The organism is Stenotrophomonas maltophilia (assembly GCF_047497515.2).
Taxonomy (GTDB): Bacteria; Pseudomonadota; Gammaproteobacteria; order Xanthomonadales; family Xanthomonadaceae; genus Stenotrophomonas.
The window spans coordinates 114,148-165,783 of sequence record NZ_JAXAXL020000011.1 but is presented as its reverse complement, the minus strand read 5'-3'; the positions used below and the strand labels follow the sequence as shown (position 1 = coordinate 165,783).

70 protein-coding genes (1 of these 70 only partly in view) are annotated in these 51,636 nt (G+C 64.2%); 23 read left to right on the top strand and 47 right to left on the bottom strand.

Translation table 11 applies throughout. The features are described 5' to 3' along the window. Positions 1-165 precede the first annotated feature (165 nt). Entirely contained in the window at positions 166-996 is an 831-nt protein-coding gene (locus tag ACMZPQ_RS15745; RefSeq protein WP_197582971.1) for a DUF3025 domain-containing protein, read from the bottom strand. Beyond that, positions 993-2,351 (bottom strand): 30S ribosomal protein S12 methylthiotransferase RimO, encoded by a 1,359-nt coding sequence (rimO, locus tag ACMZPQ_RS15740; protein WP_414486173.1) that lies wholly within the window; start codon positions 2,349-2,351, stop codon positions 993-995. Before rimO ends, ACMZPQ_RS15745 begins: the two co-directional genes overlap by 4 nt. A 47-nt stretch (positions 2,352-2,398) precedes the next feature. Here rimO and ACMZPQ_RS15735 point away from each other — a divergent pair, with 47 nt between their 5' ends. Further along, a complete protein-coding gene (locus ACMZPQ_RS15735; RefSeq protein WP_414486172.1) occupies positions 2,399-4,024 on the top strand; it encodes a recombinase family protein in 1,626 nt (541 codons plus the stop codon). A gap of 5 nt (positions 4,025-4,029) precedes the next feature. Here the strand turns inward: ACMZPQ_RS15735 and ACMZPQ_RS15730 are convergent, their stop codons facing one another. The 27 genes from ACMZPQ_RS15730 to ACMZPQ_RS15600 all read right to left on the bottom strand — a co-directional run bounded on the left by ACMZPQ_RS15730 (position 4,030) and on the right by ACMZPQ_RS15600 (position 28,500). Beyond that, positions 4,030-4,533, bottom strand: coding sequence for a hypothetical protein (locus ACMZPQ_RS15730; protein WP_414486171.1), 504 nt, complete (start codon positions 4,531-4,533; stop codon positions 4,030-4,032). A gap of 228 nt (positions 4,534-4,761) precedes the next feature. Next, complete coding sequence (locus ACMZPQ_RS15725; RefSeq protein WP_414486170.1) at positions 4,762-5,163, bottom strand: hypothetical protein; 402 nt, start codon at positions 5,161-5,163, stop codon at positions 4,762-4,764. 130 nt (positions 5,164-5,293) lie between these two features. Further along, a complete protein-coding gene (locus ACMZPQ_RS15720) occupies positions 5,294-5,965 on the bottom strand; it encodes a hypothetical protein (RefSeq protein ID WP_414486169.1) in 672 nt (223 codons plus the stop codon). Continuing rightward, entirely contained in the window at positions 5,965-6,261 is a 297-nt protein-coding gene (locus tag ACMZPQ_RS15715) for a hypothetical protein (protein WP_414486168.1), read from the bottom strand. Before ACMZPQ_RS15715 ends, ACMZPQ_RS15720 begins: the two co-directional genes overlap by 1 nt. Before the next feature lie 50 nt (positions 6,262-6,311). Continuing rightward, positions 6,312-12,197 carry a host specificity factor TipJ family phage tail protein gene (locus ACMZPQ_RS15710; RefSeq protein WP_495495850.1) on the bottom strand — a complete coding sequence of 1,962 codons (5,886 nt, stop codon included), beginning with the start codon at positions 12,195-12,197 and terminating at the stop codon, positions 6,312-6,314. A 560-nt stretch (positions 12,198-12,757) separates the two neighbouring features. Then, positions 12,758-13,153 carry a peptidoglycan endopeptidase gene (locus ACMZPQ_RS15705; protein ID WP_414486167.1) on the bottom strand — a complete coding sequence of 132 codons (396 nt, stop codon included), beginning with the start codon at positions 13,151-13,153 and terminating at the stop codon, positions 12,758-12,760. Beyond that, on the bottom strand, positions 13,153-13,614 hold the full coding sequence (locus ACMZPQ_RS15700; RefSeq protein ID WP_414486166.1) for a DUF1833 family protein: 462 nt from the start codon (positions 13,612-13,614) through the stop codon (positions 13,153-13,155). Before ACMZPQ_RS15700 ends, ACMZPQ_RS15705 begins: the two co-directional genes overlap by 1 nt. Beyond that, positions 13,611-13,967, bottom strand: a complete 357-nt coding sequence (locus ACMZPQ_RS15695) for a hypothetical protein (protein ID WP_414486165.1) — start codon at positions 13,965-13,967, stop codon at positions 13,611-13,613. Before ACMZPQ_RS15695 ends, ACMZPQ_RS15700 begins: the two co-directional genes overlap by 4 nt. A gap of 63 nt (positions 13,968-14,030) precedes the next feature. Beyond that, the gene (locus tag ACMZPQ_RS15690; RefSeq protein WP_414486164.1) at positions 14,031-17,621 is read right to left on the bottom strand and encodes a phage tail tape measure protein; all 3,591 of its coding nucleotides are present in this window, start codon (positions 17,619-17,621) and stop codon (positions 14,031-14,033) included. A 94-nt stretch (positions 17,622-17,715) separates the two neighbouring features. After that, positions 17,716-17,967, bottom strand: coding sequence for a hypothetical protein (locus ACMZPQ_RS15685; protein ID WP_414486163.1), 252 nt, complete (start codon positions 17,965-17,967; stop codon positions 17,716-17,718). Between the two features lie 32 nt (positions 17,968-17,999). Continuing rightward, on the bottom strand, positions 18,000-18,242 hold the full coding sequence (locus tag ACMZPQ_RS15680; RefSeq protein WP_414486162.1) for a phage tail assembly protein T: 243 nt from the start codon (positions 18,240-18,242) through the stop codon (positions 18,000-18,002). A gap of 80 nt (positions 18,243-18,322) precedes the next feature. After that, the gene (locus tag ACMZPQ_RS15675; RefSeq protein ID WP_164087157.1) at positions 18,323-18,670 is read right to left on the bottom strand and encodes a phage tail assembly chaperone; all 348 of its coding nucleotides are present in this window, start codon (positions 18,668-18,670) and stop codon (positions 18,323-18,325) included. A 3-nt stretch (positions 18,671-18,673) separates the two neighbouring features. Continuing rightward, the gene (locus ACMZPQ_RS15670) at positions 18,674-19,120 is read right to left on the bottom strand and encodes a phage tail protein (RefSeq protein WP_414486161.1); all 447 of its coding nucleotides are present in this window, start codon (positions 19,118-19,120) and stop codon (positions 18,674-18,676) included. A 66-nt stretch (positions 19,121-19,186) separates the two neighbouring features. After that, positions 19,187-19,525, bottom strand: a complete 339-nt coding sequence (gene gp17, locus ACMZPQ_RS15665; protein ID WP_414486160.1) for a tail completion protein gp17 — start codon at positions 19,523-19,525, stop codon at positions 19,187-19,189. Beyond that, positions 19,522-19,923 carry an HK97-gp10 family putative phage morphogenesis protein gene (locus ACMZPQ_RS15660; RefSeq protein WP_414486159.1) on the bottom strand — a complete coding sequence of 134 codons (402 nt, stop codon included), beginning with the start codon at positions 19,921-19,923 and terminating at the stop codon, positions 19,522-19,524. The genes gp17 and ACMZPQ_RS15660 overlap by 4 nt, the downstream gene beginning before the upstream one ends. Next, on the bottom strand, positions 19,916-20,257 hold the full coding sequence (locus ACMZPQ_RS15655) for a phage head completion protein (RefSeq protein ID WP_414486158.1): 342 nt from the start codon (positions 20,255-20,257) through the stop codon (positions 19,916-19,918). Before ACMZPQ_RS15655 ends, ACMZPQ_RS15660 begins: the two co-directional genes overlap by 8 nt. Continuing rightward, positions 20,254-20,733 (bottom strand): head-tail connector protein, encoded by a 480-nt coding sequence (locus ACMZPQ_RS15650; RefSeq protein ID WP_414486157.1) that lies wholly within the window; start codon positions 20,731-20,733, stop codon positions 20,254-20,256. The genes ACMZPQ_RS15655 and ACMZPQ_RS15650 overlap by 4 nt, the downstream gene beginning before the upstream one ends. Positions 20,734-20,736: 3 nt before the next feature. After that, on the bottom strand, positions 20,737-21,207 hold the full coding sequence (locus tag ACMZPQ_RS15645) for a hypothetical protein (RefSeq protein ID WP_414486156.1): 471 nt from the start codon (positions 21,205-21,207) through the stop codon (positions 20,737-20,739). Positions 21,208-21,268: 61 nt separating this feature from the next. Then, complete coding sequence (locus ACMZPQ_RS15640) at positions 21,269-22,519, bottom strand: phage major capsid protein (RefSeq protein ID WP_414486155.1); 1,251 nt, start codon at positions 22,517-22,519, stop codon at positions 21,269-21,271. Between the two features lie 11 nt (positions 22,520-22,530). After that, entirely contained in the window at positions 22,531-23,373 is an 843-nt protein-coding gene (locus tag ACMZPQ_RS15635; RefSeq protein WP_414486154.1) for a head maturation protease, ClpP-related, read from the bottom strand. After that, positions 23,351-24,613 (bottom strand): phage portal protein, encoded by a 1,263-nt coding sequence (locus ACMZPQ_RS15630; protein WP_414486153.1) that lies wholly within the window; start codon positions 24,611-24,613, stop codon positions 23,351-23,353. The genes ACMZPQ_RS15635 and ACMZPQ_RS15630 overlap by 23 nt, the downstream gene beginning before the upstream one ends. 8 nt (positions 24,614-24,621) lie before the next feature. Then, positions 24,622-26,502: a terminase large subunit gene (locus tag ACMZPQ_RS15625; protein WP_414486152.1), complete on the bottom strand. Its 1,881-nt coding sequence runs from the start codon at positions 26,500-26,502 to the stop codon at positions 24,622-24,624. Next, the gene (locus ACMZPQ_RS15620) at positions 26,459-26,836 is read right to left on the bottom strand and encodes a hypothetical protein (protein ID WP_495495849.1); all 378 of its coding nucleotides are present in this window, start codon (positions 26,834-26,836) and stop codon (positions 26,459-26,461) included. Before ACMZPQ_RS15620 ends, ACMZPQ_RS15625 begins: the two co-directional genes overlap by 44 nt. Positions 26,837-26,974: 138 nt before the next feature. Then, positions 26,975-27,301: a hypothetical protein gene (locus ACMZPQ_RS15615; protein ID WP_495495848.1), complete on the bottom strand. Its 327-nt coding sequence runs from the start codon at positions 27,299-27,301 to the stop codon at positions 26,975-26,977. 163 nt (positions 27,302-27,464) lie between these two features. Beyond that, positions 27,465-27,809 carry a DUF1064 domain-containing protein gene (locus ACMZPQ_RS15610; RefSeq protein WP_414486222.1) on the bottom strand — a complete coding sequence of 115 codons (345 nt, stop codon included), beginning with the start codon at positions 27,807-27,809 and terminating at the stop codon, positions 27,465-27,467. Then, on the bottom strand, positions 27,806-28,096 hold the full coding sequence (gene lysC, locus ACMZPQ_RS15605) for an Rz1-like lysis system protein LysC (RefSeq protein WP_414486221.1): 291 nt from the start codon (positions 28,094-28,096) through the stop codon (positions 27,806-27,808). Before lysC ends, ACMZPQ_RS15610 begins: the two co-directional genes overlap by 4 nt. Beyond that, a complete protein-coding gene (locus ACMZPQ_RS15600; protein ID WP_414486220.1) occupies positions 28,072-28,500 on the bottom strand; it encodes a hypothetical protein in 429 nt (142 codons plus the stop codon). Before ACMZPQ_RS15600 ends, lysC begins: the two co-directional genes overlap by 25 nt. Positions 28,501-28,575: 75 nt before the next feature. On the opposite strand from ACMZPQ_RS15600, the gene ACMZPQ_RS15595 reads away from it, so the two are divergent. Beyond that, positions 28,576-28,782, top strand: coding sequence for a hypothetical protein (locus ACMZPQ_RS15595; RefSeq protein WP_414486219.1), 207 nt, complete (start codon positions 28,576-28,578; stop codon positions 28,780-28,782). Between the two features lies 1 nt (position 28,783). Here ACMZPQ_RS15595 and ACMZPQ_RS15590 read toward each other — a convergent pair whose 3' ends face one another. The 14 genes from ACMZPQ_RS15590 to ACMZPQ_RS15525 form a co-directional block, all read right to left on the bottom strand. Next, complete coding sequence (locus tag ACMZPQ_RS15590; protein ID WP_414486218.1) at positions 28,784-28,960, bottom strand: hypothetical protein; 177 nt, start codon at positions 28,958-28,960, stop codon at positions 28,784-28,786. Next, positions 28,957-29,271 carry a hypothetical protein gene (locus ACMZPQ_RS15585; protein WP_032129818.1) on the bottom strand — a complete coding sequence of 105 codons (315 nt, stop codon included), beginning with the start codon at positions 29,269-29,271 and terminating at the stop codon, positions 28,957-28,959. The genes ACMZPQ_RS15590 and ACMZPQ_RS15585 overlap by 4 nt, the downstream gene beginning before the upstream one ends. Beyond that, entirely contained in the window at positions 29,268-29,756 is a 489-nt protein-coding gene (locus ACMZPQ_RS15580; RefSeq protein ID WP_414486217.1) for a glycoside hydrolase family 24 protein, read from the bottom strand. The genes ACMZPQ_RS15585 and ACMZPQ_RS15580 overlap by 4 nt, the downstream gene beginning before the upstream one ends. Positions 29,757-29,853: 97 nt before the next feature. Further along, positions 29,854-30,558, bottom strand: coding sequence for a hypothetical protein (locus ACMZPQ_RS15575; protein WP_414486216.1), 705 nt, complete (start codon positions 30,556-30,558; stop codon positions 29,854-29,856). A gap of 103 nt (positions 30,559-30,661) precedes the next feature. Further along, on the bottom strand, positions 30,662-31,249 hold the full coding sequence (locus tag ACMZPQ_RS15570) for a hypothetical protein (RefSeq protein WP_414486215.1): 588 nt from the start codon (positions 31,247-31,249) through the stop codon (positions 30,662-30,664). After that, positions 31,249-31,617: a Lar family restriction alleviation protein gene (locus ACMZPQ_RS15565; protein WP_414486214.1), complete on the bottom strand. Its 369-nt coding sequence runs from the start codon at positions 31,615-31,617 to the stop codon at positions 31,249-31,251. Before ACMZPQ_RS15565 ends, ACMZPQ_RS15570 begins: the two co-directional genes overlap by 1 nt. Continuing rightward, complete coding sequence (locus ACMZPQ_RS15560; protein ID WP_414486213.1) at positions 31,617-31,820, bottom strand: hypothetical protein; 204 nt, start codon at positions 31,818-31,820, stop codon at positions 31,617-31,619. Before ACMZPQ_RS15560 ends, ACMZPQ_RS15565 begins: the two co-directional genes overlap by 1 nt. Continuing rightward, on the bottom strand, positions 31,817-32,020 hold the full coding sequence (locus ACMZPQ_RS15555; RefSeq protein WP_414486212.1) for a hypothetical protein: 204 nt from the start codon (positions 32,018-32,020) through the stop codon (positions 31,817-31,819). Before ACMZPQ_RS15555 ends, ACMZPQ_RS15560 begins: the two co-directional genes overlap by 4 nt. Further along, positions 32,017-32,382, bottom strand: a complete 366-nt coding sequence (locus ACMZPQ_RS15550) for a Ref family recombination enhancement nuclease (protein ID WP_414486211.1) — start codon at positions 32,380-32,382, stop codon at positions 32,017-32,019. The genes ACMZPQ_RS15555 and ACMZPQ_RS15550 overlap by 4 nt, the downstream gene beginning before the upstream one ends. Beyond that, positions 32,382-32,984 carry a hypothetical protein gene (locus ACMZPQ_RS15545; protein ID WP_414486210.1) on the bottom strand — a complete coding sequence of 201 codons (603 nt, stop codon included), beginning with the start codon at positions 32,982-32,984 and terminating at the stop codon, positions 32,382-32,384. Before ACMZPQ_RS15545 ends, ACMZPQ_RS15550 begins: the two co-directional genes overlap by 1 nt. Then, entirely contained in the window at positions 32,950-33,936 is a 987-nt protein-coding gene (locus tag ACMZPQ_RS15540; RefSeq protein WP_414486209.1) for a helix-turn-helix domain-containing protein, read from the bottom strand. Before ACMZPQ_RS15540 ends, ACMZPQ_RS15545 begins: the two co-directional genes overlap by 35 nt. A 31-nt stretch (positions 33,937-33,967) precedes the next feature. Next, positions 33,968-34,312, bottom strand: coding sequence for a hypothetical protein (locus ACMZPQ_RS15535; protein ID WP_414486208.1), 345 nt, complete (start codon positions 34,310-34,312; stop codon positions 33,968-33,970). A 68-nt stretch (positions 34,313-34,380) separates the two neighbouring features. Next, positions 34,381-34,695: a winged helix-turn-helix domain-containing protein gene (locus tag ACMZPQ_RS15530; protein ID WP_414486207.1), complete on the bottom strand. Its 315-nt coding sequence runs from the start codon at positions 34,693-34,695 to the stop codon at positions 34,381-34,383. 468 nt (positions 34,696-35,163) lie between these two features. Then, positions 35,164-35,610, bottom strand: a complete 447-nt coding sequence (locus tag ACMZPQ_RS15525) for a helix-turn-helix domain-containing protein (RefSeq protein WP_414486206.1) — start codon at positions 35,608-35,610, stop codon at positions 35,164-35,166. Between ACMZPQ_RS15525 and ACMZPQ_RS15520 the strand changes: the two genes are divergently transcribed. From ACMZPQ_RS15520 to ACMZPQ_RS15440, 17 genes are all read left to right on the top strand, one after another. Then, positions 35,609-36,379, top strand: coding sequence for an XRE family transcriptional regulator (locus ACMZPQ_RS15520; protein ID WP_414486205.1), 771 nt, complete (start codon positions 35,609-35,611; stop codon positions 36,377-36,379). The two genes, ACMZPQ_RS15525 and ACMZPQ_RS15520, sit on opposite strands and share 2 nt — an antisense overlap. A gap of 188 nt (positions 36,380-36,567) precedes the next feature. Further along, positions 36,568-36,759 (top strand): hypothetical protein, encoded by a 192-nt coding sequence (locus ACMZPQ_RS15515; protein ID WP_414486204.1) that lies wholly within the window; start codon positions 36,568-36,570, stop codon positions 36,757-36,759. Continuing rightward, the gene (locus ACMZPQ_RS15510; protein ID WP_414486203.1) at positions 36,756-36,971 is read left to right on the top strand and encodes a hypothetical protein; all 216 of its coding nucleotides are present in this window, start codon (positions 36,756-36,758) and stop codon (positions 36,969-36,971) included. The genes ACMZPQ_RS15515 and ACMZPQ_RS15510 overlap by 4 nt, the downstream gene beginning before the upstream one ends. Then, positions 36,968-37,264: a hypothetical protein gene (locus tag ACMZPQ_RS15505; RefSeq protein ID WP_232281418.1), complete on the top strand. Its 297-nt coding sequence runs from the start codon at positions 36,968-36,970 to the stop codon at positions 37,262-37,264. The genes ACMZPQ_RS15510 and ACMZPQ_RS15505 overlap by 4 nt, the downstream gene beginning before the upstream one ends. Then, a complete protein-coding gene (locus ACMZPQ_RS15500) occupies positions 37,261-37,911 on the top strand; it encodes a hypothetical protein (RefSeq protein ID WP_414486202.1) in 651 nt (216 codons plus the stop codon). Before ACMZPQ_RS15505 ends, ACMZPQ_RS15500 begins: the two co-directional genes overlap by 4 nt. After that, positions 37,908-38,072 carry a hypothetical protein gene (locus ACMZPQ_RS15495; RefSeq protein WP_414486201.1) on the top strand — a complete coding sequence of 55 codons (165 nt, stop codon included), beginning with the start codon at positions 37,908-37,910 and terminating at the stop codon, positions 38,070-38,072. Before ACMZPQ_RS15500 ends, ACMZPQ_RS15495 begins: the two co-directional genes overlap by 4 nt. Beyond that, a complete protein-coding gene (locus tag ACMZPQ_RS15490; RefSeq protein ID WP_414486200.1) occupies positions 38,072-38,314 on the top strand; it encodes a hypothetical protein in 243 nt (80 codons plus the stop codon). The genes ACMZPQ_RS15495 and ACMZPQ_RS15490 overlap by 1 nt, the downstream gene beginning before the upstream one ends. Positions 38,315-38,477: 163 nt before the next feature. After that, positions 38,478-38,600: a hypothetical protein gene (locus ACMZPQ_RS15485; RefSeq protein WP_414486199.1), complete on the top strand. Its 123-nt coding sequence runs from the start codon at positions 38,478-38,480 to the stop codon at positions 38,598-38,600. Then, a complete protein-coding gene (locus ACMZPQ_RS15480) occupies positions 38,597-39,496 on the top strand; it encodes a hypothetical protein (RefSeq protein ID WP_414486198.1) in 900 nt (299 codons plus the stop codon). The genes ACMZPQ_RS15485 and ACMZPQ_RS15480 overlap by 4 nt, the downstream gene beginning before the upstream one ends. Next, positions 39,489-39,851, top strand: a complete 363-nt coding sequence (locus ACMZPQ_RS15475; protein WP_414486197.1) for a hypothetical protein — start codon at positions 39,489-39,491, stop codon at positions 39,849-39,851. Before ACMZPQ_RS15480 ends, ACMZPQ_RS15475 begins: the two co-directional genes overlap by 8 nt. 30 nt (positions 39,852-39,881) lie before the next feature. Beyond that, entirely contained in the window at positions 39,882-40,085 is a 204-nt protein-coding gene (locus ACMZPQ_RS15470; protein WP_414486196.1) for a hypothetical protein, read from the top strand. Continuing rightward, positions 40,078-42,084, top strand: a complete 2,007-nt coding sequence (locus tag ACMZPQ_RS15465; RefSeq protein WP_414486194.1) for a DNA cytosine methyltransferase — start codon at positions 40,078-40,080, stop codon at positions 42,082-42,084. The genes ACMZPQ_RS15470 and ACMZPQ_RS15465 overlap by 8 nt, the downstream gene beginning before the upstream one ends. After that, positions 42,081-42,269 (top strand): hypothetical protein, encoded by a 189-nt coding sequence (locus tag ACMZPQ_RS15460; protein WP_414486193.1) that lies wholly within the window; start codon positions 42,081-42,083, stop codon positions 42,267-42,269. The genes ACMZPQ_RS15465 and ACMZPQ_RS15460 overlap by 4 nt, the downstream gene beginning before the upstream one ends. Further along, complete coding sequence (locus tag ACMZPQ_RS15455; protein WP_414486192.1) at positions 42,266-43,117, top strand: DNA adenine methylase; 852 nt, start codon at positions 42,266-42,268, stop codon at positions 43,115-43,117. The genes ACMZPQ_RS15460 and ACMZPQ_RS15455 overlap by 4 nt, the downstream gene beginning before the upstream one ends. After that, on the top strand, positions 43,114-43,701 hold the full coding sequence (locus tag ACMZPQ_RS15450; RefSeq protein WP_414486191.1) for a hypothetical protein: 588 nt from the start codon (positions 43,114-43,116) through the stop codon (positions 43,699-43,701). The genes ACMZPQ_RS15455 and ACMZPQ_RS15450 overlap by 4 nt, the downstream gene beginning before the upstream one ends. Next, entirely contained in the window at positions 43,698-44,012 is a 315-nt protein-coding gene (locus ACMZPQ_RS15445) for a hypothetical protein (protein WP_414486190.1), read from the top strand. The genes ACMZPQ_RS15450 and ACMZPQ_RS15445 overlap by 4 nt, the downstream gene beginning before the upstream one ends. After that, positions 43,999-44,241, top strand: coding sequence for a hypothetical protein (locus tag ACMZPQ_RS15440; protein WP_414486189.1), 243 nt, complete (start codon positions 43,999-44,001; stop codon positions 44,239-44,241). The genes ACMZPQ_RS15445 and ACMZPQ_RS15440 overlap by 14 nt, the downstream gene beginning before the upstream one ends. A gap of 4 nt (positions 44,242-44,245) precedes the next feature. On the opposite strand, the gene ACMZPQ_RS15435 is transcribed toward ACMZPQ_RS15440, so the two are convergent. Both ACMZPQ_RS15435 and ACMZPQ_RS15430 read right to left on the bottom strand, forming a co-directional pair. Next, positions 44,246-44,713 (bottom strand): hypothetical protein, encoded by a 468-nt coding sequence (locus tag ACMZPQ_RS15435; RefSeq protein WP_414486188.1) that lies wholly within the window; start codon positions 44,711-44,713, stop codon positions 44,246-44,248. Positions 44,714-45,045: 332 nt separating this feature from the next. Continuing rightward, positions 45,046-45,348 (bottom strand): hypothetical protein, encoded by a 303-nt coding sequence (locus ACMZPQ_RS15430; RefSeq protein WP_197582969.1) that lies wholly within the window; start codon positions 45,346-45,348, stop codon positions 45,046-45,048. Between the two features lie 231 nt (positions 45,349-45,579). Between ACMZPQ_RS15430 and ACMZPQ_RS15425 the strand changes: the two genes are divergently transcribed. The 3 genes from ACMZPQ_RS15425 to ACMZPQ_RS15415 are packed head-to-tail and all read left to right on the top strand — an operon-like array spanning position 45,580 to position 46,853. Further along, positions 45,580-46,251, top strand: coding sequence for a dienelactone hydrolase family protein (locus tag ACMZPQ_RS15425; protein ID WP_197582968.1), 672 nt, complete (start codon positions 45,580-45,582; stop codon positions 46,249-46,251). Further along, positions 46,248-46,670, top strand: coding sequence for an HIT domain-containing protein (locus ACMZPQ_RS15420; protein WP_197582967.1), 423 nt, complete (start codon positions 46,248-46,250; stop codon positions 46,668-46,670). The genes ACMZPQ_RS15425 and ACMZPQ_RS15420 overlap by 4 nt, the downstream gene beginning before the upstream one ends. Positions 46,671-46,685: 15 nt before the next feature. Next, the gene (locus tag ACMZPQ_RS15415; RefSeq protein WP_005410498.1) at positions 46,686-46,853 is read left to right on the top strand and encodes a LiaI-LiaF-like domain-containing protein; all 168 of its coding nucleotides are present in this window, start codon (positions 46,686-46,688) and stop codon (positions 46,851-46,853) included. Between the two features lie 75 nt (positions 46,854-46,928). Here ACMZPQ_RS15415 and dcd read toward each other — a convergent pair whose 3' ends face one another. Continuing rightward, positions 46,929-47,501, bottom strand: coding sequence for a dCTP deaminase (dcd, locus tag ACMZPQ_RS15410; protein ID WP_197582966.1), 573 nt, complete (start codon positions 47,499-47,501; stop codon positions 46,929-46,931). 421 nt (positions 47,502-47,922) lie between these two features. Between dcd and ACMZPQ_RS15405 the strand changes: the two genes are divergently transcribed. Then, positions 47,923-50,895, top strand: a complete 2,973-nt coding sequence (locus tag ACMZPQ_RS15405) for a TonB-dependent receptor domain-containing protein (protein WP_197582965.1) — start codon at positions 47,923-47,925, stop codon at positions 50,893-50,895. A gap of 72 nt (positions 50,896-50,967) precedes the next feature. Here ACMZPQ_RS15405 and apbC read toward each other — a convergent pair whose 3' ends face one another. Beyond that, on the bottom strand, positions 50,968-51,636 hold the 3' portion of the coding sequence (gene apbC / locus ACMZPQ_RS15400) for an iron-sulfur cluster carrier protein ApbC (protein WP_005414099.1). It continues 186 nt past the right edge of the window; only the last 669 of its 855 coding nucleotides appear in the window; the start codon falls outside the window, past its right edge; the stop codon is at positions 50,968-50,970.

The window sequence follows — 51,636 nt, the reverse complement described above, 5'->3', positions numbered from 1 at the left end:
ATGGTGGTTCATCCGGGCTCTTTGGGGGCTGGACAGGTGTGGTAACCACCATTTTCCAAAGATGCCCCGGATGAACAACCTACCGAGAGATCACAGTTAGTCGACTCGCGCGCGCAGCGGGGGATTTTCAGGGATCCAGGCAGAGCAGTCGACTGACAGTCGACTCTACCGAAGCAGCGATAGAAGCAACGGCGGCGGGTACGCGCGACCTGCACGCAGCGGACGGAAGTAACCGCAGTTGGCGTAGAAGTCAGCATCCTGTCCTTCATGCCAGCCCGGGATGCCCGCCAGCGGCAGCGGCCGCAGTTGCAGCGGATCGGTCAGCGCCCTGCCCTCGCGGATGGCGGCGGCCACCTCGGCGATGCAGTGATCATCATCCCCCTGCACCACCACGCACTTGCCCACCAGCAGGCGGCCCGGCAGCAGCGCCTGCTCCATCAGTGCATGGCCAAACACTGCCGCAACGGCCACAGCACCGCTTCGCCAGTGCCTCGGCTCGAACAGCGTTGACCACGCGTGCGCGTCCCATGCCGCCAGCACCGCGACATCACGCACGCGCACGATGACCCCGGTTTCATCGAACTGGGTCAGTGCAGCCTGTGCACGGTTGCGTTGGCCGACAGGCATGGCCTCGATATGCAGGCACTGCTGCGCGTTGAGCGCCAGCTTCACCTGCGGATGCCGCGCCCACACCAAGGCATTGAACAGGTCGTGCCAGTTGTCGGCGCGGGTGGCGATACAACCTTCGGCGATGCGTGCTTCATAGTGCAGGCCGTCAGCCAGCAACGCGGCATCCTGTTCAACCAGGCGCTTGTCGGGTAATTCCAGCCGCGCATTGAGCGCAGCGATGGACGGCCATGCAGCGCCGTCCAGCAGGTCACGGAAGTCCTGCAACCCGCCAAACAGCGGATGCTTGAATACCCCTGGGTCGACCGCCGCACGCGGCGGCGGCACGAAGCGCCGTGGGCCGCCGTTGTCACCGGCGGCGGCGGTCACAGCACCTTGAGATCAAACGCCGGGCGGGAGGCAGCCGCCAGCGCATCACCGTACAGGTCGTGCTCGTCGCTCTCGGTGATTTCCACGTCGACGAATTCGCCCACGCGCAGCGGCACCTGGTCAGCGTTCTGGATGTGCACCAGGCCGTCGATCTCCGGCGCGTCGGCCTTGGAACGGGCGACGGCGATGTCACCTTCGATGGCATCGACCAGGCATTGCTGCACGGTGCCGATCTTGGCTTCCAGCCGCGCGGCGGAAATCTGCGCCTGCTTCTCCATGAAACGGGCCAGGCGTTCCTGCTTCACGTCCTCCGGCACCGCATCGGGCAGATCGTTGGCAGTGGCGCCTTCAACCGGCGAGTAAGCGAACGCACCCACGCGGTCCAGCTGCGCTTCGTCGAGGAACGACAGCAGCTCTTCGAACTCGGCCTCGGTCTCGCCCGGGAAGCCGACGATGAAGGTCGAACGCACGGTGATGTCCGGCGCGATGCGGCGCCAGTTCTGCACACGCTCGAGTGTTTTCTCGACCGCACCCGGACGCTTCATCAAGCGCAGGATGCGCGGGCTGGCGTGCTGGAACGGGATATCCAGGTACGGCAGGATGCGGTTCTCGGCCATCAGCGGCACTACTTCGTCCACGTGCGGGTACGGGTAGACGTAGTGCATGCGCACCCAGGCATCCAACTCCGACAGGCCTTCGCAGAGCGCCTTCAAGCGGGTCTGGTAGGCCTTGTTGCGCCACATCTTCTCGGCGTACTTCACGTCCACGCCGTAAGCCGAGGTGTCCTGTGACACCACCAGCAGCTCGCGCACGCCACCACGCACCAGTCGCTCGGCTTCACGCAGCACTTCATCGACCGGGCGCGAAACCAGCTTGCCGCGCATCGACGGGATGATGCAGAAGCTGCACTTGTGGTTGCAGCCTTCGGAAATCTTCAGGTAGGCATAGTGCCGCGGCGTCAGCTTGATGCCGTAGTCGGGCACCAGGTCGACGAACGGATCGTGCTTGGGCGGCAGTGCTTCATGCACCGCTTCCATCACGCTCTGGTAGTCCTGCGGGCCGGACACCGCCAGCACATTCGGGTATGCCTCGCGGATCTGCTCCGGGCGCTTGCCCAGGCAGCCGGTGACGATGACCTTGCCATTCTGGTTCATCGCCTCGCCGATCGCATCCAGCGACTCGGTGACTGCCGAATCGATGAAGCCACAGGTGTTGACCACCACCACGTCGGCCGAATCATAGGACGGCACGATGTCGTAGCCCTCCGAGCGGAGCTGGGTGAGGATGCGCTCGGAATCGACGAGGGCCTTCGGGCACCCCAATGAAACAAACCCTATACTTCTACGATCCGACACGACTTTGACCTGGCGCTATGGCTACAAAGGCGAGAGTTTACAGCTACTTGCGCTTCAGTGATCCAAAACAGGCCGCCGGCAGCAGTGCCGACCGCCAGCTCGAATACGCCAGGCGGTGGGCGGCAGAGCATGGAATGGCGCTCGACGCGGCCCTATCCATGCAGGATGAGGGCCTATCGGCCTATCACCAGCGGCATGTGACTAAGGGTGCACTGGGCGTCTTCCTGGCCGCGATCGATGAGGGCCGCATCCCGTCGGGGTCCGTCCTGATCGTTGAAGGTCTCGACCGGCTGAGCCGCGCAGAGCCCATCCAAGCGCAGGCTCAGTTGGCTCAGATCATCAATGCCGGGATCACCGTGGTAACCGCCAGCGACGGCCGCGAGTACAACCGGGCCGGCCTCAAGGCCCAGCCCATGGACCTGGTCTACAGTCTGCTGGTGATGATCCGGGCCCACGAGGAATCCGACACCAAGAGCAAGCGGGTGCGCGCGGCGATCCACCGGCAATGCAAGGGGTGGCAGGACGGGACTTGGCGCGGCGTCATCAGGAACGGCAAGGACCCGAGCTGGACCCGGCTGGACCCGGAGACCAAAACGTTCCAGCTCGTGCCCGAGCGAGCCGAGGCGGCGAAGCTGGCAATTCGTATGTTCAGAGACGGCCACGGAGCGGTCAGGATCATGCGCACCCTTGCCGAAGAAGGCCTCCAGTTGACCAACGGCGGCAACCCGGCAGGCCAGCTCTATCGGATCCTGCGCAACCGAGCCCTGATCGGTGAAAAGGTCCTGGAGATCGATGGCGAAGAGTACCGCCTGGCCGGGTACTACCCGCCCCTCTTGAGCGCCGAGCAGTTCGCAGACCTGCAGCAGGCGACCGAGCAGCGTGCGAAACAGAAGGGCACCGGGGAGATTCCCGGCCTGATCACCGGCTTGCGGATCTCCTACTGCGGATACTGTGGGTCGGCCATGGTCGCGCAGAACCTGATGAATCGCGGCCGCCGCGACGATGGCAGCCCGCAGCACGGGCATCGGCGGCTGATCTGTGTGGGTAACTCCCAGGGCATGGGCTGCGCGGTCGCCGGCAGCTGCAGCGTGGTGCCTATCGAACACGCGATCATGAGCTACTGCGCCGACCAGATGAATCTGGCCAGATTGCTTGAGGGTGGGGATAGATCGGAGGCGCTGAGCGGCAGATTGGCCGTCGCGCGGGCGCGGGTGGCTGACACCACCGCGAAGATTGAGCGGATCACCGACGCCATGCTGGCCGATGATGCTGGAGAGGCGCCGGCCGCGTTCAAGCGCCGGGCAAGAGAGCTGGAGGCGACACTGGCCGAACAAGAGGCAGATGCCGAGTTGCTAGAGCGCGAGCTAGGTGCGCTGGCCAGCAGCCCCACGCCGGCCGTGGCCAAAGCGTGGGCGGACCTGCAGACAGGTGTGCGCGCCCTAGACTACGAGGCGCGGACGAAAGCCCGACAGCTGGTAGCCGACACCTTCGAGCGCATCTCGATCTATCACCGGGGAACCGAGCCGGAGCAGACGCGGTCCTGGAAGGGCACCATAGATCTGGTGTTGGTAGCGAAGCGAGGCAGCGCGCGCATCCTGCATGTGGACCGCCAGACGGGTGAATGGCGGGGAGGCGAAGAAGTCCGAGATCTGCCGGATGATCCCATTCAGTAGCCGGCTCAGACGCCCCGCCGCAGCTGATCCAGCCCTTCCCTCACCCACGCCTTACGGGCGTCCTTCGGGCGGGGCTTAGTCGCCGGCGGCTTGGCCGGCTCCAACGCTTCCTTGACCCTCGCCGTGGCGGTGGCTGTCGCCTCGGCCAGGCGCCGGGCCTGTTGCTGCTGCTCGCGGGTTGGCGGAAGGCCGGGCGGTGGCGGTGCCGGCTGAATCGGGGTGCCGTCGGTCAAGCGGGCAACGGCCTCGCGTAAAGGCAGGCTGGAGTACAGCCTGGCGGCGCACCACCGTTCGGCGTAGCGCTTGCCCTGAGACACGCTGGCGGCAAAAACCTTCTTGGTCTCGAAGATCTTCCGCGCATCCAAATGAAGACGGACACCACGGCCGGGAGCCGGAGTGATGTTGGCGACTGAGCGCCCGTTCCACCACAAGTCCCAACGCTCCCCGTTCTGGACCCAGCCAGACGGGATCGGCGCGGTGCGGAAGCCTTGGTAGGTGGAGGGGATCATGGCCGGGAGGATACGACCGGCGGTCGCAGATCCTGCGAACGCGGCGGCCCTCTGCCTGAACCGTTCGGAATTGGTGCCGGCACGGCGCTGCTCATGCGCCCCCGGGTTGAGCTGCCTACGGCCCCGGATCCAGCAATGTCACCGAGTGGGCAGATACGACTGCGCAGTTAGAAGATCACTCAATATCGGAACACATCACTGCGGCCACGTTTTTTTGTGGCCACGTTTTTATTGGCGATACCGGTTCTTTTTGGCGTAAATCCAAATGGCCAGAGCGAACAGTACGACTAACCCCACCCCTCGGAACCCCGGTGTGGCCCACCACACATATGCCGGATCAAGTCCGCGCTCAATGAAGAAATCGGGTGTACGGCTGCCCTTGGCAACGATGATCGGCCAAGAGGCGAAAAAGAACCCGGGAAGCAGGATCGGCCAGGGATTGCTCCATTCGGCTTGACTGGCGACCCAAGAACAGGCGCCGTATAGAACCAACAACAGCACGAAGCCTTTCAGGAAATCCAACGTAACTTCAAAACTAACGCCGAGCTGTCTCGACAGCCACCAGACGAAGCCGGCCAAAACAATCGAAGCAATCACTACCAACGTGGCAGCACTGTCGCCTTCTCTCATTAAAGTGCATCCCTTCGCTCTTTGTTGGAAGGATATCGGCGAGTAATCCAAGAACTTTAGCGCTGATCAAGCGCTGATGGTGCAGCGAGCCCCTACGATGCGTAGCCCATGGCCAACCAACTGCGATCAATCAATAGTTCGTTACGTCCACCGCCATGACGATCCCGACCACGGCCTGATTGGGCGAGCCGCCTGTTCCGATCTTCGGGATGGTGATGGCGTTGCCGAACAGCCCATGCTTTCCGTTCACGCCCTGCCCGTTTCCGATCCCCATCACGGTGAAACTATTCTGGAAAGTGCTGGTTGCCGGCGCGCAGATCACCCCGGCCACCGTCTTGCCGGTGAAGTCGGGAAACCTGTCCTCTTCCATACCGCCATTGGGGAAGACGCCACCTACACCAATGATCCGCATTGGCTTGGCGCCTAACGCATACGTCAGACGGACGTTCTCATCCCACAGCGCCAGATACTGCGCATCCTCGTTGGTGGGGCGATCGAACACGTAGGCCCAACCCTGCAGGCGCGCGGGCGTATTGGTCCACAACGTCAGCCTGAACTGGTTGGCACCGATCTCCTGAAGCTGGGGAAAGAATGGGTAGGGGTCGCCGATGAATGCCACCATCGGGGCCTCGGCGTTAAGGATCATCTCCGCATATTTCCAGTTGCCTCCCGGGTTGTTGCCCGGGTAGATCACTGGGGATACGTCGATGCGGATTCTCTGCTTCAGCACCAGCGATGGCGTGTCCTCGCTGATCAGCGTGGTGCCGGAATCGCTCAGAATCTCTACTGCTACTTTCGCCATTAGCGCACCCCATAGTAGAACTTGACCGGCTTGATGGTGCCGACGTACTGACCGCTGCCGTTCTTGTTGAGTGCCCAGTACACCCGACCATTCGCGTAGCCAACCACGGGGACGTAGCCCAGCGAGTCAGAGGGAATGATGGGAATGTAGAAGAACTCCCCTGGTGGCAGGTTGGCTGCGAAGCCATTTCCTGGTGTTGCATCCGACCACGCAAAGCCGCACAGCAGGCCTAATCGGCTTGCAAGGTCCCATAGCCGATTGCCGTTCTCATCGTTCACTTCCAACACAATCTGCATGTGGCCTCCTGTGGGTTGGGGAGGGCTGGTGTTCCAGCCCTCCATGATTGCTACGGCGCGATGCCCCACCGCATCCGCATTCGCCCGTTCTGGTCGTAGATGCGAAAGTGGCCGTCGCTGTACTCGATGCGCATACCGTTCGAAGGCGACGACAAACGGAACATGTCGGCTAGCACGTCGAAGGCGCTGACCCCGTTGTTCGAGTCCAGCTTGATACCCGCCACCCTCCCATCTGTACGCACGTTGACGCGCCAGGAGGCATGGCTCTCAAGCCCACCTACGTTGAATGGACTCGGGCCCGTCTGAGATGGGGTCACGACCTCCAACTGCGGCATGGTCAGGCGCAAGAAGTGATCCCCTTGGCCCGAGTCGACGCGGAACTGTAGGTGCGGTCGGATGCGGACGCAGCCCGGCGGTGCCTTGCCACGTACCCATATGCGACTGTGCCCCGATAGATTGTTGCCTCCTGGGAGCGGCGGGAAATACGGGCTGCTGGCCTGCCCCAGATTGTTGCCTTGACCATCAAGGAACGTCATGTCCACCGAGGTGGCCCAGCCACCGCTTGCGTATACGGACATGATGTACTCCTGCCCCTCACGCGCCGCGACTTCCTGCTGGTAGATCACCATATGCCCAGCAGCGTTGTTCACAGTGCCTACCAGGATTAGGCCGGAGCGACCCCACGGGATCCCCCCGTCCTGCTCCCACGTCGAGAGGTACTTCGCCCGGATCTGCAGGCCTTGTGCGGAATACTCACCTCCCCAGCCGTCAAGGTTAAGCAGCTGTGCATTCGCCAGCAGGTTGGGCGACCCAGCAATTGCCCCCATGCTGGTCTGCATTTCCTGCACAACCGCTGCGTCAGCCTTCCCGCCGAGCGAAGTCTGCAATCCTGTGATCTGCTGAGCCTGCGCCGTCTGCGTCTCACCCTGCTGCGTCACCTTGGTACTGAGCTGGTTGAAGCCTGTGGCCGACACATCACCCACCTGCGTCTTCAGGCTGGTCAGGTCGCGCGCCGTTGCGTCCAGCTTGGTGCCCTGCTGGCTCACCGTGGTGGTGAGCCCGGCCGTCGCCGCAGCGTTGGAGCTGATCAGCAGCTCGTCGGTTACGTCGTAGAACTCGATACGGTCAACGAGAACCGTAGCGTCGACGGACCCACGATTGGTGATCCACACCTGGCTCATCGCCTCGGTGCGGTCATCCCCCACCGGATGCTCCAGCATGAAGCGCTGCCAGGCGGTGGTGAGGTTGGGCGTGGTCTGATCGTCGTTGCCCTCCCCGGTGCTGTTGCGAAGCCTGCAGCGCGCGGTCAGCGTTGCGCTCCCCGCCACTACCTTGGCAACGATCACCGTGCGCAGCCGACGGCCGGTACGGCCCATCTTCAGCGGCACCCAGCGCGCATCATTGGCATAGACATACGGTGTCGCCGTCGATCCTGCCTTGTTCACCATCTGAATCGCAGAGCCCTGCTGACCAGCACCGCTTACCCACGTCACATCGCCATTGACCGCACTCGCATTGCCCTTGACGAAGGGCGCCATGCCGCCATCGAACATCGCATTGGCGTTGAGGTTCTCGCCGCGGTTGAACGACGCTGTGACGCCGGCCGACAGGTCCGTGATCTGGTCGGCTTGGGCAGTGATCTTGCCTTCGGCCTGGGTAACACGCGTGTTGAGGACCTGTAACGCCGTACTATTCACTTCCGTTGCGGCTTGCAGCGAGGACACGTCCGACTGCAGCTTGGTGACGCTGGTCGAGGTTGAATCGATCCTGCCCTCGGCCGTCGTCAACCGGGTCGTCAGATTCTGCAGGGCCGTTGCGTTGGCGTCGGTCTTTCCGGATACGTTCGTCAGGTCGCTGCGAAGCGAGGTCAGCAGCCCGGCCTGGGAGGTGATCGTCTCACCCTGCTGGGTCACCTTGGTGCTGAGGTCGGAAATCGCCTGTGCGTTCGCCAGCAGCTCAGTCACCTCTTCCAAGGCAACATCGTCAACCCACAGCGTGCCCGCGGTGTTGTCGGCCAGGATGCTCAGCTGCAACCCCGCAATCGACGTGTTCTCCGGGATTGCGTATACAGCGCTCAGGTACGTCCAAGCTGCTTTGCCAGCAACGAAGGGCGTAGCACCGCCGATCAGCTCCCCGTTCTGGTTCGCCAACCGCAACTTGCTGTTGGACGCGTTGCCATTGAATTCCGGGGTACTGCGATACCAGCAGCTGTAGCGATACTTCTTGCCTGGGCTGGTTGGCAGCGTCGTGCGGCCGTTGGCGTATGCAGCCTTCTGCCGGATGGTTCCCTGATCGAAGCGCACGCACTGACCGCCGGCCCGTCCCTCGCTCGCCGGCCAGCTGGTCCCGGTAGCACCCGGGTCGTAGGTCCAGCCCACGTCCTTGTCGGACTGCCACGAGCCGTTCAGGACCATGTTGCTGCCCTGAGCAATCATCGCCGGCAGCGCGGCATTGATCGACGTGATCGATTGCGCCAGCGCGCTGGTGGTGGTCGCGGTTGCTTCCTGCAGCGCCGTCACCGATGCGGCCGTTGCCAGGGAGCCGGTGCCCACAGGCATCCGCGCTTCCATCGTGCTGATGCGCTGCACCTGTGCCGAGTCCGCAGCCACGCGGGCCTTCAGCTCCTCGTAGGCCAGGCCCGAGGTCAGCTCCAGCGGATCGGACCCGGTGTAGTTGCCTCGCATCTGCACCGCAAGCGTGTTGCGCTGGGCAGCCTCAGCAGCATCGGCCGTGATCCGGGCCTCAGTCTCGGCCTGAACCACCGCGACGGAGGCCCCAGGCTGCGGGCGCCCTACCGCGACGTAGTCGATCAGGAAGTAGTTGGCCACCGACTGCTCGGCGCCCAGCTGCAGGCGGATCGCGTCGACCGTAGCCGGCCACCAGGCAACGTCCTGCACGTCCACGGTGGCCACGCCGCTGGCGTCCCACGCCGGTTCCTGGATAGCGGCGCGCTTCTGCGTGTTCCATGCCTGATCCGTGGTCGTGATCCACTGCAGGAATCCGCCCCAAGCCGGAGAGCCCACACGCTTCACGCGCAGCTTCACGAAGCGATAAGCGCTGCCGTCCACGGCCAAGGCGACCGGCGACTGTACCCACGGCGCGGTGGCGTGGTTGGCAGGCCGCAGCCAGCCATCTGCCAGCGTCGGGGCACCATTGCCCGTCCACCCTTCCACCGTCTGGTTGAACGGCCACAGCTTGATGCTGTCGAACTGCGTACCGCTTCCGGCCGCGACCTCCGACACCGCGCGCGCCAGCGATTCATCGGCGCTCTGACGGATCTGCTGCTCCCGGGTGATATCCGCTTCCCGCTCCAGCTTCTCGTTCAAGATGGCGTCGACACGCGCACGGGCTTCCGCGCTGACCGCATCCATCGCACCGGCAACCGCTTCTGCTCGTGCGCTGGCCTCCGCCGCCAGATCCTGCGCGGCCTTCGACAGCCCCTCTGCGCGCGCCGCCGCCTCGGCCAGGTCCGCATCCATGCGATCGCTGATCTCCTTCTGCAGGTCCCTGCCCAGCTCGGCCTGGCCCTCTTCGACTCCGCCGATCACCTCTCCGAGGTTGGCTTGCAGCTCCTTGCGGATGACCTGCATGGCCACCGACAGATCACCGCTGGTGTTGCGTGAGCGGCAGGCAAACGTCCACTTGCCGCTGGCAGGCACAACCGCTTCAAAGGGCGCAGTGTGGAAGCCGGCCTGCCCCACGGGGGTCATGGCATTCCAATCCGGCGCCACGACACTGCCTTCGGTGTAGCGGATCTCCACGCCCGCGAAGTCCGGAGACTGCGTGGTGGTCTCCAACCAGCCCCAGGTATACAGGCGCACCCCGCCCGACCGCTCTTCCACGTCGAACAGGTCGACCAGCACAGGCGGCTCACCCGCATTGCGGGTGGTATACGTCGCGGTGACCGCTACGCCGGCCAGGCCATCCGGGTTGTACGGCCGGACCGTGACCGGGTAGACGCCAGCACCAGGGATGCGCCAGCTCGCCGATCGCGTGCTCGTGGACGCAACCTGTTCCAGCTCTCCATTGCGATCGACGTCGGACAGCACGCGGATCTCGCCCACCGGGCCGCTGATATCGAACGTGGCCTGCAGTTCGGTGAACAGCGTATCGCCCTGCACCACCTGGCGCTCGGTGATGCGCAGGTTGCTGGCCACCGGCCGGGTGGCCAGCTGCGAACCCTCTGCCGGCGGGATGTAGGTGCCGGTCTTGACGTAGTGCCAGAACTCCGGCCCCTCGGCTACCACGTCGACCGCGGCGCCCTTGAGGTCGTTCTCCGGCTGGATGCCCACAACGCGGACGCGGTAGCCCGGCGTCTGCTTGAAGTCGTAGATCCAGATCGTGTCCCACGCCGGATTGCCGTCGCTGTCGCCCGGCAGCGCGGCGTCGGCCGGCCACGGATCGGCCAGCTCCAGCTGGTCGCTCTCACCGGTGAAGGGAACCACCTTCAGCACGCGGTACACCCGCTCCCCCGGGATGCGCAGGCCGATGAACGCGCTGGTCTGTGCGCGGCCCGGCACCGGCACGTCCAGCTGCAGCGTCACTGTGCGCCCCGGCCCCATGGTCGCGGACAGCACCTGGCCACCGAAGCCCCACTGCGTCAGGTCATGCTGCAGCGCCAGCACCGACATGCGGCCATAGGCCAGGTGTTCGATGTCCGTGCTGTAGCTGATCGACTTGTACTGATACAGGCTCTGCGCCAGATGCCACCGGGCAAGCGTGGCGGCGTGCGCCTCGCTGGTCACGCCCTCCCCCGTCACCTGCGCCGGATTGAGCATGGTAGTCACGCCCGGCGCTGGCACGCGCAAGGTCTTCGCCTCCCACGTAGCGCGGTCCAGGTAGCTGTACTCGATGCCGTCGGCACCGTTGGCCAGCGTGTATTCGACCTGGAACTGACCCTTCTTGATGGTGGCCATGTTGACCACGCCCGACAGAGGCTGCTCATCTGCGGCCCAGGTCACGGCCAGCCGGCCCTTCGGCCAGGCGATCTGCCCGAACCCGGCCAGCGCGATCGCGTCCATCACCGTCTGGTGATTACGCTTGTCGGCGACCTGGTGATCGTAGGTAAAGCCGTTGGCCGCACAGTGCAGCATGAAGGCCTTGAGCGCCTCCACGTCGATCTGACTGTCAGGCAGCCCCATCCCGGCAATGCGAACGCCCGCTGGCGACTTGATGCCGCGGGCGTAGGCCAGGATCTGCGCACCGGGGTTGCTGCTTTCCTCGGTGACCCAGCCAACATCCTCGCCTTTCCACACCGGGATGGGCTGCGCATGGGCCACACAGCGCACCTCGTCCGGGCTGCCGTTGAGCTGCCCGGACGCCTTCATGCGGATGCCAATGCGCGGGATGCCGTCATAGCTGGCGGTGTCCGGCAGCACGCTGACCAGGTTGGTCCAGGTGAAGCTGGCCTGCGCGTTGTTCCCGTCGGTGTTCTGTCCGGTGGTGCGCACCTGCACTTCGTACTGGCCCGGCGCTACGTCCAGCCCGTAGGTGGCCCGACGTGACTTCTGCGTCCGGCCGGCCACACTGTAGGTGCCAAACGCGCGCCAGGCACTTTCGCCTACGGCGCGGTACTGGATCTGGATCTGCTCGCGATTCTCGTACTCGCGGCCCTTCGAATCGGCGTCGAAGATCCGGAAATCGATGTTCACCTGGAGCCGGATCGCCCCCGGGGAGCTGGTGCGCTGAACCCACTTGCTCGGGGTGTGCTTCGGATCGCTGCTGGTGTCATAGATCACACCACCGTCAACGCTGCCCGCCTTGCTGTACAGCGGGATGGTCTGGCTGGGCATGCCGGGGAACCCGTTGTGCCAGACCTGCACGTCCTCAAAGCTGCTCAGCAGCGCATCACCGTTGTAGAGAGCTTCCACGCGCCCCACATTCAGGCCCGGCGTCAGCACCAGCGACAGATACTGCTCATCGCCCTCGTAATTCATGTACGGGTTGCTGGCTACGTCAGGCGCAATGCGCACGCTGCCCAACAGCAACGGCAGGGGTTCGTAGGCACGCGGGCGGTTGCGTGGCGCCGACAGGGAGAAGGCGGTGTCGGCAGGCGTGACCGAGGCAGCGCTGGGCAGCTTCGGCCCGAGCACCTTGTTGATCAGGATGCTGCCGGCGACGTAGACCGCCACGCGCGCGATCGCCGTGCCAAGGGCGGTGGACGTGCCGATGCTAAAGCCGGCGATGGTCGCTCCACCCAAGGTGAAGTAGGCAAGCGCCACCTGGGCCACCAGCCGGATGGCACTCTTGCCGACCACGCCCCGGATCTCGATCACCTGACCGTGCTTGGGGTAGACGTGGCACCACAGGTGCCGCTCCACAGGTCGCCCGCCGATGGTGACCAGCCACGCCTGCCCGTCCAGGCCTTCGACGTGGCGCGCAAGGAAGCCATACAGGCTCTCACCCGGGCGTAGGTCCGCTTCCAGGTTCTGCTGGCCATCGAGCATCACCGGGTGTGGGGTGATGATCAGACGGCCGGGATCAGTGGACGGGTGCATCAGGCCCATGCGTAGTAACCCTCGATTCGCAGCCCGAAGTCGGGCAGATCGCGCACGCGGTGCAGCACGCTGCAACCGTTGCGCTCGTTGCTGTGGAGTACCCAACCCTCATGGGCCAGGAAAAAGAAAACCCCGGCATGGCCGGGGTTTTTGTGTCCCTGATCGATCATCAGGACGAGGTCGCCGTCTATGGGTGGTCCGTCTCGGCGGTGCGCATAGGGCCGCGATAGCGCCCCCAGCTCGGCGGCACCCTGCAGCCCGCGCGGGCGTCGCCCTGGCAGTGCGATTGCCCGCCCGAACAGCTGCAGCTGCACCAGCACCACCAGGTCGGCACAATCGAAACAGTCAGCGTCGTAGGGGACACCAACGAACTTCTCCACCGCTGCCAGTCGCATCAGAAGATCCCCGGCAGGGTGAAGGGGTTGGCACGCAACGTGACCGCCTGCTGGCGCATCAGGAAGTCCACCCCGAGCTGGGCCGATGCGGTTCGGCTGTTGACGACCACCTGCGTCATAGGCAAGTCGTAGCTGGCCTCGATCACGTTCGGGTCGGCTCGATCGGTGATCATCAGGCGCGCGGTCACCAGCTCCCCAGGCTGTAGCCGCTCCAGATCCTCCGTGATCGAGCGGCCGACATTGTCCAGTACCAGCTGAGCGCGAGGCGCCTGCCCGCCCACATCGTCGGGCAGCTTGAATCCGAACGGGAAGCCCGTATAGACCCTGCCCTGACTCTGCCAATCGATCGTGTCGTTGACGATGCGCAGGACCTCAGTAAACGACGGCGCGCTCAGCTCCAGCAGCAGCAGGATGCCGGAGGTGTCGTCAGTGCGCTGTCGGCGCTCGGTAAACGTGCTCATCGCAGGTACTCCAGCACCAGGTCGCGCTTGGCGAACCGGAACAAAGTGTTGAGCGGCTGCAGCTTGCCGATCTTGCCCCCTTGGAAGCGCGCCCGAACGATCTGGCCCGTGCGCGGGTGCTCGATGTTGAACCAGCCGATTCGCTTGAGGCTTTCGAAGTACCAGGCTTCGAAGTCAGCAACGGCCTGCGCCGATCGGAACTGCACCGATGCCTCGATGGTCTGTAGAACGCGGGTGTTGAGCAACCTCTGCCGCGGCACCCCCCGCTCCATCTCGGTCCGCTCGACCGCCGGGTCGAACTCTTCGCCGTAGTCCGCAAAGCGGATCTCGGCATAGCTGGGGAAGGAATCCATGTGCTCCTCGCTTCGAACAATCAATCTCATAGAGACCGGCGCGGAAGCCCCGCGCCGGCCCACTCATCCCAACCTGTCCTGCCACCCATAGCGGGCCTGGCCAACCCGGCCCCACGAGCCGCCGTCCAGCTCCTCGTTGCCGATCTGCACGATCAACTTGCGGATCTCCGACCCATCCGGCAGCGTCTGCGATTCCTCGCGCTGCTGGACCTTGCTGCCGCTGTAGTTGTGGATTTCCACCACCGGCCCGCCTTGACCGCCCTGGCGGCCGCTTAGCGCGACGCGAGCTGGAACCTGCCCGCCGATACCGCCAGCGTCGTAGCCACGTCGCAGTGAGGCGCGTAGCGCCTGGAAAGCCGATGGCCCGCCCAGCGCTCGCATATCGTCTTGGCTGAACACGCCCTCGCCCTTGTGCACGATGCCGGCCGGCTCCAGCCGCCCACCGTGGCCGGTGAAGCCACCGCCATCGAAACCGGGAATAACAATCTTCTCGCGCTGTACGGCACCCACTGGACCGGCGAAAGCGTTGAACGCCGCGTTGAACAGAGCCGACGTCGCCTGCTTGGCCGCGATCCGGGCCAGGTCGGCAATGATCGAGTTGGCCAGCTGGCTGAAACTGAGCTTGCCGGTCATCGCAAAGTTCACCAGCGCGTCTTCCATTCCCTGGAATGCGTTGGTGAATGCCTGATTGCTCAGCTCTGCGCTATTGGCTGCCTGCGCGGAGTAGTCCGCAAACGCGCTGTATGCCCCTTGCGACCAATCGCCAATGTAGCGCTGTCGATCCGCTTGGTACTGCGCTTCCGACTGCAGCGCCTCCTGGTGGTACTTTCCTAGCTCGTCCAGCTGCTGCGCGTACTGCTCCTTGGTGTACCCGCTGCCGTTGTTGGCGCTGGCATTGCGATCATTCAGCGCGGACAGTCGACGGTCGTACTCTTCCTTGAGTTGCAGTTGGCGACGCATGCGCTCCATCTGCTCGCTGCCGGTGCCGATGCCGGCCAGGTCGATCGCATTGGCCTGCTGCTGGGTGACGGCAGCCTCGTTCAGCTCCTTCTGGAGCCGCAGCAAGTCCTCCGCCGCCTTCTTCGCAGATTCCTGCGCGGCCAGTGCCTTCCCCTGCGCAACCGCCTCATCGAGCAGCGCCTTTACGCGCTTCTGCTCTTCTGCGCTCAACTTGCTCTTTGCCGAGGCCATCTCGTTCGTGATGACGACCTGCAGCCTCTGCGCCGCCGTCATATTGTCGGTCAGGCCCATTTGCTCCTTGTCCAGAGCGATCTGTCGCTTGATCCGATCAGTGATTGAGGCGTACTGGTTCTCTTGAGCTTTGGCGTCGGCGATTCCCGAGCGGGCAGCCGCAGCACTGGACTTCTTCTCGTCCTCGAGCACCTTCATGCGCTCAAAGTGCGCCTTCTTCCGCGCGGCCTCAGCATTGAAGGAAGCCCGCTCCTGCGGCGTCAGAGCTTGGACACCGCCATTGTCGTTGATGACCTTGCCTTGCTCGGCCATCCACGCGGTGTACTCCCCCCTAGACTTCTTGATCCACTCAACCTGATCCTTCCAGCTATCGGTGCGCAGTCCAGACAGCATCCCCTGGATAGCATTTCCTGCATCTATTGCACGGCGTGCCGCCTCCGGGAGCGCCGCCAAGAACTCCTCCAACTTCTCCTTACCAAGCGCTGCGGCGGCCTTTGCAGCTTCGAACAGCTCCGGTGTCAGACGAGATCGAAGAACAGTCGACATTTCCTCGAACTTGACTTGGGTCGGCGCGACCTCCTCCTGGAACTTCTTCAGATCCGCCTTGGCCTCTGCAAGGCGCTCCATATCACCAACAATCGTGAGACCTGATCCCTCGCGCGTCGAAGTTCGTCCTTGATCCACCAGCGCCTGATAGTTGCGGACAGCCGCCTCAAGCGCCTTTGCCCGATCCTCCGACTGCTTGATCTTCTGCGCGGCCTCATTCCATTGGCCGATGAAATCCTTAAGAGAGACCTCACTACCGAACTTCTGAAATCGCTCCGTGACATCAGATATCTGATAGGCCAGTAGCTCAAGGGACTTGACCTGCTGTGCGTACTCCTCCCTCGCCTGTTCGGACTTTCGCACCATGTCGATGTACGCAATGCCGACACCCCCGACTGCGATCGCGGCGGCACCCCATGGGCCACCGGCCAGTGCGAGCAGCCCGCTTCCAGCGCTGCGTAGTCCGTTCGCCGCAATCCCGCCCAGCGACGCAGCCACCCCGGCAGCACCTTCTTTGGCTCGGGCTGCACCCAAGGTGTTCGTAGCGACGGTGGCGGCCTCCGTCGCGAGAATGTAGCGGCCTTTCGCAGCGGTTGCTGCCGCATCCGCGCGGGCACCGGAGGCAACTGCCGCGTTGTACTCCGCCTGGGATCGCGCCAAGTTACGCTGGGTGACGACAACTGCGGCCTGAGCGTCCTTCTGAGCACGTAGGTTCGCCGATAGCGTCGCCGCCCCCTGCTGGTGGTCCAACGTCCGCTGAGCTGCCTCATGGGCGGCTGAGGCGACGGCCAACTGGCCTCGAGCAGTATCTTGGGCAGCCGCAGCCTGAGCCTTCCAGGCTGATGTGAGACGAACTGATTCCCGAGCTTGGCTGACTGCAGCTGCAGCTTCCCTGGCCCGCTCACGCGCGACGTTGGCAATCTCAGATGCCTGGTCGGCGGAAGCAATGCGACTGCTGATTGGGGCCGAGACCGCACTGAACGACCTGCCAATACCCATGCCAACAAGACGGCCGGCAATGACGCCAGCGGCCAGCGTCGCCGCACCAGTCACGTTCTCCAAGTTTTCGGCCATGAACCGCACGGACGAAATTGCAGCGTCGCTGAAAACGCCACCACTGGTCTTCACCTTCAGGTTGAACCATGCGGTGGAAAGGCGATTCAACTCGGCGCTTAGACCTTTGGCGGCCTGTTCCGCTCCAGTGCCAGACGCCTCCAACGCCTTGATCATTGCTGGCAAGTACCTTTGGACGCTGAGGTCGCCGTCCTGCAGAAGCTTGTCGAAGGACTTTCCTGCCAGTGCAGTTCCCTCGTTCATCTTGGCTACTGCCTGCATAAAGCGCGGGACAATTCCAGGAATAGCCTCGCCCAACTGCTGACGCAGCTCCTCAGCCTGGAACTTACCCTTGCTGAAGGACTGTCCAAGTGCAGTCGTAGCACGCCCCATCTGCTCACTGGTAAGGTGCATCACCGTAGCCGAGCGCGATAGCTGACGGAACAGTTCCTGCTGGTCCTTCATTGCGATGCCATTGGCTGTGGCAGCGGCTGACATGCTGGTGAAGCTTTTCCCGGCCTCTTCCAGATTGAGACCAAGCTCCTTGGCGGTCTGCGCCACGAATGCGTACGCTTTATCTGCGGCCTGAGCCGATCCAGTCGCACCCAATAGACCGTAGTGGATCTGCTGAATGGACTTCTGAGCATCAAGCAACGCTGACACCCCACTCTTAACGGCTTCGAATCCAATAAAGCCGACTGCCGCTCGATTGAGATTTGCGATCGATACCGCCGTCTGCGATGCCTCCTTTCGGATCAAACCAAGCTGCTGGGTAGTGGTGCGGGCGGACTGCACCATCTCGGAACGATAGGCAGCTGTGTTTGCCCGCAGCTGCACATCAATGGTGGCTGCGGTAGACGTCATTGGTCTCTCCCAAAGAAAAGGGCGCCCGATGAGGCGCCCCAATGAATATGAGCCGGCGCCAGGCCGGCTTAGTGCACTCTTTCAGCTACTTAATTCACTGCTTCGAACACAGCTTCCTCAAGCTGAGGACTATGTCTGCAAATCCATACAGAAACGGCGCTGCCAGAAGTGAAGATACCCCTGCACCCAATAGCCACGGGGCAACGCCCGTGAGCGCCACAACGATGCTCAAAACGCCAACTGCGGCCGACAGACCGCCGACCGTCTGAATAACGAGGGGTAGTGTCTCACTACTTACTCGCGCCTCTTCCACCGTAGCCGCATCGTCTGCCTCAATCTCGCTCATGGTTTTCCCTCGTCTGAGCTTCAGATACTAGCTCAATGGACAGAGTTCTTCGCTGACGCCGCCTGGAACAGCTCGGCGATCTGTTGGGCGCGGGCAACCCCTTCGCCCACCGGTTGCGGCGCCTCACGCACCAGGAGGAAGTCTTTCGGGCTCGTCTCGTTGCCATGAACACGCGCCAGCACGTCGGTTAGCTGGGCCAACATGTCCTGCAGAGGTTGGTCCAGCGGCTCCATGCGCGCAAAGGCGTACATCTCCGTCAGCTGGCGGGAGTCCATCCCCGCCAGCATCTGGTCTGGATGCGGGAAGCCAAGCCGCCACGCGATCCGAAACTGAAGCCGGCGCTCAGGCCGGCTCGTCAGTTTTTTTCGGCGTCCTCGATCGCAGCGTCGCCCAGGGCGTTGAGCTTCTGTGCAGCGCGGAACACGCGGTCCAGAGCCGCAGCAGACTTCGCACCGAGCTGTGCCACGTCCTTGTCGGTGAACAGCCGGTCGCCCTTCTCATCGACCAGGCACAGTGCCACGAAGCGGGCGCGGAAGTCCTCGGTCTTGGTCTTCTCGCCGCCGTAGGTGTCCTGCTCCCACTTGTCGCGGTCGCTGGCGGACATGGTGGAGATACGGACGGTGCCGCCCCACTCCTTGACCTCCAGGTCTTCGGTCTTGCGGTCGGAAGCGGCGAGGATCTGGCTCTTGTTCAGGAGGGTCATGGCTTACGGTCCGAGGGTGACGATGGTGAAGTCACGCGGCAGCAGGTCCGCGGTGAAGGTGAGCACTGCGTTGGTGCCCGGGGTGACGTTGAAGCCGGCGACCTTGCCGACGAACGTGGCAGCATCGCCGGTCGGCAGGACCATCAAGAAGTGCAGATCCTCATCCGGTTCTGCGTCGCGCAGGATCTCCTGGCCGGCCGACTTGCCCACCGGCCAGCGGTGGCCTGCAACCTGCACGGTCTGCCCGCCAGCCAGGCCGGCGATGTTCTCGACCTGCTTGGACTTCAGGTTGGTGGCGTCCAGGGTATTGGCCTGGCCGCGGCCGAACGGGAAGCCCGTCAGGCCATCGACCTCGGTATAGCCAGCCGGATCGTTAGGGGTGGTGGGCTCGGTGCCCTTCTTCACGTACAGCGCGGAGTCCTGCGCGGAAATCGCTTCGTTCTTGGCCATGGTTTGCTCCTTGGGGTAAAGAAAAGCCGCCCGGAGGCGGCTGTTGGTTGGTGAGGTTCCGGGCTGTCAGGCCCAAACGGTCACATCGAAACTGGCGCGGTGAAGCGCGGTGTCCGCCTCGTAGTCGTCGGGGTTGTCGGTGATCTCGCCGACCTTGAGCAGGTCCGGCAGGCCGTCCTTGAGCTGCTCGGCGAGCTCCCTCACAGGCCCCTTCTTCGGCCCCCACACATCGATCTGGAACGTACCTCGCTCAGCGCCGGCACCAGAGTTCAGCGTCGCGTGCCGCTTGCCGCCAGCGCGCTGGTACGTCACGTACAGCGGCGGGCGATCCTTGGGTGCGGGGAACGGGTAGAACGCTGCGGTGATCGTGCCAGCGGCGGCCGTGAGGCGAAGATCGAGGTTCATCGCCGGGTCCTCCGCATTTCGTCCTGGATGGCCTGACCGAGGGCGTCACGCATGGTGCCAACCGCCTCCTCGGTCTTGGACTCCGCCGCCGGGCGCATGAACGGCCACGCGGCCATCTTAGATGTGCCGTACTCGCCGAACTTGCCGTAGAAAGCCGATCGAGGCACCTCCACAGCGAACCGCATCCAGCCCTGGTCGTCGCTACGCTCCCGCACCCGGATGGACCGCCGCAACTTGCCCCGGGCGATCCTGACGCGATTGCGGGCATCGTTTCTGACCACGATTGCGCCCCGCCGCATGCCCTTTCGGAGTGCGCGACGGGCTGCCTTGTCCGACAGCTCCAGCAGTGCCGTTTCGAGCTCGCTCAGGCCGGTGATGTGGATATCGAAGTCACCCATGTTGCAGCCTCGCTATCAGGTGCATGTCCAATGGCGATTTGGAGGCGCGTACCGCGATCACCAGCATCTGCTTGCCGCCGTCGCGCCCGGTGGTGCGCGCTACACGCCATCCCGGTTCGATCTCACGGTTCACCCGCACCGTCATCCACCGAAGGTCCGGAGCGTTCAGCGCACCGGACTCGACCCCAAGCACGGCGCTGGTACTGCGCAGGGACAGCGGCTCATCCGCCGCCCAGACTTCGCCGGCCTCCGTGAAGGTTTCTACCTCTTCGCCGTAGTCGTCGCGCTCCGTCGTCGGCTTGAACAGCTTGAGTCGCAGGTTCTTGGGGCTCATGGCGTCATCACCCGCCGATATGGCCGCAGCAGTGGTATCACGCCGAGCGGCAACTCGACGGCGGTGGCGCCGATAACCACTGCTGCCGGGTTCTCCCACAAGTGCGCCAAGGTCAACCGGACGGCTGCCGCCAAGCTCGGGTTGATGACCATTCCAGCCAGGTTCCGCGACTGGGTCAGATCAGCGGATGCCTTACGTTGCCTGGCGACGGAACGCATCGCCGCTGCTTTGGCCGCATCCGGCTCAGAATCTGCCGCCGTCATGGCGGCAGCGTAGGCCGAGGCGGCTGCCGCAGCCGCAGCCGGGAACGCGTCCAACACCCCGTCCAGTGCCGCTTGGTCGGCGAACAGCGACCGATTCAGATATGCCGCTGCTGCGTCCTCGGCCGATGCGAGCAGCGCCGCCAGCTCTGCATCGGCGTAATCCCCATCGACCTTGCATTGGGCGCGGCACTGCTCAGGCGTCAACAGGGGCATGGATCACTCCTTCTTCCCTTCAGCCAGGGCGGCGGCCAGCTTCTCCGCCCCCCAGCGCTTGTCGAATGGGATGCCGGCAGCTTCAAGCTGGGCCACCAGCCCCGGCTTGTCTTCAGCAGCGGCCTGGCCCTTATCGTCCGCGCTGGACAGGTTTCCGACCGTTTCCGCGATGGCGACTTCGCGGGCGGTTTCGTCAAGCGCGTTCCAGTCCTCCACCGACAGCCCCGAGGCCGCGTGTGCCCGGGCAACCACGTCGCCCAGCAGCAGGACGCTGCCGTCGGGAAGCTCGAAGCTTGCAGGCTGCACACTGGAGCCGAGCAGGAACGGCTGCTGGGCGTTTGCCATCAGACTGAGCGCGCCGACAGAGAGTGCGCCAGCCTCCAGCTCGGGCGGGCAGTCGTCGCCGGCAACGAACTGGACCGGATAGATCTCGCCTTCCGGCACTCCACGGAAGGGCTTGATGAACTTTGCCATTGCGTCTCCTCGATCGCAGGATGGATGCCGGGCGGCGCGAGGCCGCCCGACGGATGGGCGATCAGGCCGAAGCCGCGATCTTGAGGGCGCGCATCGGCTCCGGGTTGTGCACACCGCCGCCCACACGCTTGGTGGTGTAGAACATCACGTAGGGCTTGTTGGTGTACGGGTCGCGCAGCACGCGCACGCCCTTGCGGTCGTACACGGTGTAGGTCTGCTTGAAGTCACCGAACAGCGCGGCGATGGCGTTTGCTGCCACATCCGGGATCGCGGCCACGTCCTGCACCGCAAAGCCGGCCAGGGTCGACGGCTGGCCGGCCACCAGCGACGGCTGCCACAGGTAGTTGCCCTGGCTATCCTTGAGCTTGCGGACCGTGCCCTGCGTCTTGCGGTTCATCGCGAACTTGGCGCCCTTGGTGAACGCCGACGGCAGGTCATACACCAGATCGATGATGCTATCGCCCGTGATGCCTGCCGCCACACCGCTGTTCACGGCCTTGATCGCACCGAACGGGTGCTTGGTGGCGTTGGCGCCTCCTTCGACATAGGTCAGCATGCCGAATGGCTTGTTGACGCCGTCGCCGGACCAGAAGCCCGTGCCCTCCTGCTTGGCAAACTCGGTTTCAACCTCATCTGCCAGCCACGCCTCCAGGTCGATTTCAGCGTCATCCAGCAGCTGCTGAGTGGCGGCCGGGTTGGCGTAGATCTCGCCCCATCCGAAATTCAGCGCCTGGAACTGCGCCGTACCGGTTTGGGGGCGCGCGGCAGTTTCGCCAACCCAACCCGACGCAGTGCCGCCCATGTTGAACAGCTTGGTGAGGCCAGCACCCGAGCATGGCTGCACCTTGGCCAGCTGTCGCATATCCGACAGGATGACCAGGCGACTGGTGATCGTGCGATCCCATTCGACCGGGGCCAGGTAGCCCCCCTCATTGTCGGCACCCTTGTTCAGAGACGCCTGCACTTCACCCTTTCGGAAGTGTGCACGGAACGAATCGGTGTATTCGGCGTCGGCCACGCCGCTGCCGGCGCTGCCGCCGCCCATCTGGAATGCGGCCATCTGAGTGTTGGCCTGGTCGACCGCGGCCTGCAACCGGGTGATATCGGCGTTGATGTTGTCGACCTTCAGGGCCTGCAGTGCATCGGCGCTGCCCTTCTTGATCTCTTCCAGCTGCTTGGTGTGCTCGGCCTTGAACTCGGCAAACGCCTTGTTCAGCGATTCCACCAGCGCTTTCACGTCGGGCTGGCTGCCGCCATCGGCGTGCACGGAAACGAGGCCGCGCGGGACGCGGCCGTGGGTCATCTTGGTCATGTGTTGGCCTCTTAGGCTTTGATGTTGTCGAGAAGGCCCTGCAACAGGGCCGAGGTTTCGTTGCCGCCAGCGCTCGGCGTAGCGGATTCGGCAGCGCTCGGCTTGCCGTTGAACAGCGATTTCAAGGTGTCGCGTCGCATGGATCGGGAGTGGCCAGCCTTGGCCATCGCCGCTTCGACCAGGGCCAGAGCCTTGCGCCCACCCGATGCCTGCTTGGCATCCTTGGTGGCGGCTGCTCCGTCCAGCAGGCCTTCAGCGAAGCCCTCCTCTACCGCTTGGGCGGCGCCGATCCAGGTCTCTTCATCCATCATCCGGGCAGCTTCGGCCTCGGTGACGCCCGAGCGGGCCGCGTATACCTTGGCCATGGCCGTGTCGAAGGGCTCCAGCAGCCTTGCCGCGTCGGCCATATCGTGCCGATTGCCGATGGCCACCGCCCAGGCGTTGTGGATCATCAGGAACGATCCGTCGCCCATCAGGATCTCGTCCCCGGCCATCGCGATCACCGACGCCGCCGACGCGGCCAGGCCCATGACCTGGACAGTCACCCGACCCGGGTGCTCGCGCAGCAGGTTGTAGATGGCGACACCTTCGAAGAAGTCACCGCCGGGCGAGTTGACGTTCACCACCACGTCTTTGTCGCCGATGGCGCGAAGGGCGGCGCTGATCCGCTTGGCGGTGACGCCGGTTCCCTCCCAGTTCTCGCCGATGGAGTCATAGATCGAGATGCTGTTCGCGTCGTTGCCGGCGGCGCGAACCTCGGGTTCCCAGCGTTCGAGCGCGTCGGGGCGCATGTCGAACTGGGCTGCGCCGAGCCGTCGCTCAGCACGGATTTCAGGCAGCTGCCGGAGGCTCATTGCTCTTTCCCTTCTGTGTCATGGGGTTGATCAGGTCGTTGGCCCCTGGCTGATCCGATTCCGGATAGTCCAGCAGGTCGCGGATCTCGTTCTGCGTGTGGAACGGCGCCGTGCCGCCGGAGCCGAGAGCGGCCTTGAAGAAGTCCGCCTGGTCCTTGAGCGTGCCGCGCATCAGCGCCCGCACGTTGAACTTGGGCTGATAGCGCTCCAGATCCCGCTCGTCGATCAGCGATCGCGCAACCGCCTGCTCCCAGTTGGTGAAGTGCTCCAGCATCGTGTACTGCAGGAAGAAGATGCCCAGCTGCTCGATGCCGGTGCCCCAGCTGGTATCACTCAGGAACAGCAGCGGGCGGGGAACACCGTAGAGCCTGGCCACCTCCTCCACCTGTGCGCTGCGGTTCTCGACATGCTGGGCCTCTTGGGCGGTGCTGCCGAACTTGTTGGCCTTGGCATTCTCCTCCAGCAGCATCCAACGCTGCGCCGCGGCGGCGCCGGCATACTCGGTATCCAGAGACGTACGCATACGCTCGTAGGCCACATCGCTGAGCGCATTTGGCACCTCGATGGCACCGCCAGCCATATTGCCGGTCTCAAAGATGCGGCTGGCCGCCTGTTCCGCATCCAGCGCCAGGCGGATAGCCCGATCTGCCAGCTTCATCCTGGACAGGCTCGTCACACCGTCCACGGATAGGTCGCGGATGTGCAGTACTTCCTCCTGCTTGAGAATGACCTCTCCACGCTTCTTGCTGTTGAACCGATAGAGCATGCGCCAGTCGTCGCCAAGCTCAGCCCGCACCGCCGGGGAATCCAGCGGGATCAGGTGGATCGGCCGGCCGGCGGACCACACGATCCGCGCGTAGGCATCCCCGTGCCGCTGCCGGGCCAGCTCCATCTGGCGCTTGAACTCCAGTGGTGTCTGCCACGGGTTCGGCTTGACCTTGAGCAGGCGGTGCGCGGGATGCTCCTTCGCTATCCGCTTCTTCCCGCCTGACTCAACCAGGTTCAGGGGCAGCATGCCGATGGTTCCGCAGATCAGGGACAGGCAGCGGAGTACCGCCATATTGCGCAGCTGGTAGCCACCGCCGCCGTGGCCGCCCTGTGATCGAATGAACTCCAGCAGTGCCGGATCATTCATTCCCGTGAACTGGCCGGCCTCAGCGCGTGCGCTGGGTGGCGCCGCCGGCGGCGGATTCCAGAGCCGGTCCAGCGACTTAAGGTCTTCTTCGTTGAACCTGGACATGGTTTTTCCTATAGAAATCGGATCCCGCGCTTCTCGTACACAGAAGCTGAGCGGACAAAGCTCGCGTGCGCTGCACCGATAGCCATGCACAGTGCGACGGCCGGATCGATCTTGTTGATGGACCGCTCTTTGGAGAGCCAGCGGTTATCCCATTTGTCGGTTTCGATCACCGCCGACATGAGCGCTGAAACGAGGACCGGGTTCTTCTTCAGTCGGATCCGGCCCTCCAAGAGGGCCTCTTCCAACAGGTTGAGCGAGCCGGGCATCCACATTCCCTCTGGCACCGGCTGCCCTGCTGCTTTGGCGGCCTCGGCGGCGGCCTCTAGCGGCTTGCCCTTCCTGGTGCCGCCCTGCGGGTGCTCGGCGAACGTCAGCGAAAGGCCAATCTGTTTGGCATCGTCCTCGAACCGGCGGAACACATACCGGTCATAGGCCATCAGCTGAATGGAGTAGCCCTGGTCGTAGTCAGCCAGCGTCTGAGCCACATGCCGGAAGCTGATCGTCTTGCCCTTCGGCGCGTGCAGGTGGCCGGCCTCGATCCACGTCCGGTAGGGCAGCTTGTCCTTCAACTCGCGCGCGGCCACCGTGTCACCAGGCGTCCATGCCTCAATCCAGGCATCAAACGTTGGCTTCTCGACCACGCGCTGCTCGCCCTCCACCATGATGGCCACCGGCAAGCTCCCGGTTTGGACAACGAACGCCGCGGCGGTCAGGTCGCGCACCTGCGAGAGGTCGAGCCCGCCGAACACCGGTTTTCCTTGATGTTCGGCAATTTCAAAGTCTGCCAATGCCGGCTCCAGCGTTGCGCGGGTCATCCATGCAGTTTCGGCATCGGTCCAGACGCAGAAGTGCAGGCGCAGCACGCCGTTCAACTGGCCGGGAATCGCCTTGGCCTGGTGAACGATGTCCCCCAGCGTCTCCTCGGTGATCGTGATACCGAGCAACGGGTTCGCTTTGGCCCAGCACGTCGGATCTTCCAGCGGGTCATCGCCATCATCGAGCGCGCACACGTAACTGAAAGTGCGATCGTCCAGCGGCTCGCCGACGAAGGTCGGATCATTGACCGCCTCGGTATGCCCGGCCGCCACCTTCACCGCGTGCTCGTGCTCCTCCCAGGCAACACTGTTTCGGTCGCTGCCCGAGTTGGTGATCATGAACAGCAATGGCTGCCGCCGGAACTTGAAACCGCGCTCCAGCATCTCGATGGCGCGCCGGTCGGGCAGCTCGTGGACTTCGTCGGCAAGCACGAAGTACGGGCGAGGACCGGAACCTGTTCGCCCGGTGTCCCGCGAGACCGGCCGGAAGAAGCTGCCGCTCTTGTGGTGGGCGATGTTGTACTCGCGCCCCTCGCCGCCGGAGAATTCCAGACGCTTCATCAGCGCCTTTGATGCCTTGACCATCTTCACCGCGTCAGCGAACAGGATGCCGGCCTGTTCCTTTTTCGCGGCGGCGGCGTAGATCTGCGCGCCAGCCTCCCCGTCGGAGGTCATCCCATACAAGCCGATGCCGCCGGCCATGGGCGACTTTCCGTTGCCCTTACCCATCTCGATGTAGGCGCGACGGAATCGCCGGTTGCCGTCTGCTTTCTTCCAGCCAAACAGCGATCCGAGAATGAATGCCTGTGAGGGGTGCAGCTCAAAGGAACGGCCCTCGAACTGGCCCTCGGAGAGCTTCAGGATCGTCTCGAAGTACTCAAAAACCCTTTGCGCCGCCGCTTGGTCGAAGTAGAGGCCGCGCTCGTGACCGTCTTGTAGGTCCTTCAAGTGCCGGCGGCATGCATTCCGCACATGGGGGCCGGCCACGATCTCACCTGCTACCACCGCCAGCGCATAGGCCGCAGTGCGATCAGAAGAGCTTTTCGTCGGGGTCTTCGTCCTCTTCGCCGCCATGATTCACTTTTGTCTCGTCTACCGGCGTTGCGCCGAGCTTGGAAAGCAGAGAGCCAAGCGCTTGAAGGGCCGAAACCCCCATCTCGGCGTCGGTCTCCATCCGGGCTGCCAGGATGCAGACCTGGCGCAACAACAGCCGGTGGCCAGCATGCAGCCACGGCATGTTTTCGACCTGCTCACGCCATACCGCGATCTGCGGTTTCGTCATCCCCTTGTAGGGAGGTCCGACGGCCTTGGCCTTTTTCGGCGCCTTGCGGTCCTTGTGCCGTTTTGGGTTCTTGGCCGCTGCGCCAGAAACTGCTGCTTTTGCGGCTGGTGTCCTTGGATTTGCCATTTTTTGCCCCGGTCGGGGGGTCGTCTTTCCAACTGTGGATGCGCGAAGAAAGGGCCTAGGTCGGTCTAGGTCGCGATCGACCCAAACAATTCACCCCCCCTACCCTGCTGGTCGTGGAACGCGCTGCCGTGGAACCGTTCAGCCGACCGGCCACCCTTCCTCGTCGCACCCTCGGACCTGCACCGCACCACGCTCCAGTCGCGCCTGGTCGACGTTGTGGCAGTTGGCACACTGGCTGTCGAAGGGGCCGCTCCAGAACATCTCCTCCGTCTCTCCGGCAGGGTGACCGTTGGTGTGGTTGCACACCGTGGCGACTGTGACGTGGCCTCTCGCCTTGCACTTACTGCACAGCGGCTCACGCTCCAGCTGCGTCTTGCGCGTGCGTTGCCAGCGTGCCGTTCCGTACAGATGGGCGAACGCGCTGCCACCGTTCTGCCGGGTCCTGCGGCCGCGGGCCACACTCACTGGTCTGCCCCTGCGCCGCGAACCACCAGGCCACGGCGTATCCACCGTTCCACCCGGTCCCAGTCCGGCTCCATTCCCGTAGCCCGCGCGAACCACATCACTGCGGCGAGGTAGCAGCGAAGCCACCACCGCATGCGCACCCTTGCGTGCACTGTCGAAACCATCAGAACTCCTCCACTTCCCAGCCGCCGCCGTCGCGCTTGCGCTTGACCTTCACCGCAATGAAGCGGAATGGATACATGGCCGCTGCGATCTTGATCTTGGCCCGTGCATCGTCCTGCCAGTGGCCCTTCACCTCGTGGCACTCCATGACTCCGTCGGCGGCCATTACCGCAAAGTCCGGGGTGTAGAACGTGTTGTCGGCCAGGCGCAGCTTCATGCCCTCGAACCGGTGCCACTGGACCCCGCCTGCCGCCTGCAGCGCGCGCAGCCGCTCGGCATACGCAGCCTCGGTCTTGTTCATCTCGCCGGTCTTCAGCCGACCAAGGGCAAGCACCCGGCGGTTCATTGCTTCACCTGACCAGCACCCAGTTGCCGGATCTCGCCCAGCTGCTTGTTGCACTGCTGCAGGCTCAGGACGTTGGCGTTGTAGGCGGACACCACTTGCTCGACCGTTCGGTCTTGTGGCCGGCTGATTGGGCACTGCTCAGTCAACGCCGCCGGCGGCACCACCGGCTTTTCCACCGTGACGTAAACGACCCTCGGCATGTCCGGCTTCTGGCCCCTGCTGCAGCTTCCGAATCCACAGAGCGGCACCGCCGCGACCAACATCAAAGCAGCGGTATGTCGGCGCATAAGGCCATCTCCAGTTGGGACCGGCATGCCGGCTTGCTCTTGGCCCCCTGTAGCGCCTTCTCGGCGGTGGCGGCTCGGCGCTGGCTCTCAGCCGCCGCGGCTTCCGCCCGGCGCGACGCCTCGTCTGCAGCCGCCCTCTGCCTGGCAGCGATATCGATCGACGCCTGCGTCTGGCGATTCACGTCCTGCAGCAGCTGGCCGCAGTTATTTGCAGCGCGCAGGTTCTCGGCAGCATCTGCCTCAGCGACAGCGCGCGCCTTGTCAGCCTTGGTGATGGCGTCCTGGTCCTTGGCAGCCCGGCGGTCGCTGCCGTGCTGGCAGCCCGTCACGAACAAGCCACCGGCCAGCGCCAAGACCGCCAGCACCTTAAGAAGGTCGGCGTATGGGCGTAGTGGGTCCAGCATTGGGCACCTACATGAATGGATCGCCCTCCCTGAGGTACGCTGTGCGTGCTACCGACACAGCCCAAGGAGGGCGATATGGACATTGAGTTCCGCAATAGCATTCTGGTTGGCGTAAGCGCTCTTGAAGCAATTACCTTCGTGCTGCTCAAGCAGGCCAAGTCATCCATTCCGAATCTTGAGCAGGAAGTGCTAGATGCGCTCAAAGCCGCAACGCCCAATGGGGATCGGGCGACGGTTCTCGCGGTGGAGCAGCGCATCAGGCAGTACCTCGCCCAAGGCTGATTCACTTCAACTTGTGCCTGTCCGCGAGAAGCGGCAGGAAGGAAGCCCGCTCGGCGCTGCGCTCAGCGCCGAGACCTTTCGACCCGGTGGTCGACGGCGTGGCGGGCCTGGTGGAAAAGGAACGCGGCGTTCTCAATCTTTTTTGCATCCACAGTCGCGGATTCCACTTGTCGTTCATTCCGAACCTCCTGCTCTGATTGTGTCGCTGTCAGGGTCGAACGGAGGCGGCTCAAGGCCAGCCGCGCGCATCAGCCCTTCAAGCCGGTAGATGTGACGTATGAGCCGCAGCTCTCTGGCCTCCATCCGGCCAACCCGTTCGCCCAGCCGGGTCACTTCCTCGCGCATCAGCTGGATCACGTTGACCTCGGCCCCCTCCCTGGCTGTCTCTACGAACTGCTTGCGCCACCACAGCGCCACGCCGCCGGCGCCGACCATCAGGCCTCCAACGGCCGTGCCAATGGCCTGCCAGTCCACGTCGACCCCGATCATGGCGCCACCGTCCCGCCAGCCTTGCGGTACACAGCCAACAGATCGGCAAGCTTGTGTTCGTGCTGGCCGTAGCCAGCGCCAGGCAGGCTCGCCCATATGTTGCTGACCGCCTTGATGGCCTCCGAGATCTTGCCCGCCTGGATCAGCTGCAGCGCGCGACGCTCCCGGATCTGCTGCAGCGCGATCAAGTCCTGGCTCAGCGGCGAGAAGTCCTTCAGGCCCAGCGTCTTCTTGTAGGCGTCGTAGTAGCGGCGCAGCAGCTGGTAGCGCCCGGCTGCCGTGGACTGGATCTTCAGCTTCGGCAGATCTACCAGCACACGCGGATGGTCGGCGTAGCTCTTGAACAACTGCCCGCCAACGATCACGTCATAGCCGCGGTCCTTGGTGGCCTGCTTGCCGTTGTCCGTGCCTTCGGACCAGGCCAGCATGTCGAGGAAGGCCACGACGTTCACGCCGCCAGCCTGTTGGGGAGTGATCTGCGCCATTGCGTCTCCGGGCAAAGAAAAAGCCCCGGCTTGGCCGGGGCTTGCGATTGGATGGTGGCAAGATTGCCGCCTTTTTCGATGACCTAGGAAGTCATCGCTAAGCGACGTTCGTCAGCGCCCTTTTGAACTGCCTCACAGCGCGCGCCTCAGCCATGCGGAAGTTGGCCAGCATCCATTCGTAGACCGCGCGCCAGAACCGGCTGTAGGCGGACCAGTCCGCACCGATGGCGCCTGCACGCTTACGACCGCTCAGCGGCTCGAAGCCAGCACCGCCGCAGTTGTCGCAGTTCACGACTCCGGCAACCACAGGATTCAGCAGGACCTTCTTCCCGCCGCATCGAGAGCACTCGCATGCACCGACCATCTCTGCGATTACCGCTCCAGCCAGTACCCCCAGCTGCTCCATCGTGTTGTTCGGCCACGCCGCGGCCCGTGCATCCTCCAGCGCTTGCTCGGCACGGCGCACTTCCCGCCGCTGCACATCCGTCACCGTGCAACCACCCCAGCCCATGCTGGCCTTGGCGATCCCGAACTCGGTCCGGGCGTCAGCAAGGGCGTGCATCTGACGGGTGAACTCGGGAGCCACCAGCCCAACAACTGCCTGGCGCAACTGCTCGCGGCGGCGCTGACCGCTCTCGGGCCACCACAACGCCTGCAGCAGCTCATGGCCCAGCCCATGCGGGACATATGCCAACGCGGCAACGATCTCTTGGGTGGTCGGGCCGCTCGTGGACCCATCAAAACTCATGGACCGTGGTCCGGTCCGACTGGACAGCAGCTCGCGTGCGTTGATCATTTCCATGCGCCTTCCCCTTGGTGTTTTGCTCGTGCAGCGCGCGATCGCGCCTCGTGGTCATGCAGTGCGGGCCTTTTGAGGGCCTCTCGCTGCATCCGGTATGTACAGGTCACGCGGGCGGCTCCGTGGCGACAGCAGTCGCCCAAGCCGCAGCCGTCTGGCTTCCCCTGAGCGGCGCTACGACCGGACGCATCAGCCGCTCGTGCAGCATCGAATGGAAATCGCTGGCGCCGATCCTGACCTTGATCCGCTGCATGGCCGACAGCAGCATCTGCGTCTCGCCTTGGGCATACCGCTCGGTGAACGCCCATGGATCGTCAAGGCCGCCCCACGTCTTCGGGCGCTTGCCGGCTGCCACGAAAACCCGGCCGCCGTTGACCTCCAGCAGACCCCAGCGCGCGGGTAGCTCGTCTACCTTGATCAGGCCCTTTGGTGCCATGAAGTAGCGGTAGAGGCCAAGGCCGCGCTCAGGGTTGGCGCGGAAGCGCTTCTTACGGTCGGCCAGGAAGTCGGAGCGGCTGACCTTGCACTCGACCAGCATCGTGCGGCCCGTGTACCAGCCGATGGCGTCCGGGTTCTCGCCATTGCCAGTGGCGGCACACAGCTCTTCAAGCACCACCGAGCATCCAGCGGTGTTCCGCAGCCAGCGGCCCGCGATCTTCACCAGGTCGCCATGGGTCAGTGCCTGGCTGTCCATTACGGCATCTCCGGCCGCACGGCGAGCGCGGCCTCCCATGCATCCTGCAAATCGCAGTCGTCGATCGGTCGCGGCCTGCTGAACCACGACTCGGCGAACGCCACAGCCATTTCAGCGGTGATCTGCAGCGGCACCAGTGCATAGCCGGCTGGCGGTGCCACCGGAACTCGCCGGTTCCACGCCATCACGAGGTCTACTTCTTGATGACCTACCAGCTGGTGCTCCATGACGCGGCATTGGCAATGGACGCGCAACCAAGGCACATCACCAAAGATGACGTGCTCTTCCATGAACGTTTCAAGGCTCGGGGAACCTCCGCAGAACGGGCACGGCTTCATTGCAGTCGTCTGCTTTTCAATGGCGTCCATCAGGCCACCTCCGGGCCGGCCGGCTCGGCCGCATAGTGCGTGATCGCAGAGTTGTCACCGCGCCAGCTGCCGAACACCGGCCGCTTGCTCACCGAGTCCCACAGCATCAGCCTGGTGCCGTCCTGCGGCGCCCCTGCAATGGGCCGCCAGTTCACAATGGCCGCGGCTTCCATGTAGCGCTCCCGCATCTGGTCCGGAGTCATGCTGCCTGCTCCCAGCTGGCCGTCAGGTACTGCACCTTCCCGCCGCGTGCTTTGAACTCGTCCACCGTCTCGACCGGGCCGCGGAAGGTGATTCCGGGCTTCGCGCGCTTGGGCCGGGAGACGGTGTTGTGATCCATTCGGCGCTCGCGTGGCGCGGCTTGAGGGTTCAGTCTCGGCGCCAGGTTCTTCGATTTGTTCATGCCGCCCTCAGTTCGTTGATGTAGGTCTGGTTTGCAATCAGCTCGTCGTCTGAGCCGTAGGTCTCGTGGAAGGTCCGCGAGCCATCCATCAAGCTCGGGCCGTAGATCTGGCGCATCGTCGCGAAGGTGTTCCCTTCCATCGGATGCCGCATGTGGTGCCATTTGCAGAGGGCGAAGCCGAACATGTGACCGCGCCGCAGGTTCCCGCTCTTGGCGTGGTTGTAGTCGCAGCCATAGACCACCAGCTCCGCCTCAAGCAGTCGCTGCTCCAGCAACGCGAGGCAGGCCATACACGGGCCGGTCTTGGCCAGTTCTATCCGGGCGCCCTCTTCCTTCGTCGGCGGCGGTGCGTTCGACCGCATCAGCTCTCACCGAACCCGAGGTCAGCTGCGGCGCGCGTCATGGCGGCACGAGCAGATTCACGATCCCGCACCGCACGCACGCCGTGCTTTTCCTGCGCGATCGCCAGCACCGGCTGCGGCAGCGGCTTCCCATCGACCACGTACTGGACAGCGCGCGTGTAGGCCTCCTCCAACATCCGTCGCTGCTGCGATCCATGGTCGGCCGAGGCGTAGATGTGCAGGTCCAGCAGCGAGCGCACCAGCACCGTGAACCCGCTCTGCGGCCGGCCGGGCACCATCTCGCGCTCCACCGTCGCCATTACTGGAATATCCAGGCACATCGTCAGGAACCGCGGCGGATTCGGCGGCCACTCGCGGCCCTCAGTCAGACAACAGGCCATGCCGCGCGCGTGCTGTGCCCGGCTGCGGCCCTTCAGCACCTGAAACCACGTTCCCGCCGCGATGGTCAGGCTACCGTCCTTCTTGAACGGCGCCGCGCCGTTCTCTCTCTCCCACTTGCCTGGGAACATCGCGGTCATCTGCTTCCAGAACTCCCACAGGTAGGCCGACTGCGACTCGCTCAGCGGCTCAGCCGACGACGGCAAACTCGGCGTCGACGACATCGCCTGGCTCGAACCCAGCGCCGCCACCGTGGCCACCGCCTCGGCGTTGGGCGTAGAACTGCTGTTCGAGCTGCTCGGTGCGGTCGGCAGAACCGTGTTGAGGGCTTGCATGGGTTGCTCCTGCGGATGGCTGGGCGACAGGGATCACGGGCAGCGACAGGCCGGCGGCCATCGTCTGCTTCAGGGATTCGTTGGGGTCGTGGCCGGCGGCGATCAGGTCCAGCAGCTGCTGGCGCACCTGCAGCCAACCCTGGACCGACAGCACGCGGCGGATTGCGGCGCGGTGCCGGACGAACCGGGCCAGCAACTGGCGATCGATGCCCGTGGGCACCACACCGAAACCGGCCAGATCGCGATCAACCTGATCGGCGCCCAGCGCCAGCGGATCGGCCCCGCGCTCACACTCGCGGTGTGAGGGTTGCTCTTGGTTGCTTTTGGTTGCTCTTGGTTCGGGTGCAATAGCTGTTGCACCCTTCGAGGGTACTTTTTGCACCCTTTTCGACGCTCTTTTGCACCCTTCATGAGGGCTTTTTGCACCCTTCGAGGTTTCCGCAAAGGGTGCAGAATCTGCACCCTTTTGGACGACGGATTGACCTTGAATCGAAACCCCGAGATGTTCCACGGGCGACTCATCAAAGGGTGCAAATTCTGCACCCTTCAACCAAGCCGGATTAATCCGATACTCGCGGGTAACTCCGCCTTCGTCGAAACCCCTTCGGCGGCCACCGCGGCCAGAGTTGACCAGCAGCAACCATCCGGCCTGTTCCATGCGCCGCAGCTGGTACTGCACGGAACGCTCAGACTGACGGGTCTTGTGCGCCAGCCTGGCGATCGATGGAAAGATGTGCGTTCCATCATCATGCGCGTGGTCGGCCAATGCCAACGCAAGCAGCAGCTCTCCACCACTCCCCGGATACCTGGAGAACACCAGGCCCGTTACCCGGGCGCTCACAGGGCACCCCAGGTGTTCAGCTCAGGGCAAACTACTCCCCGCCGTGAACTCGACAGTAGGGCTGCTTGTCGTACAGCGACTTCCACCGAGCGGGCACCTCGTCCGCCGTTCCGGTCACAGTGTTCCGGCAGCGTTTCCCGGCCCCAGTGTGGGCGCTGCATTGCACACGGCCTCCCCACTCGATCCAGTCGTAGTACTCGGAAGGCGTCAGGCCCAGCAGAGCGGATGTATGCAACTCCCCGGCGGCTATCGCCGCGGCTTGTTCGGCGGTAGCGAATGCCTCTCTCGCACCGAACGGTGCCTCGATGCTGAAGAGGAACATGCCCCCTGCGCTCGCAACGGTCTGCAGCGCTTTCAGAATGGTTGGGTCGGCCAAGGTCTCGCTCCTTCGAGCATTGAGGTACGGCAGATCCTAGCGCCGATGCTGTCATCTGGATCATTTCTTCAGACTGCCAAGTTGAAGTTGGAACCCGCCGCCACCGGCCACCAGGTGCAGGCCGGCTTGCCGGTAGTGGCACAAGGAGCTGACGGGCCGCGCCAGATGCGACCCTCCCGGGCCAGCTCTGGCAGACGACGGCCCAGCATATGGCGGTCAAGGCCAGTCAGCGTCGACAGGTGCAGACTGCTGTGTCCCGGATGGCGAATCACCGCGGCCTCGGTCTTGGCATGCTGGACGCGCAGCGCACCGCAGGCGACAAGGTCTGCCGCGGCGGCGTGGCTGCTGTTGGGATCGGTGGAGCGCGCGAGCGTGCTGCTCATCGGTACTACCTCGTAGGGTCTTCGGGCCGTTTCAGTCCCCGAAAAGGGACCACTTCGCCGTTGCTTCGCGGGAGCCGGTAGCGGCGCTCAAGTTCGCCGCGTGCCAGCTCGGTTGCAGCCTCCTCGGGAGTGATTCCCCGCGAGGCTGCGTATCGGTCAAGCTGCTTTCGCTGGTCGCGCGACAGCTGAATTTCCATGGACCCTCCCCAGGGACTCGTTGGGTCCTTCAGGCCACATCACTGTCGGGGCTACGCTGTTCCAACGCGGCCAAGCCGGCCAGCACCAGGTCACGAACGAACACCGCGGGCTGGCGCCCATTGAAGTTCGCTGCCGCATCGATCAAGGCCTTTTCCGTGTCGTTGAACCGGACCTTGATCGGGTTGTCACGAAGGTTTGAAGGGTCTGCGTACATATCCGTATGGAAGCTATTTGGAGGGGTTGGTGAAGCGCACTGCATCGCGCGGCCGTTCAGGCCGCATCGACGGAAATGATTCGTTCGGCGTCCGGGTCTTCCGGCTCGCAGCGGGTGATGGGTGCGGCCTGCTGATGACCGAGCAGCTCGGCGATCTGCGGCAACGCCGGCAATGCATCCTCTTCCGGCCAGCTGGCTACCTGCCCCGCAGGCACTCCCAGCACCTTGGCCAGGTGCGCGTCATTTCCCAGGCCGAGCCGCGCGCGCAGCGCGCGCTTGCTCATGCGGGTGTCGATCAGGGCAGTCACTTGATTGAGGGGAGATCCCCCAAACTGATCGGGCTTCATGTCAGCCAGCTTGAAAGCCGCGTCTGCACGTGGGGATCGGGTTCGCCCCGCCCGGATCTCGCGAACTGCGTTGGGAGTGACACCCATCCCGGAAGCCAACTGTTCAATAGTTGCGCCGGCGCTCAACAGCACTTCGATGTGGGATTTCCAGTCCATGGATAAGGAACTTACAGGATTCTGTAGTCTCAATCAACAGCATTCTGTTACAGACTTCTGTGAGCATTCGGGGATGGAAACCATTGGCGATCGAGTAAAGAAGGCCCGGGCGGATGCCGGCATGAGCAGGTCCGAGCTGGCCGAGGCGACCGGCATTGGCTACAGCACCATTTCCGAGCTGGAACGGGGCGGAATGCAGACGAGCACAAAGCTCCGCGTGATTGCATCCGCCCTGGGCGTTTCCCTGACGTGGCTAGAAACCGGCAAGGGCACGCAACACGGAATAGCAGAGCCCCAGGCCGAGTACGTCGCGGCGCCTGAGATTCCCGCCGGCTATGTTCGCTTCCGCATGATGGATGCGCAGGCTGCCGGGGGTGTGGGCGTGGTGAATCAGGACTATCCGGCAGTGCTGCGAGAGGTCGATATCGCGGAATGGCAGGTGCGTAGCCAGATCGGGTTCATTCCCGACGAGGGGCGCGTGCAACTGATTACCGTTCGCGGGGACTCCATGCACCCTGACGTGAAGAACGGCGACGTGGTCATGGTCGACACGGCGCGCGGCTTCTTCGACGGCGACGGGGTGTACTTGATCAACCTCAACGGCTACACCATGGTCAAGCGCCTGCAGATGCTGCCTAACGGCCTGCATATCGTCAGCACGAATCCCAAGTACCAGAACGCCGTTCTGCCAGCAGATGAGATTGACACTTTGCACGTAGCCGGCCGGATCGTTGGCGCTGCACTGATGCGCCGGGGCGAGGATATCTAGCGACAGGCAGCGCAAGACAGTGACCAAAAGGCCCCGCGACGACGGGGCCTTTTTCGTTCTGCAGCGCCTAAAGCGCCGACGCACAGATTTCTACAGAATCCTGTTGACTGAAATCTACAGAATCCTGTAGCTTTGTCTCCAAGCCGCCCACACAACCCCATCCCGGGACCGGGCGCAGGAGATCACGCATGGCCACCCTTTCCCTGGGCTGCCGATCGGCAGAACTGAAAGTCACCGCTGACGCCGTCAGCGAACGCGTCATCGCAGACATGGGCGCCGCCCGCCTGCACCTGACCGCCCAAGAAGCCGAACAGCATGCGCAGACGCTGCTCGACGCTGCCAAGCGGCTGCGCGCAGCGCAGCAGCAGGCCGCAGCATGAGCGCCGTCATCGCACACCACTCCAGCGCTCAGCGCGCCGCTGCAGCCGCGGGCATCGTCGCTCGCGCCGGGCGCCGATGGGGCCTCCTCCCCTACCAGGTCGTCGCAGCCGCCAGCATCGCCGCCAATGCCGTGCTGCGGCAGGGCAAGAGCGCTGCAGGCGCTGTCGCAGCCGCCCGTCGTGCAGCGCGCGCACAGGCAGGTGCTGCATGAGCGCCGCCGCCCCAAGCCTCCCCGTCATCGAAGTACCTGGCTGTGGCATGCGCTTGCGCGTGATGAAGGATCCGGCCGGCTGGAGCGTGTCCGGCTGGCGGCGGACGAAGGGCGCGACAGCCATGGCCGTGTATGTGTCCACCGACTCCGCGCCGACCTTCATGGAGACCGCCGGCCAGCACCACGTCATTGCCGGTCGCACCTACATCGCACTGCCACCCGCGAGCCAGAAGAAGCTGCGGGCGTTCATTGCCTCCACCGAGGGCGCAAGCGCTCAGGACGGTGTTGCATGAACCGCTTCAAGTGCGGTGATCGAGTGCAGGTCACGGCATCCGAATACGACCAGCCGAACCTCGCCGTAGGGCAGACCGGAGTTGTCGCCGACACCTTCGGTCGCAATTCGCTGCTGGTCTGCATGGACTCAGGGCCGTACCGCACCCCGCCGGACGGCGACGGTTGGATCTTCCTTGTCGAGGAAGTCCGCAAGATCGAAGGCGGTGCCGCAGCGACCGCCTTCCCCAGCGTCCCGGCCGCAATGCAGACTTTTACCCTGCCGCGCGGCGAAGACCTGCAGCGCGCCGACGCCTCGCCGCCCAGCAAGTTCACCGGCTTTGTGGTCGGCCCGTTCTTCTGCCACCACGTCATCAGCGATGACGAGTCGACCATGATGGGCGACCGCTCCAATGCCGAGCTGGGCGACTGGCAGGTCACGCACGTGGTCACCGGGGCGTGCGTGCAGCGTGGCCTGCCGACCCACTACCGCGCCATCTGGTTGGCCGAGAAGCTGTCCGCCTTCCAGGACTTCAACCTGCCCTCGTTTCAGACCATCAAAAACGCCTTGGCGCCGCATGAGGAAGAAATCGCCTCGCTGCGTTGGGTAGCCAGGAACGGCAACTGTCAGCGCGCCTGCAATTTCAGCTTCACGGGGGTGCAGCCGTGACCGACCCCGACTTCTTCGCCGCCATGGCCGTCGGCATCCCGCCTATCACGCCGCCCCAGCCACCCGCAGCGCACCGCTGCGAGTGCGACACCGAAAACCACCACGTGTGCGACGACTGCGAGGCAATCGCGCACGCCCTCAAGCAGCACGGAGACAGCTGATGCGCCACCTGGTCCTTCCCTTCTTCTGCGCCGTCGTGGTCGGCCTGCTGCTCGCACTGCTCGCTTGGGCCCTGCGCAACAACGTCGACCAGGTCGCCCTCGCCTGCGCCATCGGCGCCGTGTTCTTCGCATGGCGCTGCTGGGAAGACCTCCAGACCACTTGGCCAGCCTTCAAGGCCGAGATGCAGCAACGCACAGCCGAACGGCAGCGCGCGCCGCTGTCCGCTGACGACACCCACTGAGCAACCGCCCGCCCGGGTGACCGGGCTCCGCGCCGGCCGGACTTCCACTCGCCGGCAACCCTTCACAGGAGTCCAGCGTGCGTAACCAGCTCGACATCTTCGATCACGACCCAGCACGCATGGCAGAGGCAACCGCGCCGCTGCCGAGCGCGCACTGACCGACGTGCAGTTCACCGCCACCGTCCGCCAGGAGCGACACGAGTACTACGTGAGCGAAGCCGAACGCTGGGAACAACTCGCCGCGCACAGCGCGCGCTCCACCAACAGCAAGGACATGCAGGCATGAGCAACGACAACAAGACCCTGGCGGACGCGCAGCCCGGTGGGAGGGTGAGGCTGGGGGATCGGGCACTCAGCACCAGCGAAGGTGCACGCCGCTACGTCGCCAACGTCTTCGCCACGCAACTGCGCCGCCATGACTTCGGCGACTACATCTTGACCGAGCTGGCCGCTGACTTCGCATGCACGCTGGCCCAGCACCTCTCCGCCCAGCCCTCCCCGGGTGGTCAGGATGCGCTGGCGACGCTATCGGCAAGCTGGCGCGCATGTGCTGACAAGCACGACGAGAATGCGCGTGAAGCCGACAGCATCGGAGATATGACGGCTACCGTCCAATACCTTGAAACGAAGTCCGAGGTATTACGTAAGGTTGCCGCAGAACTAGAAGCCGCCCTCGCCGCCCGCCAGCCGGTGGGGGAGCCGGTGGCCGATTGGAGCAGGCGCGGCGTTGAGCCTACTGATTGGCGCAACGAGCTTCTGACGCTGGCTGAACATCACGGACAGATCCCAGCTTTCGCACGGAGCGCAATGCGGGTGATTGCCCGTTCGATGCCAGCCCCGCCCGCGCAGGCCGTGGAGCTGCCCTACTCGCTCGATGCCGACCCGGTAGGTATCCGCGCCCGCGTGGCCGACGTGATCACCGGCACGCTGATGGTTGCCGCGCAGGGCCACACCCCACCGCCGGCTGGGCATTGGGCCGAGCCGTTCTGGCAGGCCGCCAGGCACGATGCTGCGCGCTCGCTCAACGTGACGCTGAAGCTCCGTGAGTTGGTGGCTGCCTCCAAGTACATGCGTGACCGCGTCGTGGAAACGCGCGGAGTGAAGTGCATGGACGATCTCGACTATGCGATCGATGAAGCCGAGAAGGCCCTGACCGACAGCCAGGCGGTGGGCAATGGCTGACCTGGTGACAACCAAAGTGCTGCCGGACGCCGAGCTGCAGATCCTTCGCCACGCCCTGGGCGTCGGCGACGGCGGCCTGGAGCGCAGCTATCGCAACCACTTCGTCACCGGAGAGGGAGGAGCCGACCACCGGCACTGCATGGCGCTGGTCGAGCGTGGGTTCATGGTGCAGCGCGCGGGGAACGCGATCACCGGTGGCGACGACCTGTTCACGGTCACCGCTGCCGGCCGCGCAGCGGTGCAGGAGCAGACTCCGGCGCCGCCGAAACTGACCAGATCCCAGCAGCGCTACCAGCAGTTCCTGCGCTACGACGGTGGCGTGACCTTCGGCGAGTTTCTGCGGGGCTGGCGATGAAGGCGACCAACACCGAACCGGAGGTGCGCAATGGGTAAGGGCATGCCTATCGGCCTGTGCTGCGTCTGCCATGACCCGCTCGACCTCAGCGATGCCGGTGTCTGCAAAACCTGCGGCAACGGCTTCTGCTGGAACGAATGCGGCCAATGGCACCGCGGCGAACACACCTGCTCCACCTGCATGGACGCCGACGAAGGCGACCAGGACGATGACGAGGAAGATTCCAATGGCTGACGGCTCCCGCGCTTTCAACTTCCCCATGCCGCAGCGCTCCCGACTGCGCCCCGGCGAGATCGTTGTGGATCTGTTCGCCGGCGGTGGCGGCGCATCGGAAGGGCTCAAGCAGGCCCTGGGCATCGATCCCGCCCTGGCCTACAACCACGACGAGCTGGCCATCGGGATGCACGCCGCGAACCACCCGCTCACCCAGCATCACCGCGAGGATATCTGGCACGCCGACCCGCGCATGGACGTGGCCGGCCGCCCCATCGGCTGGTTCCATGCCTCACCCGACTGCACGCATTTCAGCCAGGCCAAGGGCGGCCAGCCGCGCAGCCGCAAGACCCGCGCATTGTCGTGGGTGGTGCTGAAGTGGGTTGGCCAGCTGCTGCGTGCTGATCGGCTGCACGGAACCAACACCGCGCCGCGCATCATCTCCATGGAGAACGTCTGGCAGATCCTGACCTGGGGCCCACTGGTGGCGAAGCGCTGCAAGACCACCGGCCGCGTCATCAAGATGGATGGCACCGTTGCAGCGCGCGGCGAGCGCGTTCCGGTCGAGAACCAGCAGCTGGTGCCGGACAAGCGCCACAGCGGCCGCACCTGGCAGCAGTTCGTGGCCGCGCTACGTGCGCTGGGCTATGCCGTCGAATGGCGCAAGCTGGTGGCCAGTGATTACGGCGCGGGCACCAGCCGCGAACGCCTGTTCCTGCTCGGCCGCCGCGACGGCGAGGCAATCGTGTGGCCAGAGCCAAGCCACGGCCCCGCACCAGGCCAGCAGCCGCGCGTAACCGCTGCCGACTGCTTGGACTTCTCCATCCCCTGCCCGTCCATCTTCACCCGCGCCCGACCGCTGGCCGATGCCACCATGCGCCGCATCGCCAAGGGCGTCATGCGCCACGTCATCGAGTCGGCCGATCCATTCATCGTGCCGGTCACGCACCAGGGCGGCGACCGCGTCCACGACGTGCGTGATCCCATGCGCACCATCACCGCCGCCAACCGCGGCGAGCTGATGCTGGCAGCGCCGGAGTTGGCACCGTTCCTCACTGAGCACGCCAATGCCAGCCGCCAGCGAACGATGGCGGCCGAAGAGCCGCTGCCCACGGTCTGCGCTGGGGTGAAGGGTGGCCACTTCTCTGTGGTGACTCCGATTCTGGCCGGCGTCGGCGGTCGGGCCGGCCAGTCCGAGCCGCGCTCCGGCGGCGAACCGCTCTACACAATGACCACCAAGGCAGATACCGCGCTGGTGGCCCCGCACCTGGTCAAGTTCCGAGGCGACAGCATCGGAACCCCTGCCACCGAGCCTGTGCCCACGATCACCTCTGGTGCTGGCGCCGCGCGTCCGGCCGGCGCCGCGCACGCCCTCGGCGTAGCAGCTGCCTCGCTGGTGACCCTGCGGCGGAACATGGTCGGAGCCGACGCACGCACGCCACTCACCACGGTGGCCGCCCAGGCCGAGCACCATGCCGTCTCCAGCGCCTTCATGGTTCAGGCAGCACACGGCGAAGGTAAGCCAGGAGGCGTCCAGCGCTGGGGCAACGGCAGCAAGGATGCGCGAGCACCCGTCGGCACCGTCACCGCGAGCGGCAACGGCGGGCACGCCCTGGCCGAGGCCGAACTGGCCCAGCTGTCGCCCGATCAGGAGGCCGGTGCGCTCCGCGTCGCCGCGTTCTTGGTGAAGTACTACGGGACCGGCGCCAACGTTCCCTCGCTACTGGATCCCGTCGATACCGTCACCACCCGCGACCGCCTGGCGCTCGTCACCGTCCATATCCAGGGCGTGCCGCACGTGATCGTGGATATCGGCCTGCGCATGCTCAAGCCGCATGAGCTGTACCGCGCTCAGGGGTTCCCGGCCAACTACATCATCGATCGCACCGCCAACGGCACGCCGCTCAGCACCAGCGCCGCCGTGCGCATGGTCGGCAACAGCGTCAGCCCGCCGCCGCTGCGCGCCTTGGCCGAGGCCAATCTGGACCGCGTGCCCAACAGCATGGCGGCAGCCGCGTGACCGGCTTCAATCAGGCCAAGCACACCGCGCGCGTGTTCCTCTCGGAATGCCGAGCACGCCGGCATGGCCACGGCTTCTGGTTCGCCTTCAACGCTGCACAGCGCGCGCGCATGCGCGCCACCGCCCAACTGCCGGCACCGCCGCGCGCACCGGCACTGGCGGCTCAACTGGACCTGTTCGCATGATTACCGCTCCAGCATTCCGATATCACGGCGCGAAGTTCCGGATCTCCGGGTGGGTTCACCAGCACCTGCCAGCGCACCGAACCTACGTGGAGCCCTTCGGAGGTGCCGCAGGAGTGCTACTCACCAAGGCCCGCAGCTATGCCGAGGTCTACAACGACCTGGACGGGGATGTGGTCAACTTCTTCCGGGTCCTGCAGAACATCGCGCAGCGCGAATCACTGATCGAAGCCTGTCGGCTAACGCCCTATGCCCGCGCCGAGTTCGACCAGGCGTGGGAGCCTACGACAGATCTGGTCGAGCGCGCCCGTCGCTTGGTAGTGCGTGCGCAGATGGGCTTTGGTTCTGCTGGCGCGACGAAGGGGAAGACCGGGTTCCGCATCGACTCGCAACGTGCCTATGGCACCGCGCAGCATCTCTGGCTGAAGTTCCCCGATGGCTTGGCCGCGATCGCGGAGCGCTTCAGCGGCGTCCTTATCGAGAACCGGCCGGCGATCGAGGTCATGCGCCAGCACGACACATCGCAGACGCTCCATTACGTCGACCCGCCCTATGTGCACAGCACCAGGGTGATGCAGACCGGAAAGGCTGGGTACTACAAGCACGAAATGGCCTTCGCGGATCACCAGGAGTTGCTGGCTGTCCTGCTCGCGCTGCGGGGAATGGTTGTTCTCAGTGGATACAGAACCGAGCTTTACGACGACACCTTGGCGGGTTGGCGGCGGGTAGAGACCACCGCACGCATCAGTGCGGGCAGAGGTGGTGCGACCCGGACGGAGTGCCTGTGGCTCTCGCCCGCAGCCCAGGATTCTGGCCACCAACAAGGACTAGCCTTGGGAGCAATTCCATGACCGCACCACTGCCCATTTCCCCGGCCACCACTGTCGAGGCCACCAAGGCATCGTCGCCTGTCGCTGCGGTCGTCGCTGCCATGCGGCGCGTGGATCCCGCCGACGGGCCCGTTGCCGCCAACCAGGTGCGCGCGTGGGCCGACACCCTGATGACCGCGCTCTACACCGCGCAGCCCGTCCGCTGGGAGTATCGAAACAAGAAGGACGTGGGCCCGGGTTGCTGGGTCCAGGCCGACGCAGGGCACGTCTACGCCGCTCACCAGCGTGGGCTCGTTGTCCGCGCCCTGTTCGAGACACCGCGCGTAATCCAGCCCGAGAAGGTCCACGACTTCCAGCGTCGCGTGTGCACGCGCTGCGGGATGAGCGAGGACTGGGCAGGGCCGGATTGCTTCCCACCCGACAACAAGCCCGACCCGCGCAAGCTGCTGCCTGTCGACCCGAGCTGGTTCCTTGAGCCGCTGAAGTGGATCCGGGACGCCGGGCCCGCTCCGGTCAGCACGCACGAGCGCCGCCGCAGGGCCAACGAAGCCGCCTACCTGATCGAACAGCTCGAAGCCCACATCGAGGAGTGCAACAAGCCATGACCCAGGAACATATCAGCCACCCGGAAGGGTTGCCGAACTGCGCCGCCGGCCACCGCGCGCGCCACATCCACGACAAACGCTGTGCCGCTGCCGGCGGCGGCCACCTGGTCGAGTGCGCCTGCAGGTCGACCAGCAAGCACGCGGAACCCGATGCGGCCATCGCTGCATGGCGCAGGCTGAACCGCCCCACGCGCAGCGCGCGCCCGGCCTCAGTGCCGGAAGTCGCCGGCAACGTGGTGCAGTTCAAACTTGGCTTGGCCGAACGGTCGCAGCAACAGCGCGCGATAGGAGGTCGCCATGGGCGCAGCTGAAAAGCTCGCCGGGCCGCCCACCATCGGGGCGGTGATCTTTGAAGGGATCACCGTCACCGACGATGAGGGGCGCCCCGCTCAGCTCGCGGTGATCGACAACCGCGGCAATGTCGTTGCTGTCGGACCCGAAGTGGCAAGGGCTGCATGGTCTGCATCGGTGGAGGCGTATCGCAACCATTTGCGTGGGCATGGCCACCTGCGCGCTATGCGGCGACCTGGCTCCCCTTAGGGCGTCAGGTCAGTACTTCTACGAGAGAGTAAGTGTCGGGAGCGACGCGAGCCCAGAAGTCTTCTTTAACCAACTTCATGATCGCTTGGTCAAGGACTGCTTCTTGTCTCGGATTCAGCCGCTGAGGAACTTTCACCATGTAGTCCTGCAGCTTAAAAACCGACTGCGGGCGGATGGTCAGCATGTAGTTCTTGAGGTCGAACGTCACATCAACAACGTTGTCGTGACTCGTTCCGGGATAGACAATCCGTTCCCCTTCTTCCGTCAGATGGAACTTCTCGTCTGACTCGACCAAAGCTTGAGTCGAAACCAAGGTCTTGAGAGTTCCTGCGACAATCCAGCTCTGCAATGGCGCTAGCCCAATCCCTCGGGTCGCATCAGCAGCAGTGAACTCCGTTCTCTGGTCGAATCGCTGTGCGGCAAGCCAATCATAGATGGGCCTCATGAGCTTGCCAGGATCTACCTCTCGCATTTTGCTTCCTGCATCGTAGCTTTGTCGCGAGATGCTACCGCTTATTCAAGTATACATCACCCCACTTTAGGGCAGCCAAGGCTGACGAAGCCGACTTTGGGGTTCAGCTGGGACATGGAATCGCGGGACTCTGGGGGCCTGGGCCCCTGCCGGCGTGGCAGGGGTTCCTGGGGGCCGGGGCCTGAAAGGGCGCCAGTATACCGGGGTTGGTGGCCTCGCTCTGAATGGCCAGCCTGTGCGTCGGCAGCCCTACACGTGCCCCCGCACCAACCAGCCCCAGGCCACGTGTTGATCCCCTCCTGGGGAAGGGGCCGTCTCCGGCCCCTGGAACCTCAGGACCTGGACAACCGCTTGGCCGGGCTCAGCGCGAGCTCCAAACGATTCGGCTCGACATCTGCTCCGGCTCTGTCGAGCGCGTACGGAGCACCCACGACCGGAATCTCCCATGCACAGATCTGGTCGCACACCAGCTGCTTATGCTGGCAGATCGGGTGATCAGCGCCATTGTTCGCAACGCACTCGGCCCAGACCCGCGAGCAAGCAGTGCATCTGGGATAGGGATCTGCAGCGTTGGCAGACCCGGCCGCGACGAGAAGCGAAAGTCCCGCAATTGCCATCACAATCATGCTCTTCATCAATCACTCCATTAATTTGACGAAAATACGCACGTGCGGCGCCAACTACGATGAGCCGCAGCGGTGCTGTTCGATCTAACCACCAGAATCCGTTGGTGTCCAACAGCTCCCGGAACAGGAGCGATGGAGTCGCCAGCCTGCAGCTCACCCGATCCGGCACATCCGGCGACATGACGCACACTGGTTCGCACCGGATAATCCCGCTACAACTTCCGACACGAGGCAGCCCAGATGAATGAGTGGATCACCCTGGATACGCATCACGGCGCGGTACGCGCCTGGCAGGCCCTCCCCGAAGGCACCCCGCGCGGCGGGCTGGTGGTGATTCAGGAAATCTTCGGCGCCAACTCGCACATCCGTGGCGTGGCCGAACGCTTCGCCGCCGAAGGCTACGCTGTGCTGGCGCCATCGTTCTTCGACCTGGTCGATGGTGCCGAGGCCGATCCGGATGCCCTGCCCTACGACGCTGACGGCGTGAAACAGGGGCTGGAACGGGTCGGCGCGCTCGGCATGGAAAAGGCGCTGGAAGTGGTTCGTGCCGCTGCAACCCGGCTTGCCCCGTACGGCAAGGTGGGTACCGTCGGCTACTGCTGGGGCGGCACCGTGGCGATGCTGTCGGCAGTGCGCCTGGGCCTGCCGTCGGCCAGCTACTACGGCGCGCGCAACGTGCAGTTCCTCGATGAAACCCCGAAAGCGCCGGTGATCTTCCACTTCGGCGCCCAGGACAAGAGCATCCCGCCCGAGGCGGTCCAGGCCCACCGTGAGAAGCTGCCGCAGATGGCCACCTTCGTCTATCCGGCCGACCACGCCTTCAATCGGGAGGTCGGACATGCGTATGATCCAGACAGCGCCGCCCTGGCGCTGCAACGCACCCTGGACTTCTTCTCGGAGCATCTTGGATGAGCGATTTCGAACTCGATTCACGCCTGGCCACCGATAGCGTGCTGGTGGCCGAAGGACCGTTGTCGCAAGTGCGGCTGATGAACGACGAACGATTCCCCTGGCTGGTGCTGGTACCGCGCCTGGCCGGGGTGACCGAGTGGATCGAGCTGGACGGCGAGCAGCAGGACAAGCTGCGCACCGAGCTCAATCGCGCCTGCAAGGCCCTGAAGGGCGCCGACGGCGTGGAAAAGATCAACATCGGCGCACTGGGCAACATCGTGCGCCAGCTGCACTTCCACGTGGTCGGCCGCCATGACGGGGATCCTGCGTGGCCCGGCCCGGTCTGGGGCAGCGGCCCGGCGCACCGCTACGAGCCGGCGGCGCTGGACCAGCATGTCGCCTACTGGAAGGACCGGCTAGGATATCCGGCCCACTCCTGAGCCTTCGCCGACCCGATGCGATTCAACCTCGTTGCCGCCATCCTGCTGATCCTGATCGGCCTGTTCATGCTCGCCAGCAATCTCGGCTGGACGCACCTGAACCTGTCCAAGCTGCTGCTGACGTGGTGGCCGGTGGCACTGGTGGGTGTCGGCATCGCGATGCTGTTCGGTCGCGGAAAATGAAGAAGGCGGCGCATTGCGCCGCCTTCTTTCATGTAGAGCCGGTCCAGGTCCGGCTCTGCAAACGGCCCACCGTCATCAGGTCCGCGGCAGGGTCACGCCGGTCTGGCCCTGGTATTTGCCACCGCGGTCGCGGTACGAGGTCTCGCAGATGTCATCGGCCGCCGCCTGGAAGAACAGCATCTGCGCGACGCCTTCGTTGGCGTAGATACGCGCCGGGAGCGGCGTGGTGTTGCTGAATTCCAGGGTGACGTGGCCTTCCCATTCCGGCTCCAGCGGCGTCACGTTGACGATGATGCCGCAGCGCGCGTACGTGCTCTTGCCCAGGCACACCACCAGGGTGTCGCGCGGAATCCGGAAGTACTCGACGGTACGCGCCAGCGCGAAGCTGTTGGGCGGAATGATGCACTCGTCGGCGGTGATGTCGACGAAGCTGCCCGAATCGAAATGCTTGGGATCAACGATGGTCGAGTTGATGTTGGTGAACACCTTGAACTCGCGCGAGCAGCGCACGTCGTAGCCATAGCTGGACGTGCCGTAGCTGACGATGCGCTCGCCGTTGGCCTGCTTGACCTGCCCTGCCTCGAACGGCTCGATCATGCCGTGCTGCTCGGACATGCTGCGGATCCAACGGTCACTCTTGATGCTCATGCTCTGTCCTGTTGAACGAGGGGGAAACGGGCTGCGCCCAAGGCGGCGATTCTACAGGCGGGCCGACGGCGCCGACCATGGTGCCGGCCAGCGAACACGAGCGCGCCGCCGCGCCGCCCAGCCCTCGGAGACCCCAGTCGATGCTGAATAACAAATGAGATCAATCACATCGAAACGGATCACTTATCACATATTTATGTCGTTTTCAATCATCACGACATGGATGAAACACTCCGAAACAAAAATCTTTTCTCCTTTTTTTTCAAATACTTGATTGATGCATAAGCGAAAATCCAGATGATGAGCGCCGGATGAACGTTGCATGAGGAAAAATTGATCGTTAGGTTTTCATTCATCCTGAACAATCTGTCCAGGTCTTTTGAACCGAACCGATTTCCCTCTGCAACCGCAAAGGAACACGATGAATCTCAACGTCAATGGACGCATCCTCAAGCGCACTGCTTTGGCGGCCGTCCTGTCTGCAATCGCTGGCACCAGCTATGCCCAAAGCACCGCGGGTGACATCGTCGGCACGGCTTCGTCCGCCGACAAGATCCAGGTGAAGAGCCTGGCCTCGGGCGCGACCCGCGAGACCACGGTCAGCAGCGATGGACGCTTCCGCCTGTCACAACTTCCGACCGGCACCTACGAGGTGGTCAGCTACAGCGCGGGTACGCAGACCGGCAGCACCCGGGTCAACGTCGTGGCCGGCCAGACCGCTACGGCCACCTTTGCCGCCGGCAGTGCCACCTCGCTGGATACGGTCAACGTCCGCGCGACCGGCGTAGCGCCGATCGATCTGAGCAGCGTTGAAACCCGCACCACCTTCACCGCCGAGCAGCTCAACTCGCTGCCGGTTGGCCGCGACGTGACCAGCGTCTCGCTGCTGACGCCCGGTACTGTCTCCTCCAGCGGCTACTTCGGCCCCGCATCGTTCGGCGGCGCGTCGGCGGCGGAAAACAGCTACTACGTCAACGGCTTCAACGTTACCAACCTGTACGACAGCCTGTCGTTCTCGGAAATCCCGTACCAGGCAATCGACCAGCTGGACGTGCAGACCGGCGGCTATGGCGCCAAGTACGGCTTCTCCACTGGCGGCGTAACCAGCGTCAACGTCAAGCGCGGCACCAACGAATGGAAGGGCGGCTTCTCGTGGACGGGCGCACCATCGTGGGGGCGCAACAGCATCCCGAACTCGCATCGCAACGACGGGCAGATCTTCCGCGACTACAGCCAGGCCGACAGCTCGTCCAACGTTTATTCGGCCTGGGCCGGAGGTCCGCTGATCGAGGATAAGCTGTTCATCTTCGCGATGGGCCAGTTCAGCAATTCGAAGAGCTCGGTCTATGGCAGCCGCTCCGAGTACACCGATGCAGCCGTTGGCGCCACCTCGTATGACTACCAGGTCAAGACGCCGTACTGGTTGTTGAAGGTTGACTGGTATCTCAACGAGAACAACCACCTGGAGTACACCGGGTTCGACAACGGCAATCGTTACACCTACGACTACTACAACAACGTCTACGACGTCGCTGCTGAACGTTCGAACCGGACCGGCTACAAGGGCCAGTTGATCGGCAAGCGTGGCGGCCAGACCGATATCTTCAAGTGGACCAGCTACCTCACCGACAACCTCACCGCTTCGCTGCAGTACGGCCAGATGCGCAACACCGCGTCTGAGTTCACTGTCGATCGCAACGGGGTGATGAGCTACTACGACGGTGACGTCCACTCTGCGGACGGCGCCTGCCCCTATGTGGTCTACAACGGCAATCCGATCGGCTGCTCCGTGGCCTCCTCGGTCGACATGAAGGGGGGCAAGAACGAGCGCAAGGGCGGCAAGCTCGATTTCGAATGGCAGCTCGGAAATCACCGCCTGGCATTCGGCTACAGCGATGAAGAGTGGAAGTCCACCCAGGGTACGGCCTACTCCTCCGGTGCCTACTGGGTCATCCGCCCGACCCGTGCACGTCCGGATGCGTACCGCATCAACTACCGCACCGGCGGCAGCGTCAGCATCGATCAGAAGTCCTGGTACGTGCAGGACAACTGGCAGATCACCGACAACTTCATGCTCTACCTGGGCCTTCGCAACGACTCGTTCGACAACAAGAACACCAACGGCGTGAGCTTCGTCAAGCAGGACGATATCTGGCAGCCGCGCGTTGGCTTCTCCTGGGACGTGACGGGAGACGGGCGCAGCAAGCTGTTCGGTTCGGTGGGCCGTTACTCGCTGCCGGTCGCCGCAAACGTATCCCTGCGCGCCGCCAGCCCTTCCTACTACACGGTCGACTATTACGACTACCTGGGCTCGTATGACCCGGTTTCCGGAAAGCCCAACGTCGCCAGCACGCCTTACGACAGCCTGGTCTACAACGGCGAGAACGGCTCCACCCCCGATCCCAAGGCGGTCGCCAGCCGCGGGCTGAAGCCGTACACGCAGGATGAGGCGATCCTTGGCTACCAGTACCAGCTGTCCAGCGCCAATGACTTCTTCAATGACTGGACCGTCGGCATCAAGGCGACCTACCGCAAGATCCACAACGTCATCGACGACACCTGCGACTCCCGCGCCATCTACAACGCGGCCGTGGCTGCGGGCTACGATGTTTCGAGCTGGGACAGCGAGTGGAGCGTGCCGGGCAGCCTGCCAGGGTGCTACCTGTTCAATCCGGGCCAGGACCTGAACATCTCGCTGGACGTCAATGGCGATGGCACTCCGGAAGACATCCACGTACCGGGCAACGTGCTGGGCCCGAAGGCCAAGCGCACCTACAAGGCACTGACACTGAGCGCGGACAAGCGCACCGATCGCTGGTATGCCAGCCTGTCGTATACGTGGTCCAAGCTCGACGGCAACTACGAGGGCCTGGTGAAGAGCGCCAACGGCCAGGACGACACCGGCACCACGTCGGACTTCGACTTCGCCGAGATCATGTACGGTGCCGACGGCTACCTGTTCAACGATCACCGCCATTCGATCAAGCTGTTCGGCTCCTACGACTTCACCCCGGAATGGCAGCTGGGCGTGAACATCCAGGCGCAGTCGGGCTCGCCGATCAGCTGCTTCGGCGGTGGTACCGGTACGTTCGACACCGAGTACGGCTACGGCGCAGCCTTCCACTACTGCAACGGCGAACTCTCGCCGCAGGGCACCTCCGGCCGCACGCCCTGGACCCTCAATGTCAGCCCGAGCCTGACCTACCGCCCGAACTGGCTGTCCGGGTTGAGCATCCAGGCATCGGTACTGAATGCCTTCAACAGCATCAAGCCGCTGCAGGTCTATGAAGTGACCCGCGACGAAGACTACGACCGCACGTACAACAACGTGGGCGTTGGCAAGTACTACACCACGCCGCGCTACGTCCGCTTCCAGGTCCAGTACGACTGGTAAGCAGCTTCCTCTCCAGGAACGTTCCAGATTGCCGCCGGCCTTGCGCCGGCGGCTTTTTCTTTGCTGCCGTGGTTACAGCAGCGACGACAGGATCGGGATCGACGCCCGCGGGCGCTTGCCCACTTCCTCGATCAGGCGTTGCGCGGCATGGCGGTAGGCCTGCGCCGGCACCGAATCCGGTTGTGCCACGGTGATCGGGGTACCGGAATCACCCTGCTCGCGGATGCCGATCTGCAGCGGCAGCGAACCCAGCAACGGCACGCCGTACTGCGCAGCCATGCGCTCGCCACCGCCCTCGCCGAACAGGTGCTCGACATGCCCGCAGTTGCTGCAGGTATGCACGGCCATGTTTTCGACGATGCCCAGCACCGGCACCTCGACCTTCTCGAACATCTTCAGCGCCTTCTTCGCATCCAGCGTGGCGATGTCCTGCGGCGTGGTGACGATCACTGCGCCGGCCAGCGGAATCTTCTGGGTCAGGGTCAGCTGGATGTCGCCGGTGCCCGGCGGCAGGTCGATCAGCAGGAAATCCAGGTCGTCCCACAGGGTGTCGTTGAACAGCTGGGTCATCGCCGAGGTGGCCATCGGCCCGCGCCAGATCATCGGCGTGTCCTCTTCGATCAGGTAGCCGATCGACATGGTGTCCACACCGAACGCACGCAGCGGTTCAATGCTCTTGTTGTCCGGGCTCTCCGGACGACCGGACAGGCCCAGCATGGCCGGCACGCTGGGGCCATAGAT

What these genes read in the sequence shown, in the direction of transcription:
- ACMZPQ_RS15730 (WP_414486171.1), bottom strand. Translation starts at nt 4,533, where the DNA reads ATGATCCCCTCCACCTACCAAGGCTTCCGCACCGCGCCGATCCCGTCT.
- ACMZPQ_RS15725 (WP_414486170.1), bottom strand. Translation starts at nt 5,163, where the DNA reads ATGAGAGAAGGCGACAGTGCTGCCACGTTGGTAGTGATTGCTTCGATT.
- ACMZPQ_RS15720 (WP_414486169.1), bottom strand. Translation starts at nt 5,965, where the DNA reads ATGGCGAAAGTAGCAGTAGAGATTCTGAGCGATTCCGGCACCACGCTG.
- ACMZPQ_RS15715 (WP_414486168.1), bottom strand. Translation starts at nt 6,261, where the DNA reads ATGCAGATTGTGTTGGAAGTGAACGATGAGAACGGCAATCGGCTATGG.
- ACMZPQ_RS15710 (WP_495495850.1), bottom strand. Translation starts at nt 12,197, where the DNA reads ATGAATTACGAGGGCGATGAGCAGTATCTGTCGCTGGTGCTGACGCCG.
- ACMZPQ_RS15705 (WP_414486167.1), bottom strand. Translation starts at nt 13,153, where the DNA reads ATGCGACTGGCAGCGGTGGAGAAGTTCGTTGGTGTCCCCTACGACGCT.
- ACMZPQ_RS15700 (WP_414486166.1), bottom strand. Translation starts at nt 13,614, where the DNA reads ATGAGCACGTTTACCGAGCGCCGACAGCGCACTGACGACACCTCCGGC.
- ACMZPQ_RS15695 (WP_414486165.1), bottom strand. Translation starts at nt 13,967, where the DNA reads ATGGATTCCTTCCCCAGCTATGCCGAGATCCGCTTTGCGGACTACGGC.
- ACMZPQ_RS15690 (WP_414486164.1), bottom strand. Translation starts at nt 17,621, where the DNA reads ATGACGTCTACCGCAGCCACCATTGATGTGCAGCTGCGGGCAAACACA.
- ACMZPQ_RS15685 (WP_414486163.1), bottom strand. Translation starts at nt 17,967, where the DNA reads ATGAGCGAGATTGAGGCAGACGATGCGGCTACGGTGGAAGAGGCGCGA.
- ACMZPQ_RS15680 (WP_414486162.1), bottom strand. Translation starts at nt 18,242, where the DNA reads ATGGACTCCCGCCAGCTGACGGAGATGTACGCCTTTGCGCGCATGGAG.
- ACMZPQ_RS15675 (WP_164087157.1), bottom strand. Translation starts at nt 18,670, where the DNA reads ATGACCCTCCTGAACAAGAGCCAGATCCTCGCCGCTTCCGACCGCAAG.
- ACMZPQ_RS15670 (WP_414486161.1), bottom strand. Translation starts at nt 19,120, where the DNA reads ATGGCCAAGAACGAAGCGATTTCCGCGCAGGACTCCGCGCTGTACGTG.
- gp17 (WP_414486160.1), bottom strand. Translation starts at nt 19,525, where the DNA reads ATGAACCTCGATCTTCGCCTCACGGCCGCCGCTGGCACGATCACCGCA.
- ACMZPQ_RS15660 (WP_414486159.1), bottom strand. Translation starts at nt 19,923, where the DNA reads ATGGGTGACTTCGATATCCACATCACCGGCCTGAGCGAGCTCGAAACG.
- ACMZPQ_RS15655 (WP_414486158.1), bottom strand. Translation starts at nt 20,257, where the DNA reads ATGAGCCCCAAGAACCTGCGACTCAAGCTGTTCAAGCCGACGACGGAG.
- ACMZPQ_RS15650 (WP_414486157.1), bottom strand. Translation starts at nt 20,733, where the DNA reads ATGCCCCTGTTGACGCCTGAGCAGTGCCGCGCCCAATGCAAGGTCGAT.
- ACMZPQ_RS15645 (WP_414486156.1), bottom strand. Translation starts at nt 21,207, where the DNA reads ATGGCAAAGTTCATCAAGCCCTTCCGTGGAGTGCCGGAAGGCGAGATC.
- ACMZPQ_RS15640 (WP_414486155.1), bottom strand. Translation starts at nt 22,519, where the DNA reads ATGACCAAGATGACCCACGGCCGCGTCCCGCGCGGCCTCGTTTCCGTG.
- ACMZPQ_RS15635 (WP_414486154.1), bottom strand. Translation starts at nt 23,373, where the DNA reads ATGAGCCTCCGGCAGCTGCCTGAAATCCGTGCTGAGCGACGGCTCGGC.
- ACMZPQ_RS15630 (WP_414486153.1), bottom strand. Translation starts at nt 24,613, where the DNA reads ATGTCCAGGTTCAACGAAGAAGACCTTAAGTCGCTGGACCGGCTCTGG.
- ACMZPQ_RS15625 (WP_414486152.1), bottom strand. Translation starts at nt 26,502, where the DNA reads ATGGCGGCGAAGAGGACGAAGACCCCGACGAAAAGCTCTTCTGATCGC.
- ACMZPQ_RS15620 (WP_495495849.1), bottom strand. Translation starts at nt 26,836, where the DNA reads ATGGCAAATCCAAGGACACCAGCCGCAAAAGCAGCAGTTTCTGGCGCA.
- ACMZPQ_RS15610 (WP_414486222.1), bottom strand. Translation starts at nt 27,809, where the DNA reads ATGAACCGCCGGGTGCTTGCCCTTGGTCGGCTGAAGACCGGCGAGATG.
- lysC (WP_414486221.1), bottom strand. Translation starts at nt 28,096, where the DNA reads ATGCGCCGACATACCGCTGCTTTGATGTTGGTCGCGGCGGTGCCGCTC.
- ACMZPQ_RS15600 (WP_414486220.1), bottom strand. Translation starts at nt 28,500, where the DNA reads ATGCTGGACCCACTACGCCCATACGCCGACCTTCTTAAGGTGCTGGCG.
- ACMZPQ_RS15595 (WP_414486219.1), top strand. Translation starts at nt 28,576, where the DNA reads ATGGACATTGAGTTCCGCAATAGCATTCTGGTTGGCGTAAGCGCTCTT.
- ACMZPQ_RS15590 (WP_414486218.1), bottom strand. Translation starts at nt 28,960, where the DNA reads ATGAACGACAAGTGGAATCCGCGACTGTGGATGCAAAAAAGATTGAGA.
- ACMZPQ_RS15585 (WP_032129818.1), bottom strand. Translation starts at nt 29,271, where the DNA reads ATGATCGGGGTCGACGTGGACTGGCAGGCCATTGGCACGGCCGTTGGA.
- ACMZPQ_RS15580 (WP_414486217.1), bottom strand. Translation starts at nt 29,756, where the DNA reads ATGGCGCAGATCACTCCCCAACAGGCTGGCGGCGTGAACGTCGTGGCC.
- ACMZPQ_RS15575 (WP_414486216.1), bottom strand. Translation starts at nt 30,558, where the DNA reads ATGGAAATGATCAACGCACGCGAGCTGCTGTCCAGTCGGACCGGACCA.
- ACMZPQ_RS15570 (WP_414486215.1), bottom strand. Translation starts at nt 31,249, where the DNA reads ATGGACAGCCAGGCACTGACCCATGGCGACCTGGTGAAGATCGCGGGC.
- ACMZPQ_RS15565 (WP_414486214.1), bottom strand. Translation starts at nt 31,617, where the DNA reads ATGGACGCCATTGAAAAGCAGACGACTGCAATGAAGCCGTGCCCGTTC.
- ACMZPQ_RS15560 (WP_414486213.1), bottom strand. Translation starts at nt 31,820, where the DNA reads ATGACTCCGGACCAGATGCGGGAGCGCTACATGGAAGCCGCGGCCATT.
- ACMZPQ_RS15555 (WP_414486212.1), bottom strand. Translation starts at nt 32,020, where the DNA reads ATGAACAAATCGAAGAACCTGGCGCCGAGACTGAACCCTCAAGCCGCG.
- ACMZPQ_RS15550 (WP_414486211.1), bottom strand. Translation starts at nt 32,382, where the DNA reads ATGCGGTCGAACGCACCGCCGCCGACGAAGGAAGAGGGCGCCCGGATA.
- ACMZPQ_RS15545 (WP_414486210.1), bottom strand. Translation starts at nt 32,984, where the DNA reads ATGTCGTCGACGCCGAGTTTGCCGTCGTCGGCTGAGCCGCTGAGCGAG.
- ACMZPQ_RS15530 (WP_414486207.1), bottom strand. Translation starts at nt 34,695, where the DNA reads ATGAGCAGCACGCTCGCGCGCTCCACCGATCCCAACAGCAGCCACGCC.
- ACMZPQ_RS15520 (WP_414486205.1), top strand. Translation starts at nt 35,609, where the DNA reads ATGGATAAGGAACTTACAGGATTCTGTAGTCTCAATCAACAGCATTCT.
- ACMZPQ_RS15525 (WP_414486206.1), bottom strand. Translation starts at nt 35,610, where the DNA reads ATGGACTGGAAATCCCACATCGAAGTGCTGTTGAGCGCCGGCGCAACT.
- ACMZPQ_RS15515 (WP_414486204.1), top strand. Translation starts at nt 36,568, where the DNA reads ATGGCCACCCTTTCCCTGGGCTGCCGATCGGCAGAACTGAAAGTCACC.
- ACMZPQ_RS15510 (WP_414486203.1), top strand. Translation starts at nt 36,756, where the DNA reads ATGAGCGCCGTCATCGCACACCACTCCAGCGCTCAGCGCGCCGCTGCA.
- ACMZPQ_RS15505 (WP_232281418.1), top strand. Translation starts at nt 36,968, where the DNA reads ATGAGCGCCGCCGCCCCAAGCCTCCCCGTCATCGAAGTACCTGGCTGT.
- ACMZPQ_RS15500 (WP_414486202.1), top strand. Translation starts at nt 37,261, where the DNA reads ATGAACCGCTTCAAGTGCGGTGATCGAGTGCAGGTCACGGCATCCGAA.
- ACMZPQ_RS15490 (WP_414486200.1), top strand. Translation starts at nt 38,072, where the DNA reads ATGCGCCACCTGGTCCTTCCCTTCTTCTGCGCCGTCGTGGTCGGCCTG.
- ACMZPQ_RS15480 (WP_414486198.1), top strand. Translation starts at nt 38,597, where the DNA reads ATGAGCAACGACAACAAGACCCTGGCGGACGCGCAGCCCGGTGGGAGG.
- ACMZPQ_RS15475 (WP_414486197.1), top strand. Translation starts at nt 39,489, where the DNA reads ATGGCTGACCTGGTGACAACCAAAGTGCTGCCGGACGCCGAGCTGCAG.
- ACMZPQ_RS15470 (WP_414486196.1), top strand. Translation starts at nt 39,882, where the DNA reads ATGGGTAAGGGCATGCCTATCGGCCTGTGCTGCGTCTGCCATGACCCG.
- ACMZPQ_RS15465 (WP_414486194.1), top strand. Translation starts at nt 40,078, where the DNA reads ATGGCTGACGGCTCCCGCGCTTTCAACTTCCCCATGCCGCAGCGCTCC.
- ACMZPQ_RS15455 (WP_414486192.1), top strand. Translation starts at nt 42,266, where the DNA reads ATGATTACCGCTCCAGCATTCCGATATCACGGCGCGAAGTTCCGGATC.
- ACMZPQ_RS15450 (WP_414486191.1), top strand. Translation starts at nt 43,114, where the DNA reads ATGACCGCACCACTGCCCATTTCCCCGGCCACCACTGTCGAGGCCACC.
- ACMZPQ_RS15445 (WP_414486190.1), top strand. Translation starts at nt 43,698, where the DNA reads ATGACCCAGGAACATATCAGCCACCCGGAAGGGTTGCCGAACTGCGCC.
- ACMZPQ_RS15440 (WP_414486189.1), top strand. Translation starts at nt 43,999, where the DNA reads ATGGGCGCAGCTGAAAAGCTCGCCGGGCCGCCCACCATCGGGGCGGTG.
- ACMZPQ_RS15435 (WP_414486188.1), bottom strand. Translation starts at nt 44,713, where the DNA reads ATGCGAGAGGTAGATCCTGGCAAGCTCATGAGGCCCATCTATGATTGG.
- ACMZPQ_RS15430 (WP_197582969.1), bottom strand. Translation starts at nt 45,348, where the DNA reads ATGAAGAGCATGATTGTGATGGCAATTGCGGGACTTTCGCTTCTCGTC.
- ACMZPQ_RS15425 (WP_197582968.1), top strand. Translation starts at nt 45,580, where the DNA reads ATGAATGAGTGGATCACCCTGGATACGCATCACGGCGCGGTACGCGCC.
- ACMZPQ_RS15420 (WP_197582967.1), top strand. Translation starts at nt 46,248, where the DNA reads ATGAGCGATTTCGAACTCGATTCACGCCTGGCCACCGATAGCGTGCTG.
- ACMZPQ_RS15415 (WP_005410498.1), top strand. Translation starts at nt 46,686, where the DNA reads ATGCGATTCAACCTCGTTGCCGCCATCCTGCTGATCCTGATCGGCCTG.
- dcd (WP_197582966.1), bottom strand. Translation starts at nt 47,501, where the DNA reads ATGAGCATCAAGAGTGACCGTTGGATCCGCAGCATGTCCGAGCAGCAC.
- ACMZPQ_RS15405 (WP_197582965.1), top strand. Translation starts at nt 47,923, where the DNA reads ATGAATCTCAACGTCAATGGACGCATCCTCAAGCGCACTGCTTTGGCG.